We start from the raw sequence: 56,045 nt of genomic DNA on the forward strand, positions 1-56,045 counted from the left end.
TGTGCGGCTGTTGGGCGCGAAGGAGCGCGGCGGCAACAGCTGGGTGGCGGTGGCGTAGTACGGGGGCAGGTTGGCCTCCGTGTACGTCTTGGGCGTGCCCGGCTCCGCCTGCCCCGTGAAGGACAGCCGGGCGCTCATCTGGAGCGTCAGGACTTGAGAGGGATTGACCACCGTCAGCGCGGCCTGCACCGTGTTGACGGTGACGACCGACAGGTCCCGCGTCTCCTCCGGCAGGTCCAGCGCCACCTCCGCGTACACCGGCGCGAGCACCGACGTCACCGGCACCGTCTGGGTGAACGGGTCCGTGGACACGTTGATCTCCGCCGAGCACGAAGCCAGCAACAGGCCACAGACGCACAGCGCGAACCGGCGCATCATCGGAAGCTCCAGGACAGGTCGAAGGTGGGCAGCACCGGCAGGTCTTCTCCCGGAAGCGCCGGGTCGCTCAGGTCCACGTAGGCGGCGCCCAGCGCCATCCCGAAGTGCTCACCGCCGTAGCGCACGCCCGCGGCGGCCTTGAGCTTCGCGCCGCCCTTCACGCGCATGCCGCCCTCCGCGATGAGCGACCACGCGTCGGTGAAGTTCCACGCCACCGCGCCCGTGAAGGCCAGGTAGTCCGAGTCATAGCGGGCGTAGCGCGCCTCGCCCTGCACCAGCACCGGACCCAGGGACAGGCCATACACGGCATAGAAGGCCGGGCCGGACAGCTCCGGCGTGAAGCTCTGGATGGCGGGCTCCTGCGACTCCACCTGGCTGGAGTACGCGGAGGCGCCCACGAAGTGCGTGTAGCGCGCGCCCAGCGCCACCCGGTGCGGCCCCGCGGCCACCGCCCACCGCAGGCCCAGGTTCGGCGCGAGCAGCGCGTCCGCGTAGAGGGACGTGTCCACCGACAGCCCACCGAACAGCGGCAGCGCCGTGCGCTGAAGCCCCAACACCGGCGCGTCGATGACCTCCGCCGCGTCCGTGGTGAGCAGCCGCGCGACGTTGGTGCGCACCTGCGCGAAGGCCGCTGCCGGAAGCAGCGACAGGGCCAGCAACCAGCGGGGAAAGGAGGACCGGCGGCGGCCGGCGGGGCGGGGTGGGGTCACGGCTCATGGCTCCAGAGGCGGGGGACGTCCCCCCATTAGTGCGTGAAAGCGGCCGGATTGGATCTCTTCCCCCCCGCTCCACGCGGCGGCGTTCCCTCCTGCACAGCCCGTCCGGGCCACCAGCCGTCCCGGAAGGGCCCCGTCCTCTGGGAGGCTTTGGCTGGCGAGCGCGCCCGGCGGGACGTAGCTTGAACGCAAACGACATGGCTGCCCTCCACCACGAAGCCGCGCGGGGCGCGGGAGATGCGCGCGAGCGGGTGCTGGTGCTGCTCAAGCAGCACGGCTGGAACGCGACGTCCTTCCAGATTCTTCAGCCGGGCTTCCTCTACTGGTTCGCGGAGGAGGGGGACGCGTGCATCGCCTACGTGGACACGGGCGGTGCGTGGGTCGCGGGGGGCGGTCCCATCGCGGCGCCGGAGCGCGTGAGCGCCGTGGTGGAGGGCTTCCACCTGGCGGCCCGGAGCGCGGGACGGCGCGTGGGCTTCTTCGCCACGGAGGCGCGCTTCTCGCGGCTCGTGCCGTTCCAGGAGCTGCCCATTGGCGAGCAGCCGGTGTGGGACCCGGCGAAGTGGGACGCGGTGGTGCGCGGCAGCCGCAGCCTGCGCGAACAGCTCCGCCGCGCCCGGGCGCACGGCGTCCGCGTGCGGGAGGTGCCCGCGGAGGTGATGGAGACGCCGGGCCACCCGCTGCGCGAGGCGGTGGAGGTGCTGGCCGAGCACTGGCTGGCGTCGCGCCGCATGGCGACCATGGGCTTCCTGGTGGGGCTGGCTCCGGACGCCTTCGCCCGCGAGCGCCGGGCCTTCGTCGCGGAGGTGGAGGGCCGCGTGGTGGGCTTCCTGTCGGTGACGCCCGTGTACGCGCGCGACGGCTGGTTCCTCCAGGACCTGCTGCGCGAACGCTCCGCGCCCAACGGCACCGCGGAGACCCTGGTGGACGCGGCGATGCGCGCCGCCGCGGCGAACGGGCGCCGGTACGTGACGCTGGGGCTGGCGCCCCTGGCGGGGCCGGTGCGGCCGTGGCTGCGGTTCGCGCGCGCCGTCGGCCGGCCCCTGTTCGACTTCGAGGGCCTGCGCTCCTTCAAGGCCAAGTTCCGCCCCGACGCCTGGGTGCCCCTGTTCCTCTCCCACCCGAAGGATGAGCCGGCGGCCTGGGCGGTGTACGACGCGCTCCGGGCCTTCGCGCGCGGCAGCCTGGTGCGGTTCGGCCTGGTCACGCTCTTGCGCCGGCCGCGCTTCTTCGTGCGCACGCTGACGGCGCTGCTGATTCCCTGGACGGTGCTGCTCGCGCTGCCCATGAACGCCCATTGGTTCCCCTCGCCGTGGGTGCAGCACGGCTGGGTGGCGTTCGACGTGGGGCTCGTCGCCGGCCTGCTCGTGTTGATGCGGCGCTGGCGGGATGGGCTGGCCACGCTCCTGGGCCGGCTCACCACCGCGGACGCGTGTCTGACCTTGGTCCAGGCCCTCGCCTACAACGCCGCGCGTGCGCGCGGGCCGGGGGACTGGGGCGTCATCGTCGCGTCGGTGCTCGCGCCCGCGACCGCTTCCGCGATGCTGCTGCGCTCGCGGGACCTGCGCGTCCCGGAGCACTGAAGGGGCCTTCGCCAGTTCCTGTTACGATGCTCGCTCTCATTGGGGGGCAACGTGTTCATTTCCAATCCGGCCCAGTTCATCAGCCAGAAGATCATCAAACTCGGGGGGGCCATTGGCGCGCACTACCTCCATGCCCGGAAGGGGGACATGGTCAACTGGGAAGGACAGTTGCTCGGCTTCGGCGCCACGGAGGGACGCTATCGGGTCTTCGTGAAGCAATGGTTCTACGAGGACGCGGAGCCGGACTCGGATGAGGAGGTGGACCTGGAATGGGAGGCGGAGAAGGCCGAGCTGCAGGCGCTGCGCGCATACGTCGCCCAGCCCGGGACCTTCGGTTGGACGGCCTTGAACGCCGTGACGATCATCTCCCCACCGCCCGACATCTTCCTCTCCGCGCACGACTTCAACCTCGCGGGGAATGAAGGAGGCCAGGGCCGAAGGGCCTACCTCCTGCCCTGGCAGGAGAACTCGGTGTGTTGGACGCAGCTGGGCGACAGCGCCGACTTCTTCTTCACCGACTCGATGACGGGCTGCACGTTTGGCGTGGGCGGAGATCCGCGCAGGCCCGTGGTCCTGCACAGCAACGTCGGCGGGGAGGCGAAGCGGGCGGCGCGGACGCTGGAGCACCTCGCGTACCTCACCAAGTCGCTTCCCGTGGGGGTGCGCGCCTCCCCCCTGACGCTCTACGGCAAGGAGCGGCAGTACAAGAGCGCGCTGGAGGGGAGCGCCACGGCGGTCCCGGGCTTCACCGCCTCCGGGACCGTCGCCAATGTCGTCGGCTGGCGCGACAGGGGAGAGTGGCAGTTCTGGAGCCAGCGATACATGTTCTACACAGGCGTCGGAAATACACAGACGCGCTACGCCGACATCGAGGTGGAGCAGCTCGAGTACTGAGCCTCCAGGGCGAATCACTGTCCGAAAGGAGACAGCGGGCTCCGTGCTCCCCAAGGGGAGCGCGGCCCGGATTGGAAATCAGACGTCGCGCCGGGCACGGGAGGGTGATGGGCCCAACATCCGATGGCGTGGGTCGTTAGTGAGGGGCTGAAATTCCAAGCACCCTCCGACGCCATTCGGAGACTGGAGCATCGAAGCCATGACCCGAATCCCCAAGCCCGTCAGCACGCCCGCCAATTCCCGCTACAACGCTCGCCCGGAGGGACCGCGCCCCCCTCCGAACCTCTCGACGCCGCTCCCCGACACTTCGAACGTCGTCAACCAGAGCAAGCTGCCCAGGCCGGTCCCCGCCAATCGCACCCAGACCGCCCTCCAATCCCATCAGGGCGTCAGCACCTTCAACACCCCGGCGACCTCCTCCACGCAGGCCGTGGGCAACTCCAACACGGGCGTCAACCATCCTCAGGGCCCCTGCCCCCCGCTGGCCCCTCCAGCCGCCGGCCGCCCCCAGGCCGCCCTCAACCTGAGCAATGCCTCCTGCCTCACTCATGGCATGGCGCCGGAGCACGTGCAGGGCGCCCTCCAGCAGGGCCAGCTCAACTCCGCCTACAGCCGGCTGGGCCAGAACGGCAACTATTCGCGGGAGGCGGACAAGAACGGCGGCGGCGCGCTGGCCGTCTACACGCGCGCCGTGGGGACGCAGCAGACCAGCTGGAAGTCCCAGGGCCATGGCGTGGGGAGCAATGACAGCAAGGTGCAGATGATCCTCAGCCCCAATGTGTTGCAGACCCCCAACCATGGGTGGCGGGCGTCCTCCACGGACAACATGGGCAAGGTCCCGGGCTCCACCACCGCCCATCAGGCGGGCCTCCCCAGCAATGATCCGCTCGGCCGCGCTCCGCTCTGGTCGCGCCAGACCGAGTCGGGCCGCAACCGCGCCTTCAACGACACCGTGAACGGCAGGCCCATCCAGGCGAACAACGAGCAGCTGCACTGGGAGAAGGTCCCCCTCCAGGGAAACCTCAAGGGAATGGTGGTGACGTCCCAGGCCAGCTTCGACACGCTGATGGGGATGAACGGCGCGCAGCGGACCGCGGGCGCGGCTGGACGGGGCACCGTCCCATTCGGGACCCAGCAGGTCCCCGTCGTCCTCGCCCAGGGGAACTCCTCGCTGCTCTCCACGCTGAAGGACGCCGGCATCGCGGATACCAACGGACGCGTCCGCTGACACCCAAGCTTCCAATCCCAGACACTTCACGCACCCCGGCGCCCTAGTGACAGTTGAAGGACTTGCTGGGTGTGCGTGAAATGCGGGCTGCCGGCCTCGGACCGGGCGGAGGTCCCGCCGCCGCTCCAGAGAACGGGTGGGAGGCGTGTCATGCGGCTGCCTTCGGGCGTCGTCACGGTGCTCGCCGTGGTGCTGCACTCTGGCGTGGGACTGGCTGCGTCCCCGCCTTCGGGGCAGACCCTCGCCACGCCTCCGAAGTTGCCGCCGGGCGTCTCCGCGACGCTGTGGGGGTTGTCGGTGCCGCCGGGCTCGGAGCCCACGCCGGAGAAGGTGGCGCTGGGAGAGAAGCTCTTCCGGGAGAAGCGCCTGTCGGTGGACAACACCGTGGCGTGCATGACGTGCCATGAGCCGGAGCTGGGCTTCACCGACGGCAAGCCTTTGTCAGAGGGCGTCCGCCAGCAGAAGGTGACGCGCAACAGCCCCACCGTGCTCAACGCGCTCTTCAACGCCACCCAGTTCTGGGACGGCCGCACGGGCACGCTGGAGGACCAGGCGAAGCTGCCCATCCTCAACCCTCGCGAGATGGGGATGCCGGACGCGGACGCCGTGGTGAGGAAGGTGCGCGGCATCCCCGAATACGTCACGGAGTTCCGGCAGGTCTTCGGCCGCGAGGTCAACTACGACGACCTGGCCGCCGCCATCGCCGCGTTCGAGCGGACGCAGTACTCGGGCAACGCGCGCTTCGACCAGTTCATCACGGGGGACTCGAAGGCGCTCACCGCGTCGGAGAAGAACGGCTGGGCGCTCTTCAATGGCAAGGCGCGCTGCAACTCCTGCCACGCGGGCAACGCCGTGTCGCCGCTGTTCAGCGACCAGAAGTTCCACAACATCGGCGTCGCCGCGCACAAGCAGGACTTCGTCACCCTGGCGCGCAAGGGCGTGCAGGTGGTGCGCACCGGGGACGAGAAGCAGATCGACGAGCTGGCGCTCAACTCGGAGTTCTCCGAGCTGGGCCGCTTCCTGGTGACGAAGCAGGAGAACGACGTGGGCTCCTTCAAGACGCCCACCCTGCGCAACGTGGGCATCACCGGGCCGTACATGCACGACGGGTCGCTCCCCACGCTGTGGGACGTGATGGACCACTACAACAAGGGCGGCGTGGCCAATCCCTATCTGGACGGAGGGATGCAGCGGCTGGGGCTCACCGAGCCCGAAATCGACGACCTGGTGGCGTTCCTCTTCGCGCTCACGGACACGAAGTTCGACGCGCTCAACAAGGAGCAGCTCGCGAAGCAGCGCGCCCGGAAGAACACCCGGCCGGAGCGGGACACCGCCATCGCCATGGGCAAGAAGGGCAACCTGGGGGACCTGGCCCCCAACCCGGACCTCGCCGTGAAGAACCCGGCGGACCTGGGCATCTACGGCGACGTCACCCCGGTCACCACCACCCAGCGGAAGTAGCGGAGGCGCGCCATGGGCAACAAGTTCCAGAGCATCGAGACGAAGCACTACGCCGAACGCGAGGCCTTCTTCGAGGGCCTGAAGCGGCTGGACCGCCGCGCCTTCCTCCGCGTCGCCGGCGTCTCCGCGGGCATCGTGGCGGGCATGGGCAAGCTCACGCCCCACAGCTTCCAGTTGGTCAACGTGGCGGAGGCGCAGGGGGAGAAGCCGAGGTTCTCCTTCGCGTACATCTCCGACACGCACCTGTATGAAAACAAGCTCAACGACCGGTTCGTGCGCGCCATCCTCAAGGCCGTGGATGACGTCAACGCGTTGGACCCCCAGCCGGACTTCGTCCTCTTCGGCGGGGACCTGGCCCAGCTGGGCCAGCCAGGGGAGCTCAAGCTGGGCGCCCAGATCCTCAAGGCCGTGAAGGCCCCCCTCCGGATGATGGTGGGCGAGCACGACTGGTTCCTGGACATGGGCGAGCAGTGGCGCGACCTGTTTGGCGCGCCCAACTACTCCTTCGACCACAAGGGCGTGCACTTCGTGGTGCTCAACTCCATCCACGAAAAGGACTTCTGGACGGAGCGCAAGCTCACGCCGCTGGAGCGGATGAAGATCGTCGCCGGCCTGGACAATGGCATCCAGTCCCGCTTCGAGGTCGGCGCCGAGCAGCGCCAATGGCTCCAGGACGACCTTTCCAAGGTGGCCAGGACGACGCCGCTCATCGTCTTCAGCCACTCGCCGCTCTACAAGTACTACAAGCCCTGGAACTTCTGGACCGACGACGCGGACGAGGTGCAGGCCATCCTCAAGCCGTACGAGAAGGTCACGGTCATCCACGGCCACACGCACCAGCTGCTCAGCAACCGCATTGGCAACATCCAGTTCCACGGGATGCTGTCCACCGCGTGGCCGTGGCCGTACGCGCCGGAGGGGCTGCCCTCGCTCACGGTGCCCATGAACCGCGCGGATCCGTTCAGCCAGTTCGACGGCTGCGGCGACGGCCGCATGGACGTGCTGGAGTCGGGGCTCGTGGACAAGGTCTACAACCTCTGGCAGCGCGACCCCATCGTCGTGCGCTCCAGCTACCTGGGCTCCGGCGGCAGGCAGGCTCCGCCCCCCAAGCCCAAGCTGCCCACCTACTAGGACCGGAAGAGGAACGCCCTCCCATGACCTTGCGAATGAAGCTGCTCGTGGTCCCGTGCGCGGCCCTGTCCTTCGCTGGCGGCGTGGCGCTCGCCACGTCCCCCCAGTCGAAGCCCGCCGCCAAGGCGGAGGCCCTGCCCCAGCACGTGCTGCCCCCGTCGAAGGACGGCAACCTGGTGCTGGGCCTGTGCGACGGAGAGACGTCCATGGAGGTGCCCGGCGTGAAGGAAGGCCAGAAGCTCACGCGCGCGCAGGCCTTCGCCGCCACCTCGAAGTTGATGGAGGACTGGCGCCAGAAGAACCCGGACGCGAACTGGGACGACGCGCCGGTGCTGGCGCAGGCCACCGCGCCCGACGCGAAGAAGTCCCCCACGCCCGCGCCCCAGCCCAACCCGGGCTCGAGGCCCGCGGGCGGCGACGTGCGCGAGGGCGGCGTCGGCGCGCAGACGGACGCGAAGCAGGTGCCCCAGCAACAGAAGGCGAACGTGCAGACGGGCCACACCTACGGCGCCTTCTCCGAGCGCGACGAGCGGATCTGGGCGGACTCCACGCAGGCGTTCGTGAAGGAGGGCCACCGCGTGTTCCACGACGCGGACGCGCTGGGCGGCACGGTGGGCGTGTCGTGCGACATGTGCCATCCGGACGCGGCCAACACCCACCCGGAGACCTACCCGAAGTACCAGGTGCAGCTGGGCCGCGTGGCGCTGCTGCGCGACATGATCAACTGGTGCATCGAGAACCCGGTGCGCGGCAAGCCCCTGGCGGATGGGGACCCGAAGATGCGCGCGATGGAGGCGTACATCTACGCGCAGCGCAAGGGCGTGAAGCTGGAGTACGGCAAGCACTGAGGGCGCCGCGCGCCCGCGGGCCTCTCGTCCGGCCGATGGGGAGACGGATCCGCACGGGCGCGGGCGCGTGGGCCTGGAGGGGTTCATGGCGCTGGGGGCTTGCCCCCACCCTCGGTGAACCCGGTTAATGCGGCCCATGTCTCTCACCCCTGTCATGGACCCCAGCGGCTTGTTGGAGCGCGCGCCGCGACTGGCGGAGCTGTTGCCGGACGCCGCGCTGTCGGAGGCGCTGGCGCGGGGGGATGCCTGGACCGTGTACGCGGTGCTGGAGCGCAGGTTGAAGCAGGAGCCTCCCGGGCCCGCGCGGGAGCTGCTCGCGAAGCTGGTGGAGGACCGTGCCGCCTTCGTCATCGCGGCCCGTTCTCCGGCCACGCCCTCCATCCTGGGCACGGGCGTCCAGTGGAGGGGCACGCCTCCCGGGGATGCTCCTGGCGCGCCCTACGTGGCCGACCGCACCGTGACGGTGCTGGGCGTTCCGGTGTGGCCGCTGGAGGGCTACCTCGTGCGCGCGGATGGCGCGGGACCGCTCCAGGTCGTCGGGCGCGTGCCACCCTCGCGGCGCAGGGCGCGACACCGCGCGGGCGCCGTGGCAGGGGTGGTGCTGGGACTCTGCGCCGCGGCGGGGGTGGGGGAGGTGTGGTGGGAGTCGCGCAAGGTGCGCATCGTGACGGTCGTCAACGGGCTGTCCCGGCCGGTGGACGTGCGCATCGGTGACCAGCACTGGGTGGTGGCGCCCGGCGCGCAGGAGCAGGGGAGCGTGAAGCAGGAGGACGAATGGCTCCACGCGATAGCCCGCTGGCCTGGAGCGGACGAGAAGCCCATCGAGGACGTGGTGCTCCCGGTGGCCGGCGCGCACTTCGTCTACAACGTGAAGGGCGCGGCGCTGCTGGATCGCCGGTGGGGCTCGAAGCAGTACTTCCAGAACCTGGGGCCGTTGCGGGGCAGCGTCTCCGTGCTGCTCGAGGATGAGACCGTCCAGGCCGTGAGCAGGAATTGGGAGTCCACCGCGCGCCTCCATTCAGAGGCAGGGAAATGGCAGCTCGCGGCCGACGTGGCCGCCGCCGTCGCGGAGGTGGAGCCGGGCAACACGCTGGCGCGGGAGCTGGCGGCGCGCGCCGTCCTCCAGCTGGACCTCCAGGCGCCCGTGAACCTCCCAGACGCCCTGCGCTGGCGGAACACCCGCGACTTCGCGTGGATGTTGATGAACCGCTGGCAGCAGGACCTGGGCGCGCAATCGCTGGCGCAGGACCTGCTTGTCTTCATCGGTCAGGGGCCCCAGGCCCGCGCCCGGTACGCGGAGCACGCGGAGCAGTTCCCGGACTCCCCACTCGCGGCGCTCTACCTGCTGCGCGCGGACACGCCGTCCCTGGATGCCGAACAGGAGGTCCTCGCGTACGAGGAGCTGGTGCCGCGCTTCCCGGACTCCCCGGAGGTGTTCCTCGCCTGGTTGGAGGCGCGGCTGCGGTTCGAGCTGCGCGACCCCGGGGCTTCGTCGGAGGAGGGAGCGCCCACGGCGTACGCGCTCGAAACGGCGCGGCAGGCGGAGGTGCTGGTGGCGAAGCACCCGCCCACCACGGTGGGCGCGCTGGAGGTGCTCGTGCGCATCTTCCTGGACGCGCGGCGCCGGGACGCGGCGACAGGGCTGGTGCACCGCTTCGGGCAGGACCCGCGCAACCGGACCTGGGACTTCCTGGTGCTGGCGGGGCGCACGGCCGAGGTGGCGGGCCCCGAGCACACGCCCTACGTGATGCGCGACTGGGTTCCCCCCGCGCTGGCGCGCCAGCCGGAGCGGATGCGGTTGTTGGAGCTGCTCACCGGCCAGCGCTCGCTGAAGGAGGCGGAGCGCATGGAGGTGACGTCCCCCGTCGACCGCGCCGTGCTGGGGCTCACGCGGGACGTGCTGGAGAACCCGACGCGCGCCATGGAACAGGCGGCGGGGGAGTCCGAAGCGGTGCTGTCCCGGCTGGAGCCAGAGGTCGCCGCGCTGCTCGCCCTGGAACTGGAGCGCGCGGGCGATGCGCGGGCGAGGCGCCTCTTCAATGCCTCGCTGCCGCTGATGCTCTCGCGCGAGGCGCTGAGGGGCTTCCGGATCAGCCAGACCCGGAGCGCCCCCAGGTCCTTCGCCCGGTTGGCCCCGGGCCTGCGCGCCGCCGCCCTCCTGGTGCGCGCCCGCGACAAGGCGAGGGAGGGCTACAGGGTGTTCACCGAACGGCTGGACGGGCTGTCCCGCATGGATGCGCTCGGCGGCTTCGCGGTCCGCGCGGCCCCCCCGTGGATCCGCTCCGCCTTCGACGCGTGCATGGACACGAAGGTGCCGCACGTCTTCCCCAGCGGCTTGATGTCTCAGTTGACGGGCTCGCTGGCGCAGGCCATCGAGCGGCAGGAGAACGACCGCGAGGGGCGCCGCCCCCGCTGCGAGGCGCGGGTGGTGACGCCCACCGGGCTGCCGCTGCCCCGCGCCACTCCGTCCACGCCTGGAAACGCGAACGGCGCCGACCCCTGAAGCGGGTCCGGCGCCGTCACGGTGCTGCCCAAGGCGGGCCGCCGGTCAGCCCGGCTGGCAGACCTGGCGGAGGATGTCGAGCGACTCCAGCGCCTTGCCCGCGCCAATCACCACGGCGGAGAGCGGATCCTCCGCGAGGAACACCGGCAGGCCGGTCTCCTCGCGCAGGAGCGTGTCCAGGTTCTTGAGCAGCGCGCCGCCACCGGCCAGCACGATGCCGCGGTCGGCGATGTCACCGGCCAGCTCCGGCGGGGTGCGCTCCAGCGTCAGCTTCACCGCCTCCACGATGCCGTTGACGGGCTCCGCGAGCGCGTCGCGCACCTCGTCGCTGGACACCGTGAGCGTGCGCGGCACGCCGGCCACCAGGTCGCGACCCTTGATCTCCATGGTCATGACCTCGTCCGTCGGGTACGCCGTGCCGATGCCCATCTTGATGAGCTCCGCCGTGCGCTCACCGATGAGCAGGTTGTACTTGCGCTTGACGTACTGGATGATCGCCTCGTCCAGCTTGTCGCCGCCGATGCGCACCGACTTGGCGAACACGATGCCCGCCAGGCTGATGACCGCCACGTCGGACGTGCCACCGCCGATGTCGACGATCATGTTGCCGCTGGGCTCCGTCACCGGCAGGCCCGCGCCAATCGCCGCGGCCATCGGCTGCTCGATGAGGTAGACCTCGCGCGCGCCCGCGTTGGCGGCCGCCTCGCGCACCGCGCGGCGCTCCACCTCCGTGATGCCGGACGGGATGCCGATGATGATGCGCGGGTTCACCAGCGTCTTGCGGTTGTGCGCGCTCTGGATGAAGTAGCGCAGCATCGCGGCGGTGATCTCGAAGTCGGCGATGACGCCGTCCTTCATGGGCCGGATGGCCACGATGTTGCCCGGCGTCCTGCCGAGCATCTCCTTGGCCTCCTTGCCCACCGCGAGGACCTTCTTGCCCCCGCGCGAGTCCTGCTGCACCGCCACGACCGAGGGCTCGTTGGACACGATGCCCTGGCCGCGGATGTAGATGAGCGTGTTCGCCGTACCCAGGTCGATGGCGAGGTCGCGCGAAAACAGGGTGTGGAGCCAGTCGAACATACGGGGGCGGAAACTTTCGGAAGGGCCGCGAAACTTCCCCGCCCTTCAGACGGAGTGCGTTGTCGAAACTACTACGCGCCGCAATACGGAGGAAGAAAAGCCGGAGCCCTCTTCGGGCGCCGCTCGCTGGACAACCAACCACGCCAGCCCCTCTGTTCCCTTCTCCTCACGATTCGGAGGCGCTCCCCCTGGAAAAACAGGCCGCATCCTCCCCAGGACAGCGGCCGGGCGGCCTTCAGCGGGCCGCCCCTGGCGCTCAGCGCTTCACCGAGTACTTCGCGATGGCGTAGAGGGCGCGCACGCCGTCCTTCCAGCCAATCTTCTTGCCCTCCTCGTAGGTGCGCCCATGGTAGCTGATGGGCACCTCGAAGACGCGCCAGTTGCCGCGCGCCACTTTCGCGGTGATTTCGGGTTCGAAGCCGAACCGGTCCTCCTCCACGTGCACGGACCGGAGCACCTCCGCACGGAAGGCCTTGTAGCAGGTCTCCATGTCGGTGAGGTTCAGCCCGCTCGTCATGTTGGAGAGCGTGGTGAGCATGTTGTTGAGCACCGTGTGCCAGTAATAGAGCACCCGGCGCGGCGACCCGATGAACCGGCTGCCGAAGACGACGTCCGCCTCGCCATCGATGATGGGCTGGATGACGCGCGGGATGTCCTTCGGGTCGTATTCCAGGTCCGCGTCCTGCACGAGGAGGATGTCCCCGGTGGCCTCCGCGAACCCCCGGCGCAGCGCGGCGCCCTTGCCCTGGTTCTGTTCCTGGAAGAGCACGCGGATTTCATTGCGGTTCTTCGGCGTGCCCCCCAGCACCTCCAGGCCCTGTTCGGACAGCTGGCGCAGGAATTCGCGGCTCCCGTCCTTGGAGCAGTCGTCCACCAGGACGAGCTCCTTCGGGAAGTCCACGGCGGTGCAGCGGCGGAGGATTTCCGCCAGGGTGGGAATCTCGTTGTAAACGGGAATGACGAGCGAGACGAGCATGGCGCTGTCGCCCCTATCGCATTTCCCCCATCCGGGCGACTCCCTTGCACACAAAATTCAGGGCCGTGCCGCGCTCCGGATGGCTTCCATCAGCGCCTCCAGGTCCGCGTCGCCGGTCAGCGGGTGGATGAGGGTGGTGCGCAGGTACACCCCGCCAGGGAGCCGTGTCTGCACCAGATAGAAGTTTCCGCTGGTGACCAATGCCTCACGCAGGCGGACCTGGAGGGCATCCCAGCCCTCCGGGGGGACGTGGGCGGGCGTGTGGCGGAAGCAGACGATGTTGCAGTCGGGGGCCACGGCCAGCTCGAAGTCCGGGGCGGCGGTGAGGTGGTCCGCGAAGCGCCGGGCCTGGTCGTAGGAGGCGGTGATGGCGTCCTCGAAGACGCGGGTGCCCAGCACGGACAGGCAGGCGTACACCTTGAGGGGCATCATCTCCTTGGTGCACTCCAGCGTGCGCAGGCCCACGTCGCTGTAGGGGCGCGCGTCGTCGCCGTCGCCGTGGAAGAGGTAGTGGGCCTCCTGGGAGAAGGCGTCGAAGGAGCGCGCCCCGTCGCGGAAGAGCACCGCCGTCACCAGCGCGGGCATGAGCAGGCCCTTGTGCGCGTCCCACACCACGGAGTCCGCGCGTTCGATGCCGCGCACCTGCGCGCGGTACTTGGGGCTGAGGGACGCGGCGGCCCCGTGCGCGCCGTCCACGTGGAACCACAGGCCGTGCCGCTGAGCGAAGTCCGCCACGGGCTCCAGCGGGTCGAAGGCGCCGGTAGCGGTGGAGCCCGCGCTGGCCACCACCGCGATGGCCTTGCGCCCGGCGCGGGTGGCGTTCGCCAGCGCCTCCTCCAGCGCGTCCGGCCGCACTCGAAAGTGTGCGTCCACGTCCACCGGGGTGAGGCCGCCCTCGCCCCAGCCCATGATGCGGACCGCGCGGGCCAGGCAGTAGTGCGCGGAGCGGGGGACCAGCACCGTCAGGGGAGGCCCCGCGTGCGCGCCGCCGTTCCACGCGTCATAGCCGGCCTTCGCCTGCCGCGCGGCGAGCAGGGCGGTGAGGTTGCCCGCGCTGCCGCCGGAGGTGAGCACGCCCCGGGCGCTCGCCGGCAGGCCCAGCTTCGAGGCCATCCACGCCAGCACCTGATGCTCCATGGCGGTGGCGACGGGGCCCATCTCGTACACCGCCATGCCGTTGTTGAGCAGCGACGACACCGCGTCGCACAGCGCCGCCAGCGGCACGGGGGCCGTCACCTGATGGCCCACGTAGCGCGGGTGGTGCAGGTGGTGGGAGCCCTCCAGCACGCGGGCCATCAGCGCCGCGAAGGCGTCGGACCGCGCCGGCTCCTCCGGGAAGGACGTGGCGAAGCGCTCGTGGTTCACCGCGGGCGGGGCCCAGGGCAGCACCGGCATGGCGCCCCCCGCGAGCGCGGCCTTCAGGTAGTCCGCCAGCTGATCCATCAGGGCGTGGGCGGTGGCCCGGAAGGCCTCCGGGTCGTAGGCGTCGCGCAGGGGGGCGGGAACGGAGGACGTCATGGCCCGCGCAGGCTAGCGGGTGCGGGCGGCGCCAGCCTGGGAAACGCGCGGGAGGGGCGGGCGGGCTCCGGGCGGGACGGTCGGAGGGCCATGGCTTCCTCGAGGGGCCGGGCGGACAGGGGCCCGGCGGTGGGCCGGGCCGGTCGCGGCGCGCGCGGGCCGTCCCCACCTTTCCTCCTCATGGGAGGTGGCGACCGATGGCCTTCGACGACACGCCGTTCGAGCGGCGCTCCATCATCCGAGGCATGCACGTCCGCGCGGCGGACGGGGCGCTCCTGGGCTACGTGGTCCTCATCGGACAGGAGCACCTCTATGTCCGGAGCTCGCCCTTCATCGGCCACCGCCACTGGAAGGAGGTCCCCCTGTCCGCCGTGGGCGGGTTGCTCCACGGCGACGTCGTCCTGAAGGAGGGCACCGGGCCGCTCGCGAAGGCGGATCCGTCGTTTCACGGGGAAATCCCGACGCAGACCCTGCCGTTCACCCTGGCGACGGAGGAGCCGCACGGCGCGGGGCCGTCCGAAGGTGAACACTCTGGAGCGGCGCGGGTACCTGAAGTGTGATTCAACTCCGGACCATGGCGACCTCCATCGAAGAACTCTCCCAGCGCGTGTCCGCGGCGTTCGCGGACCGGGCGAAGTTGAAGGACGCGGACACCGTGGCGGCGGTGCGCGAGACGCTGGCGCGGCTGGATGCCGGCGAGCTGCGCGTCGCGGAGAAGGGCCCGGACGGCTGGCGCGTCAACGCCTGGGTGAAGGAGGCCATCCTCCTGTTCTTCGCGGTGTCGGAGATGAAGGTGATGGAGGTGGGCCCCTTCGAGTTCTTCGACAAGGTGCCCCTGAAGAAGGGCCTGGAGGCCGCGGGCGTGCGCGTGGTGCCGCCGGGCACCGTGCGCTACGGCGCCTTCGTGGAGAAGGGCGCCGTGGTGATGCCCGGCTACGTGAACATCGGCGCCCGGGTGGGCGCGGGCACCATGGTGGACACGTGGGCCACGGTCGGGTCCTGCGCGCAGGTGGGACGGCATGTCCACCTCTCGGGCGGCGTGGGGCTGGGGGGCGTGCTGGAGCCGCCCGCGGCGTCGCCGGTCATCATCGAGGACGGGGCCTTCCTGGGCAGCCGCTCCATCGTGGTGGAGGGCGTGGTCGTGGAGGAGGAGGCGGTGCTCGGCGCCAACGTCGTGCTGACCGCGTCCACGCAGATCATCGACGTCACCGGCCCCCAGGAGGTCGTCCACAAGGGCCGCGTGCCCGCCCGGAGCGTGGTGATTCCTGGAATGCGAGAGAAGGAGTTTCCGGCCGGGAAGTACATGGTCCCGTGCGCGCTCATCATCGGGCAGCGCAAGGCGTCCACCGACCAGAAGACCAGCCTCAACGCCGCGCTGCGGGAGTTCGCGGTCCCGGTGTAACGGGCGCGAAAATCCGCTGTCACCGGGGGCGCGTATAGGCCTTGGGTGACGCAAGCTGTCTCACGCAACCCGGGAGCTCATGGAACACCTCGACGACATCCTCCCCGAGTGGCTGCTCGGGACCCTGGAGCCCGCCCGGCGCGACGCCGTGGCCCGGCACCTGGAGGGTTGCGCGCGGTGCCGGGCGGAGCTGGACCGGCTGGCGCCGGCCGTGGATGCGCTCGGGGCGTTGGTCCCTCCGGTGGAGCCCCCGGCCGCGGCGCTCACGCGCTTGATGGAGCGGATGGAGGGCCCCGGCCGCTTCACCCGCTGGGCTGGGAAGGTGGCCGCGTTCCTGGACGTGACGGAGGCGCGGGCGCGCGACGTGCTGGAGTCCATGGCGGAGCCAGGCAACTGGCTGCCCGGTCCGGCGGACGGCGTGGAGATGATGCCCGTGGAGACGGGGCCCGCGCGCGAGGGGATGATGGCGGCCGTCGTGCGCCTGGGGCCCGGAGTGCGCTACCCGCGCCACGCGCACGTGGGCCGCGAGTGGAACCTGGTGCTGGAGGGCGGCTTCCGCGAGGACTCCGGCCAGGAGGTCTGGCCCGGCGAGGAGCTGGAGAAGGCGGACGGCTCCCTGCACGACTTCACGGCGCTGCAAGGCCCCGCGTGCATCTGCTTCGCGGTGCTGGAGGGCACCACGACGTTCGAGGAGCCGCTGGACGCAGGCGCCTGACGGGACGGTGTGCCGGGCGCGGGCGGGGAGTATGGTGTTTCGCGCATGGCCTCCACCGACCTCGCCACCCGCCTCGCCCAGACGACGCTCGAGCTGTGCCGCATCGAGAGCCCCATTGGTCATGAGGGCCCCATCGCGGACCACGTGGAGGGCTGGGCCCTCCGTCACTTCCGCCGCGAGGAGGTCTTCCGCGTCGGGCACACGCTGCTCTTGGGCTCGCTGGAGGACCCCCGCCCCACGGTCGCGCTCATCGGCCACCTGGACACGGTGCCCATGCACCCCGGGGACGTGGGCCGCGCGCCCCGCATCGAGGGCGAGCGCGTGCACGGCCTGGGCGCCTCCGACATGAAGGGCGGCGTCGCGGTGATGATGGCGCTGGCGGAGGACCTGAAGCGCGAAGCGCTGCCCGTCAACGTCGCCTTCCTCCTGTACGAGCGCGAGGAGGGGGCCTACGCGGAGAGCGGCCTCATCCCGCTGTACGCGAAGCGGCCGGACCTGTCGCACGTGAAGTTCGGCATCGCGATGGAGCCCACGGACGGCGTGGTGCAGGTGGGCTGCGTCGGCAGCATGCAGGTGGCGGTGCGCTTCACCGGGCGCAGCGCGCACTCGGCGCGGCCGTGGCAGGGGGAGAACGCCATCCACAAGGCGGGCCCGCTGCTCACGGAGCTGCTGGGGCGCCAGCGCGTGGAGGTGAACGTCGCGGGCTTCCCCTTCTACGAAGTGATGAGCGCCACGCTGGCCAAGGGCGGCCGGGCGCGCAACGTGGTGCCGGAGGCGTTCGAGCTCAACCTCAACTACCGCTTCGCCCCGGGCAAGAGCGTGGCCCAGGCGAAGGAGGACGTGCTGGCGCTGGTGGCGGGCCGCGCGGAGGTGGAGTTCACGGACGCGTCGCCCAGCGGGCCCGTGGCCGCGGGCAACCCGCTGTTCCAGCGGCTGATGTCGCTCACGGGCCTGCCGGCCGCGTCGAAGCAGGCGTGGACGGACGTGGCGCGCTTCGGCGAGTGGGGCGTGGACGCGGTGAACTTCGGGCCCGGTGAGACGGCGCAGGCGCACCAGCTCCACGAGAGCGCGCCCATTCCTCCGCTCGCGGTGGCGTACGAGAAGCTGGCCGCGTTCCTGAGGGGCGCGGCGTAGCGCGGGGCGCGTCCGGACCCGGCGCTCCGGGGCCGGATTGTCGGCCCCGCGCGGCGCCACCGCGCGCGCATTCGTCAGGTGGAGTGCATCTGCGAGCCGGGGGCATGCAGGGTCTTCACGCGGTTGCGCATAGCCTAGCGGGAGTCGTCATCCCTGGAGGTTGTTGATGCACGCCGAGTCGAACATGCAGGACCCGAACCTGACCCCGTCGTCCCACACGATGCTGCCGGTCGGTGAGGCGACGCCCGCCACGCCGTCGCGCCGCCGCGCGTCCGGTGCGCGCAAGGGCGCTCGCAAGGCTTCGTCCCGCCGCACGGGCACCGCGAAGCGCGCGACCGCGAAGCGCACCGCGAAGAAGGCCGCGGGCAAGCGCACCGCGAAGAAGGCCGCGGGCAAGCGCGGCACGGCGAAGCGGGGGACGGCGAAGCGCGCCACCGCCAAGCGCGGCGCCCGCAAGTCGCCCGTCCGTCGCGCCGCCTCGGGCCGCACCGCGCGCAAGTCTCCCGCGCGCAAGTCGTCCACCCGGAAGAGCCCGTCGCGCCGCTCGACGCGCCGTTAGGCCCGCCCCTGGCGGAGTAAAGCGGGGATGCGGCCGTCCCGGAGCGGGATGCGTGGCTCCCCGCACCGCCGGGCTCTCGCCAGGGCGTGGGGTAATTGATCACCCAGTCCGGCGATTTCTAGTTTCCTAGACTACACGAATCTGTCTGTGTACCCAGTTATTCGTGGAGCTGGTCACTGGACGACAGTACAAACGTGCCTCAGTTCAACGAGGGGCACGCATGTCGAAGGCGCGACAGAAGCAACCGTTCCAGCTGCCGGATTTCTACGTTCCCTGGCCCGCGCGCCTGAACCCGAACGTCGAGGCGGCCCGCGTCCACACGAAGGCGTGGTCATACCAGATGGGCATCCTGGGCCCGCCGCGGGACGGGACGGAGCGGGAGGTCTGGTCCGAGCGCCGCTTCGACGGCATGGATTACGCGCTGCTCTGCGCGTACACGCACCCGGAGGCGCCGGGGCCGGAGCTGGACCTCATCACGGACTGGTACGTCTGGGTCTTCTATTTCGACGACCACTTCCTGGAGGTCTTCAAGTACTCGCGCGACGTGAAGGGCGGCCAAGCGTACCTGGACCGGCTGCCTTTGTTCATGCCGCTGGACCTGAGCCAGACGCCGCCGGAGCCCGTCAACCCGGTGGAGCGCGCGCTGTGGGACCTGTGGCAGCGCACCGTGCCCTCCATGTCCATGGACTGGCGCCGCCGCTTCTTCGAGAACACCAAGCACCTGCTCGATGAGTCGATGTGGGAGATCGAGAACATCAGCGAAGCGCGCATCTCCAATCCCATCGAATACATCGAGATGCGCCGCAAGGTGGGTGGCGCGCCCTGGTCGTCGGACCTGGTGGAGCACGCCGTCGCCGCGGAGATCCCGGCCCGCGTCGTCAAGAGCCGGCCCATGCGCGTCTTCAAGGACACGTTCTCGGACGCGGTGCACCTGAGAAACGACCTCTTCTCCTACGAGCGCGAGATCCTGGAGGAGGGTGAGCTGTCCAACGGCGTGCTGGTGGTGGAGAAGTTCCTCGACTGTGAGACCCAGCGCGCGGCGGACCTGGTCAACGACCTGCTGACGTCGCGGCTCCAGCAGTTCGAGAACACCGCCGCCACGGAGCTGCCCTGGCTGTTCGCCGAGTACGGGCTGAACCCGGTGGAGCAGGCGCAGGTGCTCACGTACCTGCGCGGCCTCCAGGACTGGCAGTCCGGTGGCCACGAATGGCACATGCGCTCCAACCGCTACATGAACCAGCACGCGGAGCGCCGCCCGGAGCTGTCCATCCCCGTGCCCGCCGGCCTGGGCACCTCCGCCCTGCGGCTGCCCCTGACGTCCGGCGCGCTGGGCCTGGGGCCGCGCTCCAAGTCCTTCAGCCACGTGCCCCGCCAGCACGTGGGGCCGGTGAAGCTGCCGAAGTTCTACATGCCGTACAGCACCTACCTGAGCCCCCACCTGGAGCGCGCGCGCCGGAACTCCAAGGACTGGGCGCGCCGGATGGGCATGCTGGAAGAGCTGCCCGGCGTGGGGCTCTCCATCTGGGACGACCACAAGTTCGACGTCGCGGACGTGGCCCTCTGCGGCGCGCTCATCCACCCGGACGCGACCCCGGAGCAACTGGACCTGACCGCGTGCTGGCTGGTGTGGGGCACCTACGCGGATGACTACTTCCCCGCGCTCTACGCCCACACCCGCGACATGCCGGGCGCGAAGCTGTTCAACGCCCGCCTCACGCAGTTCATGCCGGACGACGTGGAGGTCGCCAACGCCGCGGTGCCCACCAACCCGGTGGAGGTGGGGCTCGCGGACCTGTGGAAGCGCACGGCCGGTCCCCTGACGCCCCGCGGGCGCATGCTGTTCCGCAAGGCCATCCAGGACATGACGGAGAGCTGGGTCTGGGAGCTGAACAACCAGATCCTCAACCGCGTGCCGGACCCGGTGGACTACGTGGAGATGCGCCGCAAGACGTTCGGCTCGGACCTCACCATGAGCCTGTCGCGGCTGTCCAAGGGCGACGCCGTCCCGGAGGACGTCTTCAACACCCGCACCCTGCGCGGGCTGGAGAACTCCGCCGCGGACTACGCCTGCTTCGTCAACGACATCTTCTCCTACCAGAAGGAGATCGAGTTCGAGGGCGAGCTGAACAACTGCGTGCTGGTGGTGCAGAAGTTCCTGGACCTGGACAAGGACGCGGCCGTCCTCGTGGTCAATGCGCTGATGACGGCGCGGATGAAGCAGTTCGAGCACCTGGTGGCCAAGGAGCTGCCGGTGGTCATCCGCTCCTTCGACCTGGACGCGAACGCGCAGGAGAAGCTGCACAAGTACGTGGAGCAGCTGCAGCAGTGGATGGCGGGCATCCCCCAGTGGCACGCGGCGGTGGACCGCTACAAGGAGTTCGAGTTGATCGACGCGGCGACGCCCAAGTTGAAGACCGGAAACCTCTCCGGGCTGGGCATGGCCGCGACGCGGGTCGCCGCGCTGTTCGGCAGCGGCAGGTCCTGAGTTCGACGGCAGTGAGCAGGCTTTGCTTTCCTCAAACCAGACAAGGGTGAACCATGTCCAATGACACGAAGAAGCACGACGACAACAACCTGAGCCTTGGGACCCAGGCGGCACGCCAGCTGGCGACGACGACCAAGTCCGAGCCCCAGATGCAGGGCATCTCCTCGCGGTGGCTGCTCAAGCTGCTGCCGTGGGTGCAGGTGTCCGGCGGTACGTACCGCGTCAACCGCCGCATGACCTATTCGGTGGGCGACGGCCGCGTCACCTTCACCAGCACCGGCGCCAAGGTGCAGGTCATCCCGCAGGAGCTGGGCGAGCTGCCCCTGCTGCGCGGCTACGAGGACGTGGACGCGCTGACCGCGCTGGCCAACCGCTTCGAGCAGAAGGAGTACAAGGCCGGTGAGGTCATCACCGAGGCCGGCAAGGAGGCGGACTCCATCGTCCTCATCGCCCACGGCAAGGTGAACCGCATTGGCAAGGGCAAGTACGGCGAGCCCGTGGTGCTGGAGACGCTGGCGGACGGCGACCACTACAGCTACCAGGCGCTGCTGGAGTCGCAGGACTACTGGCAGTTCACGGCCAAGGCCGTGACGCCCGTCATCGCGCTCGTCCTCCAGCAGTCCGCCTTCGAGGCGGTGGTGGCGCAGGTGCCGTCGCTCCAGAAGCACATCGACAACTTCAAGGCCCGCACCAAGAAGAAGCAGGACACCTCCGGCCAGAAGGCCATCGAGCTGGCCGCCGGCCACCACGGCGAGCCGGTGCTGCCCGGCACCTTCGTGGACTACGAGACGCGCCCGCGCGAGTACGAGCTGGCCGTCGCGCAGACGGTCCTCCAGATTCACACGCGCGTCGCGGACCTCTTCAACGACCCCATGAACCAGACCCAGCAGCAGCTGCGTCTGACCGTGGAGGCGCTGAAGGAGCGCAAGGAGCACGAGCTCATCAACAACCGCGAGTTCGGCCTGCTGCACAACGCGGACCTCAAGCAGCGCATCCACACCCGCTCCGGCCCGCCGACGCCGGACGACATGGACGAGCTCCTGGCCACGGTGTGGAAGGAGCCGTCGTTCTTCCTGGCCCACCCGCGCGCCATCGCCGCGTTCGGCCAGGAGTGCAACAAGCGCGGCATCTACCCCACCAGCGTGGAGATGAACGGGAACATGATTCCCGCGTGGCGCGGCATCCCCATCGTGTCCTGCAACAAGATCCCCGTCTCCGAGTCGCGCACCAGCTCCATCATGCTGATGCGCGCGGGTGAGAAGAACCAGGGCGTCGTCGGCCTGCACCAGGCGGGCATCCCGGATGAGATCGAGCCCAGCCTCAACGTCCGGTTCATGGGCATCAACGAGAAGGCCATCATGAACTACCTGGTCACCGCGTACTTCTCCGCGGCGGTGCTCACGCCGGACGCGCTGGGCATCCTGGAGAGCGTGGAGATCGGCCGCTCGTAGTCCCGGACCCGCACGCAATCGGAAGGTTCTTTCATGGCGAACTCAGAGAAGAACGTCGCGGCGCACGAAAGCCAGAGCCTCAGCACGGCCGGGGCGCGTCAGCTGGCGACGACGACCAAGACGCAGCCGCAGATGCAGGGCATCTCGCCCCGCTGGCTGTTGCGCGTGCTGCCCTGGGTGCAGGTGTCGGGTGGCACGTTCCGCGTCAACCGCCGGCTGACCTACACCGTGGGTGACGACCGCCTGAACTTCAGCAACATCGGCGTCAAGGTGGAGATCATCCCGGAGGAGCTGCTCAAGCTGCCGCTGATGCGGGGCTTCGAGGACGTGGATGGGCTGCTCATCCGCACGCTGGCCAGCCGCTTCACCCAGCGTCAGTACAAGCCGGGGGAGAACATCGTGGAGGCGGGCCAGTCCGCCGAGCACGTGTTCCTCCTGGCGCACGGCAAGGCGCAGAAGCTGGGCGCGGGCAAGTACGGCGACCCCGTCGTGCTGGACACGCTGGCGGACGGCGACCACTTCGGCGACCAGGCGGTGGTGGAGTCGAACGACGTCTGGCCCTTCACCGTGAAGGCGCTCACCGCCTGCACGGTGATGGCGTTGCCGCAGGAGGTGTTCGAGTCCCTCATCAGCCAGTCGCCGGTGCTGGCGGCGCACGTGGAGCGCTTCAAGGCGAAGCTGAAGCGGCCCCAGGACAAGGCGGGGCAGGCCTCCATCGCGCTGGCCGCCGGCCACCACGGCGAGCCCGTGCTGCCCGGCACCTTCGTGGACTACGAGCTGAAGCCGCGCGAGTACGAGCTGAGCGTGGCGCAGACCATCCTGCGCGTGCACACCCGCGTGTCGGACATCTTCAACGACCCGATGAACCAGACCCAGGAGCAGCTGCGTCTGACCCTCGAGGCGCTGAAGGAGCGCAAGGAGCACGAGCTCATCAACAACCCGGAGTTCGGCTTGCTGCACAACGCGGACCTCAAGCAGCGCATCAACACGCGCTCCGGTCCGCCGACGCCGGACGACCTGGACGAGCTGCTGTCGCGCCGCCGCAAGACGCGCTTCATGCTGGCCCACCCGCGCGCCATCGCGGCGTTCGGCCGGGAGTGCAACAAGCGCGGCCTCTACCCGACGGTGGTGGACGTGGAGGGCCAGAAGATGCAGGCGTGGCGCGGGGTGCCCCTGCTGCCCTGCGACAAGCTGCCCATCACCCGGGAGAACACCAGCGCCATCCTGGCGATGCGCATCGGTCCGGACGACCAGGGCGTCATCGGCCTGCACAACGCCGGCATTCCCGATGAGGTGGAGCCCAGCCTCACCGTGAAGCGCATGGACATCAACGGCCAGGCCATGGCCCAGTACCTGGTGAGCACCTACTACTCCGCCGCCGTGCTCGTCCCCGACGCGCTGGGCGTGCTGGAGAACGTGGCGCTCGGCGGCTGAGCCTTCCGCGCCGTGAAGACGCTGACGGGCCCGGTGCCGCGCGCGCCGGGCCCGTCTTTCTTCCAGCGCGGGGTCAGTCCTTCACGCGCAAGAGGAAGATGTCCGCGCGCTGGGGCGTGAGCTTGTCCACGCCGAAGTCGGTGACGCGGTCGGAATCGCCATACAGCACCGCGTCTCCGTCTGGCAGCAGCGCCACCGCGGGCACGGCCTCCAGCCCGTACAGCTCACCCCGGGCCTCCGGTGGGGCGGCCAGGAAGAGGCGCGAGGCGAGCGGCTGTCCGGTGGGGTCGAAGCGCTGGGTGAAGAGCTGCGCGGACCCCAGGCCGTCCTGGCCGGTGGTGCCGTTCTCCAGCCAGGAGTACGTGTAGCCCACCGCCAGCACCTCGCCGGAGTCCTGGAGGGCCACGCCCTGCACGGACGCGTCCACGCCCAGCTCGTGCGCCCAGCGCTCGGTGCCGTCCGCGGCCGCCACCGCGACGAAGGCGCTGGGCGTCGCCGCGCCCTTCAGCGACGCGCCCGCCCAGGCGAAGCCGCCCTGGAAGTCGCCGCCCAGCACCACGTCGCCCGCGGCGTCGCGGCTCACGTCCCGCACGCGGCCCTTCACGCTGGGCCGGACCTTCACCCAGTCGAGCTCGCCGGTGGCCCGGTACTGCGCCACGAACGGGCTGCCCTCGCTGGAGCCCTGCACGGCGGTGGTGCCGAAGCGCACCGTGCCCAGGAAGCGCCCCGCCACCACCACGCCGCCGTCCGCGCCTGTCGCCAGGGACAAGGGCTCCACGGCCGCGCCGTCGGACTCCGCGCTGCCCACGGCGATGGCGAGCACCGGCGTGCCGTCCGCCGCGAACACCGCCACCCCGCCGGGGGCGCCCTTCACCTCGCCGCCCAGGTCCACCGTGCCCGGCGCGGTATAGGCCACGTACAGTCGGCCCTGCGCGTCCGCGGCCACGTCCGTGACCGTCAGCTCGCCGGGGACGCGGTTCGCCCAGAGCGTGACGCCGTCCGCGGACAGCTTCGCGACGAAGGCGCCATCGCCGAGCTTGCCCGTGCCCAGGTCCGTCGTGCCCTGGAGGTTCCCGGCCACCAGCAGCGCGCCGGTCCCGTCCGCCGCCACGCGGGCGTGGACGTCGGCGCGAAGGTCCACGGGCGTGGGGTCCACGCGCACGTCGTACGCATGGGTCCACAGCGTCTGCCCCGCGCCCGAGCGCCGCGTCAGTACCAGTTGCACGCCGTCATCCGTGGGGACGCGGGCGCCCAGGTCGTCGTAGCCGTACGCCGCCGCGGTGAAGAGGTCGCCGGTGGGGTCCACCGCCAGGTCCAGCGCCAGGTCGTCCTGCGCGGTGCCCTCCTTCGCCAGCCACAGCGTCACGCCCGACGCGGGCGGCAGCTGCTCCGGCTGCGTGGTCGGAGGCGGCGTCTGGTTGGAGCCCGTGCCCGGCGGTGGCGCGTCGCCGGGCACCGAGGGCTGCTCCTTGGGAGGACACCCCGCCTTCGAGTCCTCGCAGTTGTTGGGGTCGGGCGGCGGCGCCCCGCGCCCGCACCCCCACGCTCCGCCGAACGCGAAACCCAGCACCGTCGCACCCAAGACAGTCTGGCGCCACCCCCGCCCCAGATACATGGAATCCCCTCCGTGTACGGCAGGGTTCTCACGCCATCCCACACCCGCAAATACAGTCCAGGAGGCTGCTCGGCCGCCCGCTGCTCAACACACCGCGCGTCACGTGCGTGGGGGACGCGGCGCCGTGGACGGGCGCCGCGACCGCCCAGGAAGGCCGTCGCGTTTACCCACCCAGCGCTCAAAGCCAGACACTACCGCCAGAAGCCGATGGAGACGCCCCAGTTGGAGTAGCGGCTCGCCAGGTCGAACGACGCGGTGATGGCCCAGTCCTCCCAGTAGCGCAGCACGAACAGCTCGAAGCCGCCGGTGACGTGCGGCCGGGGGTTGCGGCCCGGGAAGGGGGACGGCTCCAGCCAGGTGCCCGCGCGCAGGCGCAGCAGGCCCGGGAAGGTGTCCCATTCGGTGCCCAGGCGCGGCTGGAAGGTGGCCTTGTCGCCCACGCGCTGCGGCTCCGCCGAGGAGGCGAACGAGCGCGACGGCACCGCGTTGCTCACGCTGGAGATGAGGTCCACCTGCGCGGTGATGAGCCACCGGCCAGCCAGCGCGTCCCGCGGCTCCTCCTCCGGCACCGGCAGCGCGTCCCCCTCCACCTGGAGTTGCCGCCGCGCGGCCGGGGACAGCCGGTTGTAGCGGTGCGCGCCCTCGCCCAGCCGCCAGCTGGCGCCCAGGGAGAGGACCGCGGGGGACACCACGGCCGCGTAGATGCGGCGGCCCGCGATGAAGGGGCTCTGGCCGTCGTCGCGCCGCCAGCCGGCCACCACCTCCGGCCGCACCGCCACGCCAATGCGGTAGGGGCGCCCGTGCGGACGGAACAGCATGTCCACCGCCACGCCGGTGTCGCCGTAGCGCCAGGACTCGTCGCCCAGCTCGCTGAAGCTCGCCTGCGCGGAGAAGATGCCCAGCGACAGGATGAAGTCATCCTGGCCAAAGGCCACGGAGCCCGCGAGCACGGACTGGGTGAGGGACACGCGCAGCTTGCCGCCCTCGCCCCGGCAGGCGGTGGTGATGCAGTAGCCCGTGCGGCTGTTGCGCCACAGGAAGCCGATGCCGAAGCGCTTGTATTGCAGCATCAGCGCGCCCAGCAGCTGCCGGCTGTCCACGGATTCATCGGCCTGGCCGTCGTTGTCCACGTCCCGCCGCTGGGTGCCGGTGAAGGGCAGGTCCAGCCAGGACAGGGTGACGCCCAGGTCCCAGTCGCGGTCCAGGGAGGCGCTGCGCTGCGCCAGGGCGGAGAGGTTGCTGGGGAAGCCCGCGGCGCCCTCCGCGATGCCCACGTACGCGCCGCCCAGGCCCACCACGCGCGCCGACCCCAGGAGCGCGCCGGAGTTGAAGTACAGCCGCTCCGGGCGGGGCTCCGTGGGGGTGTCGTCCTGGGCGGAGGCCGGGAGCGCGGCGAGGAGCGCCGCGCACGCCAGGGCCACCGCCGTCCCGCGCAAGCCGTGAATCACCGACCGCCGGCCCCTTCGCTGAAGAGGCGGTCCGCCTCCGCGGCCAGGCCGGTGTCGCGGGAGGTGAGGCCGCCCGCGTCGTGGGTCACCAGCGCCAGCGTCACCTTGCGCCACCGGATGTCGATGTCCGGGTGGTGGTCCGCGGCCTCCGCGGCCTTCGCCACGCGCTCCACGAAGGCGATGCCCTCCAGGAAGGAGGGCGCTTCGTAGGTCCGGCGGATCATCCCGCCCTCGTGCTTCCAGGCGGGGTGGTTGGAGAGGAAGGTCTGGAGCGCATCCGGGGTCAGCAACGTGCGGTCGTAGGCCATGACGGCCGTTCTACCCGCTCCTCCGCCCGATGGAAGCCCCGGCGCGTCAGGGTGCCCGGCTTGGGGGTCTCACCTCATGCCTTCGAAACCGCCTGCTTCCATTTTTCCAGGTGGCGCGCGCGCACCTCGGGCTTCATCTTCGGCTTGAAGGTGCGGTCCGCCTTCCACGCGCGGCGGATGGCGTCCGGGCTGGTCCACACGCCCGCGCCCAGGCCGCCCAGGAAGGCCGCGCCCAGGGACGTGGTCTCCAGGTTGCGCGGGCGCACCACCGGCACGCCCAGCAGGTCCGCCTGATACTGCATGAGCAGGTTGTTGGCCGCCGCGCCGCCGTCCGCCTTGAAGGTGGGGATGTCCCGCCCGCTGTCGCGGCGCATGGCGTCCGCCAGGTCGTGGATTTGAAGGGCCACGCCCTCCAGCGTCGCGCGCGCCAGGTGCGCCACGGTGGTGGACCGGTCGATGCCGGCGAACAGGCCCCGCGCCTCCGGGCGCCAGTGGGGCGCGCCCAGGCCCGCGAGCGCCGGGACGAAGACGACGTCGCCGGAGTCCTTCACGCTGGCGGCCAGCGCCTCCACGTCCGGGGCCTTCTTGATGACCTTGAGCCCGTCGCGCAGCCACTGCACGGCGGCGCCCGCGATGAAGGAGCTGCCCTCCAGCGCGTAGTGCGTGGTGTTGCCCAGCTTCCACGCCACGGTGGTGAGCAGGCCCGCGGTGGAGCGCACCGGCTGGGTGCCGGTGTTCATCAGCAGGAAGGCGCCGGTGCCGTAGGTGCACTTGGATTCGCCCGTCTTGAAGCACGCCTGCCCGAAGAGGGCCGCCTGCTGGTCGCCGGCCATGCCCGCCACCAGGATGCCGTCCGGCAGGCTCTTCATGCCGCGCGTCGTGCCGTACACCTCCGCGTTGCCGCGGATCTCCGGGAGGCACGCGCGGGGCACCTCCAGCAGCGAGCACAGCTCGTCGTCCCACGCGAGCGTGCGCAGGTCCATCAGCAGGGTGCGGCTGGCATTGGACACGTCGGTGACGTGGGCGGCGCCGCCGGTGAGCTTGTAGACGAGCCACGAGTCCATGGTGCCGAAGCACACGTCGCCGCGCTCGGCGCGCTTCCGGGCGCCCTTCAGGTGGCTGAAGAGCCAGGTGAGCTTGGTGCCGGAGAAGTAGGGGTCCAGCACGAGGCCCGTGACTTCGCGCACGCGCGGTTCGACCCCCTGGGCCTTGAGCCGCTGACAGATGTCGGCCGTCCGGCGGTCCTGCCAGACGATGGCGCGGCCCAGGGGCTCGCCCGTGTCGCGGGCCCACAGGCCGGTCGTCTCGCGCTGGTTGGTGATGCCCACCACGGCGATGTCTCGGCCGGTGAGGCCCGCGTGCTTGAGCGCGCGGGCGATGCACCACTCGCTGCTGGCCCAGATGTCGTTCAGGTCGTGCTCCACCCACGACGGCTTGGGGAAGTGCTGGGGCAGCTCCTTGTAGGAGCGCCCCACCACCTGCAACCGGGCATCGAGGATGGAGACGTGCGTGCCAGTGGTGCCCTGGTCCAGCGCCAGGACGTATTTCGCCTTCGCCATGCGTGCGAGTCCTCTTTCGTCGGCCGGTGGCCGGACACGGAGGAGGACCCTACCCCAAGCGGGGCCGCGCGCAGGGGGGCCGCGTGCGGGATGTCAGGCACCAGGAGATGTCCGTGGAACGCTCCCGTACCTGTGAGGGACCGATGCGGGCCGCGCCTTGCCGGGGGAAGTCCACGGTACTTCCCAGCGCCTCCCGTCACGGTGGCCCGCTCAATACCCCGCGGCGTGGGAGCGGCTGTTGAGGAAGCGGCGCAGGCCGTAGGCGCCCAGCCCCGCGAGGATGAGCCGCCCGAGCGCGCTGCCCGGGCCCGCGGACCGGCGCCCCCGGTATCCGTAGCCGATGGGATGACGGCCGTACGCGCTGCGTCCCCGGTTCCAACCCCTTCCCCTGAAGACGCTCCGACGGGGGCCGCCCAGCAGGTTCGATAGCAATGGCATGGTGTCACTCCGTGATGAGGGCGTGTGCGCTTTCTAAACTGGGCCTCACGCGGCGCGGCGACACCCCACGTCCAGGAGGGCGCGCCCGAACCGCTGTCTCACCGGAAGGAGGGCGGGCGGCCAAGCGCAATCACAGACATCCTCGCGGACGCCGTTGCCCGGGCGCGGCGGCCGGGGCAACGGCCGCCGCGCCCACTCAGTAGCCCACGCGCAGACAGCCCGGTGGCAGCGCGGCCTCCAGGCGCTTCACCTCCGCCGGGGGGACGCGGTCGAGTCCCAGCTTGAACTGCTTGAGTCCGGCGAGCCGGGAGAGGTTCCCAGGCAGGGCGGTCAGGTTCCCCTGGAAGAACCCGGCGTGGGTCAGCCCGGGCATCCGCGCCATGCCGGCCACCAGCGCTTCAAGGCGCGCGGGTGGCGTCTGGAAGAAGCGCCACCACCAGAGCTTCTTGAGTCGCGGCAGCCGGAGCAGCACCTGGGGAAAGTCCTCCAGCGCCATCGCGTCGAGGTACAGCTCCTCCAGCGTCTCCAGCTCGCTGAACGCGTCCGGGAGCCGCGTGAGCTTGTCGCAATACCGCAGGCTCAGCGACTGGAGCGCGGGGAGGCGGCAGAGCTCCACGGGGAGGGTCGTCAGCGGGAGGGACTCCAGGGAGAGGACCCGCAGCGCCTTCAGCTCGCCAATGCGAGGGGAGAGCGCCTCGATGTCGTTGCTGTCGAGCGTGAGCTCCTCCAGCCAGGTGAGCGAGAAGAGCGCCTCGGGGAGGGTCTTCAGTTGTTTCAGCGGGAGCCCGAGCCGAGGGATTTGCTCGCCACGCGCCGCCTTCGCCTTCACGGCGGCGATGGCCTTGTCCGCCGGGCTGATCCGCGTGTCCTCCAGCACGGGCTCCCCCGCGCGCAGCTTCGCCAGGAGCCCTTGCGGGTCGAGCGTCGATTCGAGGACGCCATCCTCGTCTTCTTCCACCGCGCGCCAGGTGCCGGGAAGGAGCGCGTCGTGCGGAGGGAGCCGCTGGCGAGGGGCGCCCGCGGTGGTGAGGTTGGTGCCCACGAGCACCTCCACGTCGAGCGCTCCCTGGACCAGGAGGTGGTGGCCCCCCTCGGCGAGGGTGTTCGCCGTCAGCCCCCCCGCGACGCAGAAGAGGTCGTCATTCAGCGAGGCGCCGAAGAGGAGTCCGTGGATCCGCGCGTCGCCCGCGACGAACAGGGTGGAGAACGTCGCGATGTTCTCCGCCTCCAGGTCTCCCAGCACCACCAGGAGGGTGTGGTCGGCCGCGTGTCCGTCCTCGAGCAGGCCGTTGATCCGGACGTTGCCGGAGACGACGAGCGGCCTGGGCCCGATGACCAGCGAGTCCGCCTCCAGGTCTCCTTCGTGGAAGAGGACGCCGTTCTCCGCGGTGCCTTGCCACCCCGGGGCCAGTCGCGCCGACCAGCCAGGGCCCGCCGCCGCCTCCACGCGGGGCCACAGCTCCTTCGCGGACACCTCTCGTCCCCACACCTCCGCCGCGTCCTTTTTCTCCACCATGTCGCTGGAACTCCCCCTCTTCGCATGGAGGCCGTGTGCTCGCATGGCTCCAGGTCCTGGCGCGGCTGGGAGTGTATTCGACGGGAGCGCGGCCGGGGGTTCAGCAGGGCACTGACGGTTTGGGGAGGGCGCAGCCCGCGGAGGCGTCGGTGATAGGTAGGGCGGACCCCATCACGCGCGGGGGGCCGTCATCCCCTCGGGACGGACCCCCGCGTTCTTCGCGGGACGACAGGGAGCGGTGCATGGCGTCGGTGGACACGGACAGGCAGCAGTTGATGGCGTTGCTGGAGCAGTACCGCGCGGGCTTCGAGGCCCTGGACGTCGCCCGGCTCCAGGCGCTCTGGGATCGCGAGTACCCGCACCTCGTCTACGTCCCGCAGGAGCGAGCGAAGCCGGTGCAGGGCTGGGTGGGCATCGCGAAGTACTACGACGGCCTCCGGGACCATCTGGCGAAGGGCGCGCGCATGTCCCTGGCGGACGTGTGGCTCGACGTGATGGGGGAGACGGCCTTCGCCTTCCTCACCTACCACTACGAGGGGGCGCGGGTGGACATCGAGGGCCCGTACGCGAACGACGGGCGCGTGAGCTTCGTCTTCCACCGCAAGGCCGGGACGTGGAAGGCGATCCACTACCACGAGTCCGCTCCCGGCCCGGTGTGAGCGGGCCTACGCCCGGGGGACGAGCCCCTGGTCGCGCAGGAAGGCCAGCGTGCGCGCCACGCCGTCCGTGAGCGGGGTGGGGCGGAAGCCCAGCTCGCGCTGTGCCTTGGAGGCGTTCACGTGGGCCTCCCAGCGCATGAACGAGAGCTGGCCCGGAGCGACGAGCGGCGTGAAGGGGAACACGCGCGCGAGCGGCGCGGACACGCGGGCCAGGGCCTCCATCAGGAAGACGGGCGCCACGGCGGGCGGCTTGCCGGCCCCCGCGGCCTGATGGATGGCGAGGGCGAGGTCCGCGTTGCTCACGTACTGGTCGGAGACGAGGTAGCGCTCGCCGTTGACGCCGCGTCCAGCGGCGGCGAGGTGCGCGTCGGTGACGCCGTCCACGTAGACCACGGACATGCCGCCCGGCGGGAGCAGCGGGGCCTTCTTGTTGAGCAGCTGGATGAAGAAGGAGTTGAGGCCCACGTGCACGGGGCTGGGACCGTAGACGGCGGACGGGTTGACGTAGACGACGTCCAGGCCCTGCTGGCGGATGGCCTCCACGGCGCGCTCGGCATCCTGCTTGGAGCGCTCGTAGGCGGTGGGCTTGTGCTGGTGGTCGATGTTGGCTTCGGTGAGCTCCCCGCCCCGGGGCGCGCCAAAGACATCCATGGTGGAGGTGTAGACCACGCGGCGCACCTTCGCGGCGTGCGCGGCGGACAGGACGTTCACGCTGCCCTGGCGGTTCACGCGGTCGAAGATGCTGTCATCGCGCTGCCACTGCTCCGGCATGCCCGCGGCGTGGAAGACGAGCTCCACGTCCTGCATCGCGGCGGGCAGCGTGCCCGGGGAGGTGATGTCCCCGGGGATGAGCCGCACGGAGGCGGGGAGCAGCTTCGCGGCCCGGGCCGGGTCCCGCACGAGCGCGCTTACGGAGTCCCCCTGCTTCGCGAGCCGCTGGGCGATGGCGTTGCCGATGAGGCCGGTGGCCCCGGTGACGAGGACGTTCATGGGCCCGGCAATCTAGCCGGGTCGCCGGGTTTCCTGGAGGGGACCGGTTTCGTGGACCCGACCGATCAACGTTTCCGCGCGCCATGCGTGACGGCCGCCTCGCGCGCGGGGCGGAGCCCATCGATGAACATGCCGGTGAGGCGTGGAATGCGCTTGGGCCCGGACGCGTCCTGCGCGGCGGAGAGGGAGATCGCCATCGCCATGCACACCACGTCATCCAGGGAGATGTCGCCGCGAACCTCTCCCGCGCGCTGCGCGGCCTCCAGCAGGCGCTGTCCTTCCTCCGTCGTCGCGTGACACCCCACGGTGCCGCTCCGCAGCACGATGCCCAGCGACGCCGCGAGCCCCTGGTAGAGGCCCGCGTAGTGCACCAGCTCCTCCAGGAAGAGGCGCAGGGCTTCGAGCGCCGACACGGAAGCCGACCGCTCGCGGCTCTCCTGCGCGAGCTTCAGGAACCGCTCGTCACAGGTCGCGCCGAGCAGCGCCTCGCGCGTCGGGAAGTGGCGGTAGAGCGTCCCGATGCCGACGCCCGCCTCCTTCGCCACGTCATTGAGCGACGCGTCCGCGCCGCGCTCGGAGAACACGGCGTCGGCCGCCACGAGCAGCCTGTCGCGATTGCGCCGCGCATCCGCGCGCATGGCGCCGCCGGTCGCGTCGTCCGTCGATGTCTTCGGGAGCTTCATTGCCACTTGATAAGCGGAGCATAGCTCCGTATTTAAACGGAGCAACCATCCGCTTATCCGAAGAAAGGCAGATGTGATGGCGACCCAAGACAAGTGCGTGTTGGTACTCGGTGCGACGGGACAGCAGGGGGGCGCGACGGCGAGGGCGCTGCGGGGGGACGGCTGGCGCGTCCGCGCGCTGGTGCGCGACCCTTCGAGCGCGAAGGCCCGGGCGCTGGAGGCGGGGGGCGTGGAGCTGGTGCGGGGGGACATGGGCGAGCGCGTGTCGCTCGAACGCGCGCTGGAGGGCGCGTACGGCGTCTTCAGCGTCCAGCCGAGCTCGGGGCAGCCGCAGTATGGGGTGACGGACGAGGACGAGTTCCGCTTCGGCGCGGGCGTCGTGGACGCGGCGAAGGCCGCCGGGGTCGAGCACTTCGTCTACACGTCGATGGCGGGACTGCGCCCTGGCACGGGGGTGGGCCACTTCGAGAGCAAGTGGCGGATCGAAGAGTACGTCCGGGCAAGCGGCCTCCGCGCGACCATCGTGCGGCCGGGGGCCTTCATGGAGCTGCTGCTGGAGCCGCACATGGGGCTGGCGGAGCGCGCCTTGAGGTTCTTCCTCCAGCCGGAGGGCCGGATGCAGTTCATCGCGAGCAACGACATCGGCGTGCTCGTCGCGCGCGTGTTCGCGGATCCGCACGCGCACGTGGGCACCACCCTGGAGCTGGCGGGCGACGAGCTCACCGGGAATCAGCTCGCGGAGAAGATCGGGCGGGCGACCCACACGTCGATCTCCTACGCGCGGTTTCCCCCGGAGTTCCTGGCGCGGAGCGCGCTCTTGCGCCGGCTCGTCGAGGTCGTCGACGAAGGGATGCTGGTCGGGGACGCGGACATCCCGGCGCTGAGGCGGCTGTCGCCGGGCCTCCTCACGTTCGACGCGTGGCTCGAGCGAGGGGGCGCGGCGGAGATCCAGGCGCGCTTCGCGGTCTAGCTTCTTGCATGCGCTGGAGCTTCATCCCCACCTGGACGATGGTTTCAATGACCGGGATGAGCTCCCGGCCCAGCGCGGTCAGCGCGTATTCGACCGAGGGCGGTGAGCTCGCGACGACCTGCCGCGTGAGCACGCCGTTCTTCTCGAGCGCACGCAGCTTCGCGCTGAGCACCTTCGCGGAGATGCGCGGAATGTCGGAGCGCAGCTCACTGAAGCGGCGCGGCTCTCCGCTGAGGCGCCAGACGAGGTTCGCGGTCCAGGCGCCGCCGAGGAGCTTCATGCACTCGGTGAGGGGGCAGAGGGGCGGAAGCGGCGGCGTCTTGTTCTTGCGGCGGCGGAGCATGGCGCGTCACCCGGAGCAGTAACCCAAGGGAAACCACATTGTGGTGGTTACCTGAAGTTACCTCCTGCCCTGGCGCATGCGCACCGCTATCTTCGAGCGAGAGGTGAAGCCATGTTCATCAATCTGCTGCGTTTCCGTTTCAAGGACGGGGTGTCGGAGGCCGAGAAGGCGCGGGCCCTGGAGGCCATCTCCCGCACCGCGAAGTCAGAGGCGGTCTCCTTCTCGGTCGTCGGACGGGACCTGGGGGAGCCCTCCGAAGGGTTCACGCATGCCTGCTGCGTCGGCATCGCGGACCTGAGGGCCTTGCGGAGGTACTTCGACGATCCCCTGCACCGCGCGGGCGATCTCCTGTTCCTGCCACTCGTGGAGAGGCTCCGGCGCATCGCCATGACGGATGACGCGGACCCCGCGCTGGGCGAGAAGATTCAAGCCATGCACGCCGCGAAGATGGCAAGCGACCCCGAATGGGCGGCGCTGCTCACCGCCATTCCCGACCTCCACAACGTGGGTTCGACGGCCCCGCGCTGAGTCACGGCGCGCGGCTGCGGACCGTCTCGGCGCTCCGGGGGGCGTCCGCGTACCCGGTCATCTCCAGATAGCCGCGCCCCTGCACGGGCTGTCCCTCGCGCGTCCCCTGGATGGACACCGCGCCCTCCCAGTAGCGCACCATCACCCGCAGCTCCTGGTCCGCGAGCTTCGGCGTCACGGTGAGGTCCAATGACAAGCGGGGCACCTGGACGCGCCAGCGCGCCGGGTACTCGCCCCCGCGAGGACTCTTCCACTGGCCCAAGGGCTCCAGCTTCATGTCGCCCTGGGGCAGGTGCATGGCGTCACCGGTCGCGGGGACATACGTGCCCGCGCTGAACGGGTCCGCGGTGCCGTCCTTCCTGCGGAGCTGGTAGACCATCAGCTCGCTGCCGTCGGCGAGCTGGAGCGCGAACCAGTCCCAGCCCACGAGGTCCGGCCCCAGCGCGCTGGTGCTCCACTCGCGGTCCATCCAGCTCTGGCCCCTCACCTGCACCGTCTTGCCCTCCACCGACACCGTGCCTCGCGAGGGCATCCGGGGCAGGGAGTAGTAGTAGGACGCGTTGCCCCGCTCCGGACCCTTCTGGCTCAGGCCCTGGTCCCCCTGGAGCACCGGCGGCTTGCCCTCGTCCAACAGCAGGTCCAGCGCCACGCCGTCGCCCTGGGCGCGCAGGTGCATGGGCCACGTGCTGGCCGTGCCCTCGGCGCGCACGTCCCAGTCCTGGAGCCAGACATGGAAGGGCACCCCCTGCGCGCCCGCCAATCCCAGGGCCCCGCGGCTGAAGCGCTCGCTGACGTGGAAGCGTCCGGCGCTGACGTCCGTCAGCGTGAAGTGCCCCATGAACACCTGCCGCGTCGCCCAGCCGGACTCCCGCTGGGGCTCCTCCGGCGCGAGCGCGCTGCGGAACAGCGTGAACTGGTAGCCGAAGGCCCGCCCGTCCTCCGTCTCCAGGTTGCCCGTCCAGTACCACCACTCGGTGCGGAAGTCGGGGTGGGGGCCGTGGTCCTCGGGGAAGTGGAAGGCCCGGGGCTCCACCGCGTGCGCATAGCCCGCCGTGTCGCCCGGGCCCCCCATCGCGGACGCGACCGTCAGGCCCCCGGTGTTCGCCGGACCTGTGTCCTCCGTATCCCGCAGCACCACGCCCACCGCGACACCCAGCGCGGCGAGCACCAGCACCACCCCGATGACGAGTCCCCGCCCCATGTCTCACTCCTCCCGCAGCGCCATGGCCGGGTTCGCGCGCGCCATCCGCCACGCCGGGTACAGCCCCGCGAGCGCCGCCGCCACCAGGGCCAGCACCAACGCCTGACCCACCACGCCGGGCGACACCACCAGCTGCAACGTCCACCCGAACGAGCGCTGGTTGATGACGTGCACCAGCACGTAGGCCAACGCCAGACCCAGCGGGATGGAGAACAACCCCGCGAGCAATCCCAACAACCCCGTCTGCAACGACACCATGCCCCAGAGCTGCCCAGGCGTGAGCCCCGTCGCGCGCAGGACCGCGAACTCGCGGGCCCGCTCCAGTTGCAGCGACATCAACGCGCTGAGCACGCCCACGAACGCGACGCCAATGGCCAGCAGGCGCAGCACCTGCGTGATGGTGAAGGTGCGGTCGAACACCTCCATCGACGCCTGCCGCAGGGCCCGGTTCGCGCGCACGTTCAATGCCTGCTCACCGCCCGCGCGGTCGCGCACCCGGGACACCAGCTCATCCACGTCCTGTCCCGGCGCGGCGTACAGGGACAGGCCCGTCACGCTCCGGTCGTCGTACCAGCGCTCATACGTGGGCCGGGGCATCAGCACCGTCCCCACGTCCGACCCGTAGTCGAAGTACACGCCCGCCACGCGGAAGTCGTGAGGCCCCTTGTCGGTGGCCACGCGCAGCGTGTCGCCCACGTGCACGCCCCGGTGGAACGCGAAGGGCTCCGACACGATGAGCGCGTCAGGGGACGCCTCCAGCTGCCGCCACACGTCGTCCGCGCGCCCCTCCTTGAAGCGATACGTCCGCTCGTGGCCCCTGGCGAACTCCACCGCCAGCAGGTCCGTGTCCAGGTCGTTGATGCGCACGTGCACCACGCGGATGGAGCCGCTCGTCTCGACGCCAGGGGTCGAGCGCAGCTTCTCCGCCAGCCCCGGCACCAGCGCGGAGTCCCCGCGCCGCGCCACCAGCGATGGCGGTGACACGAACACGTCCGCCTGCAACGCGGACTCCAGCCACGACGCCACGGTGCCCCGGAAGCTGGACACCATCAGTCCCACGCCCACCGTCGTCGCCACCGCGACCATCAGCGCCGCCAGCGCCACCGCCGTGCGCGACAGGCTCGCCGTCACGCCGCGCGCCGCCATGCGCCCCAGCGGGCCGAACAGCGCGCCCAGGGGCCGGGCCGCCGCCACCGTCAGCCGCTCCGTCACCCAGGGCACCAGCAGCGCGCTGCCCAGCAGGACGGCGAAGAGCCCCGCGTACGCTGGCAGCAGCGCCTGCGTGGGCCACGCGAGCACCGCCGTCGCGAGCGCCAGGATGAGCAGCCCCAGCACCGCCAGCCGGGGCGCCCGGTCGCGCGACACGTCCTCCTCCGTGGAGCGCCGCAGCGCCGTCACCGGTGTCGCCCGCGCCGCCTCCCACGCGGGCACCAGCGCCGCCAGCACCGTGGCCCCCAGGCCCAGACCCAGGCCCTTGATGAGCGTGAAGGGCTCCAAGGACAGCCGGCGCACGTTCACCACGAAGTACAAGTCATTGATGGTGCGGGTGATGAGCCCCACCAGGCCGCTGGCCATCAGGATGCCCAGCAGCAGGCCCGCCGCCGTGCCCACGATGCCCAGCAGCAGGGCCTCGCCCAGCACCAGCGCGAACAGCTCCCCGCGCGTCACGCCCACCGCGCGCAGCCGCCCCAGCATCCCGCGCCGCTGCACCACGGAGAACGTCATCGTGTTGTAGATGAGGAACATCCCCACCACGAGCGCCAGCAGCGACAGCGCGGTGAGGTTGGTGCGGAACGCCCGCGTCATCTGCTCCACCGTGCCCGCGCGCCCGGAGGTCGTCACCAGCTCCACGCCCGTGGGCAGCGTCGCCCGCAGCCGCGCGGCCTGGGCCTCTCCGCCCGTCAGCCGCAGGTCCACGCGCGTCAGCCGTCCCTCCTGGCCCAGCACCTCCTGCGCGGTGGAGATGTCCGAGATGAGCAGCGACTCCAGCGCGCGCTCCGTCGTCTCCTGCCCCGGCGACAGCAGGGCCGACACGCGCAGCTCCCGGCGCAGCCCCATCACCGTCACCGGCAGCGTGTCACCCTCCTTCACGCCCAGCGCCCGCGCCGTCTTCGCGCCCATCACCACCGTGCCCGGCCGCGTGAGCAGCGCGCCCAGGTCCCCCACCGCGCCGCTGGCGGAGAAGTCGCGGAAGGGGGCCTCCGCGAAGGGGTCCAACCCCAGGAGCGTGAGCGTGCGGTGGTTGCCGCCCTCCACCTGCACGAAGCCCTGCACCACGGGGGCCGCGTCCGGTGCGTCCGGCCGCAGCTTCAGCGCGGTGTAGACGGCCTCCGGCAGGCCCGACGCGCCGCCCGTGAGCTGATGCGTGGCCCGGCCCGCGACGACGTCCGTGGACTGCTCGAAGGCGCGCAGCGCGCTGCCGCTCGCCAGGTCGATGGACACCACCACCGCCACGCCCATCGCGATGCCCAGCAGCGACAGCGCCGTGAGCCACGGGTGCCCGCCCAGGTGCCGCAGGCTGGAGCGCGCGAGCAGCGTCCTCATGGCGTCCCCTGGCCGCGCGCGCCGCCGGGCCGCTCCACCAACCGGCCCCCCTCCATCGTCAGCACGCGGTCCGCGCGGGCCGCCATCGCGGGCTCGTGCGTGACGATGAGCGCGCACGCGTTGCCCTGCCGCGTCAGTCCCTCCAGCAGGTCCAGCACCTGGCCCCCCGTCTCTTCATCCAGGTTGCCCGTGGGTTCGTCCGCCAGCAGCAGCGGCGGTGCGTGGGCCAGCGCTCGCGCCACCGCCACGCGCTGCTGCTCGCCCCCGGAGAGCCGGTCCGGGAAGCTGCCCGCGCGGGTGGCCAGCCCCACGCGCGTCAGCAGCTCCCGCGCCCGGGCGCCGGCCTCCGCGCCCGTCCTGCCCAGCAGCTCCAGCGGCAGCCGCACGTTCTCCTCCACCGTCAACGTGGGCAGCAGGTTGAACGCCTGGAAGATGAAGCCCACGCGTTCGCGGCGCAGCAGCGTGCGCTCGCGCTCCGAGAGGCGCCCCAGGTCGCGGCCCTCCACCCGGATTTCGCCGTGCGTCGCCTGGTCGATGCCGCTGATGAGGTTGAGCAGGGTGGACTTGCCGGAGCCGCTGCGGCCCAGCAGCACCACGAACTCGCCCCGGCGCAGGGTCAGCGACGTGCCGGAGAGCACCTCGCGCACGGAGTCGCCTTCCGCGTAGGACTTGGTGACGGCGCGCAGTTCGACGAGAGGCTGCGATTCAGGAGGAGAGGGAGGCATGCCGGACCCCCGACATAGCCGATGCCCGGCGCCGGGGAGCGTTCCCCCGCCCCGGGGAGGGGATGCCCTCTACTGGACGCCAACAGCGCCAGGGACCGCTCAGCCCTGGACACCTGCCTTCACGGCCCGGTTGCTTTTCGTGCCAGGACGCACGTCCCGGCGTTTAATGGCCGCCTCTTCCCGGAAGCCCTCGTCTTCGCCTGGGAAGGGAGGGGGCACCCCATGAACGAAGCCCAGGCCGGGTGGGTGGCCGCGCCCGGCGGCGACCCCCCGCGACTCCACGAGCTGCTTCAGCAGCTCCCTGCCTTCTTCGGCCTCTACCGTGGACCGGGCCACCACATCGAGTTCAGCACCGCCACGCAGCTGACGCTGCTCGACACGCGCGGTCAGGTGGGCATCCCCCTGCGGGAGGCCTGCCCCCAATTGAACGCCTCTGGCTGGCATGACGCCTGGGACCGCGTCTTCACCACCGGGGACGCCCTGCACCTGCGGGAGACGTCCGACCGCGCGAGCCCCGCCGAGGACGAACGCTTCTTCAACCTCTCCCTGCTGCCCCGCCGTGACGCGCGGGGTCAGGTGGAGGGGGTGCTCGCCTTCGCGGTGGACGTGACGGAGCTGGTGCGCACCCGCCGCGCCGCGTGGACCACCGCCTCCTGGCGCACGGAGCGCCTGCAGGCGATGACCGCCGCGCTCTCCGAGGCGCTGACCCCCGCCCAGGTGGTGGAGGTGGCCGCCCGCGAGGGGGCCATCGCCCTGGGCGCCGTCACCAGCCTGGTGGTGGTGCCCGTGCCGGAGTCCCCGGAGGTCTTCGAGCGCGCCGCCGCGCATGGCTTCTCCCCGGGGGAGCTGGAGGACTGGCGGCGCTTCGAGGTCTCCGCCACGTGCCCCCTGACGGACGTGACGCGCACCGGGGAGCCGTGCGCCCTGGGCTCCTGGACGGAGTGCATGGCGCGCTACCCGCGCCTCGCGCTGCTGCCCCGGGAGCGGGGGCTGGTGGCGTGGGCCGCGGTGCCGCTGGTGAGCGGCGGACGCGTGTTCGGCGCGCTGGGCCTGGGCTTCGGCGACGCGCGCGACTTCGACGCGGCGGAGCAGGCCTTCCTGCTGACGGTGGGGCGCCAGTGCGCGCAGGCCCTGGACCGCGCGCGGCTGTTCGACGAGGAGCGCGAGGCCCGGAGCGCCGCGGAGGCCGCCAACCGCGCCAAGGACGCGTTCCTCGCCACCGTGTCCCACGAGCTGCGCACGCCGCTCACGTCCATCCTCGGCTGGTCGCAGATGCTCCGGCAGGGCCTGCTGGGGGAGGACAAGCGCCAGCGCGCGGTGGAGGCCATCGAGCGCAACGCCCGCGCCCAGCGCCAGCTCATCGAGGACCTGCTGGACATCGGCCGCATCGCCAGCGGCCGGCTGCGGCTGGAGCCGGTGCCGCTGGAGCTGGGCAGCGTGGTGGAGGCGGCGCTGGACGCGGTGCGGCCCACGGCGCTCGCGCGGGAGCTGACGCTGGAGGTCTCCGTGGGCGAGGACGGCGTGCCGCTCTTCGGCGACCCGGACCGCTTGCAGCAGGTGGTGTGGAACCTGCTCTCCAACGCCATCAAGTTCACGCCGCCCGGAGGCCGCGTGACGGTGTCCGCGCGCACGCGCGACGAGGGCGCGGAGCTGGTGGTGCGCGACGACGGCGAGGGCATCCCGCCGGAGTTCCAACCCTTCCTCTTCCAGCGCTTCCAGCAGGCGGACACCGGCGTGAGCCGCCAGCACGGCGGGCTGGGCCTGGGCCTGTCCATCGTCCGTCACCTGGTGGAGCTGCACGGGGGCACCGTGTCCGCGACCAGCGACGGCCCGGGGCGCGGCTCCGCCTTCACCGTCTTCCTGCCCCGCTCGCGCGTGGGCTCCACGCCGGGGTCGGTGCGGGAGCCGCGTCCGGTGGAGGGCCTGTCGCTGCCGCGCTTCCCGGAGCTGGAGGGCCAGCGCGTGCTCGTGGTGGACGGCCAGCCGGACGCGCGCGAGTGGATGTCCGTGCTGCTCAGCCGCGTGGGCGCCCACGTGCTCACCGCCACCAACGTCACCGACGCCATGGACGAGATGCGCCGCTCCCCGCCCACCGTGGTGGTGACGGACGTGTCGCTGTCCGGTGAGGACGGCTATTCGCTCCTGTATCGGATCCGCGCGCTGCCGTGGGAGGCCGGGGGCGGGGTTCCCGCGCTCGCCGTCACCGCCGCCGCGCGCCGCGAGGACCGCGACCGGGCCCTGCGCGCGGGGTTCAGCGCCTTCGTCACCAAGCCGCTCGACGCGGTGGAGCTGCTCACGGCGGTGGCGCGTCTGGCGCCGCCTCTTCCTGCCCGCACCTGACGCGGCCCTCGTCGCGCCAGCGCTCCAGGAAGTCCCCCACCTCCGCCGCGAGCCTGGGCGCGGACACGTCGCGCGGGATGATGTGGAAGCCCTCCGGATAGGTCACCAGCCGCACCGCCGGGGCCGCCGTCAGCCGCCGCACCAGCCAGCGCCCCCCTTGGGGATCCACCACGTGGTCCTGCGCCGCGGTGGCCACCAGCACCGGGCAGCGCACCCGGGGCGCGTCCACCGCCACCTGGTCCTGGAGCGTGCACAGGTCCCTCAGCCGGGCCACCGGGAACGCGGGCAGCACCGGCGCCTGGGCCAGCGCCGAAGGGTCGGAGATGTCCACGCCGTCCTTGTCCACCCACGGCGTGGTCCACTCGAGCAGGGGCGTGCGGCACAGCTGCCGGACCAGGGCCATGCGCGGCCCCCGGAAGCGCACCGCGGGCGCCACCAGCGCGAGCGCGTGCACCGCCTCCGGGTGGTGCGCGGCCAGCCGCAGCGCCAGCAGCGCGCCCATGGACAGCCCCGCCACGAAGACGCGGCGGTGACCGGACAGCGACGCCAGCGCCTCGTCCGCGCAGGCCCGCCAGTCGTGGAGGTCCACGTCCAGCATCGCCTCCGGGGTGGTGCCGTGGCCTGGGAGCCGGGGCGCCACCACGCGCAGGCCCCGCGCCGCCAGGGCCTCGCCCAGGGGCCGGACCTCCCACGGGCTGCCGGTGAAGCCGTGCAGGAGCAGGCAGGCGTCCGGCCCCCGCCCCAGCGCGAAGGCCGCGGTGGACTCCCCGCCGATGTCCCTCCAGCGCGTGCTCACAGGGGAGACACTGGTCACGGAGGGCCCCAGGCGCTATGCCGCCTGACTCATGGCGGACACTCCGACGAAGCCCCCCGAGATGCAGCTCCAGGTGCAGATGACCGAAGAGGTCGCCAATGGCCAGTACTGCAACCTGGCCCTGGTGAACCACACGGACGCGGAGTTCGTGCTCGACTTCCTCTACGTCCAGCCGCAGCAGCCCCTGGCCCGCGTCCGCTCGCGCATCATCACCACCCCGCGCCACCTGAAGCGGCTGGTGCAGGCCCTCCAGGAGAACGTGCAGCGCTACGAGGCGCGCTTCGGCCCCATCGTGCTGAACGACGACGAAGGCCCCAGGCACTGAGGGCCTCCCCACCGCGGCGGGAAAGGGCCCCCGGGTCTTCGGGGACTTTCCCTGCGGCCATTCCCGGCGCACACTGCGCGGCATCGTGTTCCGAGCCTGCGTGTTCGTCGCTGCCCTGCTGTCCGCCGCCACCGCCTCCGCCCAGTGCACCGGGGACGGCGTGCAGCTGTATCCATCCCCCGGGGGCATCGTCCCCACCAACATGCGCCTGCTGCTGGAGGGCGTGGGCACCGCGCGCTCGCCGGTGCTGGCGCTCGTCGGCAAGCCGCTGAAGCTGGTGGCGTCCGACCACGAGGTGACGCTCAAGGTGACCAAGGGCTGGGAGAGCACCCTGGGCCGCGCCGTCATCATCCTCAAGCCGTCGGAGCCGATGCAGCCCGACAAGCGCTACACGCTGCGCCTGGGCGAGGTGCTCCCCAACGTCCCCATCCTCAACGGGCAGCCCGGCGCGCAGCCCTCGTGGCTCAGCGGCAAGGGCCCGGACACCAAGGCGCCCAAGTGGGTGAAGCGCCCCGCCGTGTCGGAGGGCTTCGTACGCCGCTCGCCCCAGGGCATCGCGCGCTTCGTGAAGCTCAACCTCGCCCTGCGCGAGGAGAGCCCCGCCTTCCTCGTGGTGAAGCTGTCCCCGCGCCGGCTGGGCATCAGCCCCCAGCAGTACCTGCTGCCGGTGCAGTCCAACACCGCTTATCTGGGCCATGAGGCCTGCGGGGGGGCCTTCGCGCTGGAGGACGGGCGCAGCTACCGCGCGCGCATCGAGGCCTTCGACGCGGCGGGCAACCTGGCGCCCTCCACGCCGCCGGTGGACTTCGAGGCCCCGTCCGCGAAGGGCCCCTAGTAGCATGTCGGCCCGTTCAACCCACGACAGGGAGACAACGGGCATGACGGCGACGGCGGACGTGGAAGGCATGAAGGGGCGCATGGCCGCCTTCATCCACAAGCTCCAGGACGACATCTGTGGCGCGCTGGAGGCGCTGGACGGGCAGGGGCGCTTCCGCGAGGACGCGTGGACCCGTCCGGGCGGCGGCGGCGGCCGCAGCCGCGTGCTGGAGGAGGGCGCCGTCCTGGAGAAGGCGGGCGTCAACACCTCCATCGTGCACGGCGAGCTGGAGGAGGCCTTCGCGAAGAAGCTCCAGGGCGAGGGGCGCACCTTCTGGGCCGGCGGCCTGTCGCTGGTGCTGCACCCGCGAAGCCCGCATGTGCCCACCGTGCACGCCAACTACCGCTTCATCCAGCAGGGCGGGCGCGCGTGGTTCGGCGGCGGCGCGGACCTGACGCCGTACTACCTGTACGACGAGGACGCGGCGCACTTCCACCGCGTGCACAAGGCCGCCTGCGACGCGCACGACCCCACGTACTACCCGCGCTTCAAGGCCGCGTGCGACACGTACTTCCACGTGCGCCACCGCGGCGAGGCGCGCGGCGTGGGCGGGCTCTTCTTCGAGAACATGGGCGGTGACCTGGAGCGCGAGTTCGCCTTCGTGCAGGCGTGCGGCAACAGCTTCCTCCCCGCGTACCTGCCCATCGCCGAGCGCCGCAAGGACCTGCCGGTGACGATGGAGCAGAGCTTCTGGCAGGAGGTGCGCCGGGGCCGCTACGTGGAGTTCAACCTGGTCTACGACCGGGGCACCATCTTCGGCCTGGAGACGCAGGGGCGCACGGAGTCCATCCTCATGTCCCTGCCGCCGCGCGTGCGCTGGCGCTACGACTACCACCCGGAGCCCGGCACCCCGGAGGCCCGCCTGGAAGAGGTGCTCCGCGCCCCCCGGGAGTGGGCCTGATGGCCTCTGCGCCACCGGAGTCCCCGCCCGGCCCCGCGCGCCCCCGCAACCTCGCGGTGCGCGTGGGCGTCGCGGTCACGGTGTTCGTGGCGCTGGCCTTGAGCGGCCTGTACGTCGCGTACCTGCCCATGATGGCGCCGGCCCGCACCCACGCGTCGCCGGAGCGGGTGGCCAACGAGGCCCGCGTCCAGGTGCTGGCGCTGTGCGACGCGGTGCAGGCGTTCCGGGACGAGCACGGCGACTACGTGCCCATCGCGCCCTATCCCGTGCCCGTGCCGCGCCATGGCGAAGGCGTGCCCTTCGCGCAGGACCACGAGGACTTCCACCGCATCGGCTTCGACCCGGGCCCCATCGTGCACCTCCAGTACGAGGTGCGCGTGGAGGAGAGCCCCGTGGGAGAGCCGGAGGTGTCCTGCCTCGCCCGCGTGGACGAGAACGGCGACGGCCTCAACGCCGTGTACCGGATCCGTCTGGATGCCAACGGGATGACCAGCCCCGTGGAGGTGGAGCGCGAGGGCGAGTAGCCCCCCATGCAACTCCGGGTTCTCGTTGTGAGAGAATCCCGACGATGGGAAACGTCGGCGACATCCGCGGCCCCCGCGTGGGTGGAAGTTCCGGCCCGGGGGGCCCTCGCTCCGGCGGTGGAGCCTCGGCGCCCACCCCGTCGTCGCCGGCCTCCCCCTTCCGCGATGATGGGATGGAGACCTCCACCCCCACCACCACTCCGGGGGAGCGCACCCGCATCGGCGCGCCGCCCGTGGGCCTGCCGCCGGAGGCCGACGGCTCCTCGCAGGAGTCCGCTGAAGGAGGCGACCCGGGAGGGGAGGGGCTGGAGCCGGGCACGTCCCCGGAGGGCGCCAGCGTCGACGGCGCGGCCCAGGACGTGGGCACGCGCTCGACCCGCGTCGGCGTCCCCAAGCCCGGGCTCCCCACGTCCCCCCGCTCCGACAGGGGCGGCGCGACGACGCGGGCCCCCCGCGCGGACGCCGGCACGGGCTTCGAGTCCCCCGGCTCCCAGGCCCCGCGGCGCAAGGCGGGCGACGGCTTCCGGACGCCCGGTTCGGCGCCCTCCACGGCCAGCCCCTACCTGGGCGCGGGCGAGGCGCGCGGCCCGGTGCTGGACGTGGAGTCGCTGGTGCCCGGCGACCTGAAGGACCTGGAGAGCCAGCTCGCGGTGGGCAAGCGCTTCGCGTCGGACGGCGCGCTGCTGGCCGCGCAGGTGCGGCCCTCGTCGCTGCCGTCCTCCGACCGGGTGGCCCGCCTGTGGGCCTTCTTCGCCGCCTACGCGGAGGCCGCCGCCCAGCACCCGCCCGGCCCCGAGGGCAGGGCCGCCTTCGAGCAGGCCCTCAAGGACCAGGGCTTCGCCGGCCTCCAGGACGCCCACACCGGCCAGATGGGGGTGGAGGCGGGGCTCTGGGTGATGGACGCGCCCACGCCCGAGGAGGCCCGCGAGCGCGCGGACGCCGTCCGGCTGGAGCCCCCTCCGGACGTGCGCCACTCGGAGCAGGCCGCCCCACTGACCCCGGGCCTCTACCAGCCCCTGCCCGGCCCCTTCGTGCGGCGCGACGAGCACGGCCGCCCCCTCCCGCATGACCCCCTGGAGCGCCACGGCACCGACCGCAGGCTGGGCAGCCGGATGTTCTGGAACGTGCTCCACACCTTCCGCTCCGGCCGGGAGGACGAGGACTCCGCCCTCAATCAGGCCCAGTGGGACCGGATGATCTTCGGCGCGGTGCTGGCCATGGTGGGCCTGGCGCTGGCGGCCATCGCGCTCGTCAGCTCGCTCTAGGAGCAGCGGGGTGTGTCGAAAGCCTTGGGGTTCGCGCGGCCTGTGCTACGGTGCCGCACTCTCTTGGCCACCGACGACCTTACACTCGTCAAGCGCGTCCGCAGCGGGGACCAGCGCGCCTTCAAGCTCCTCGTCGAGCGTTACCAGCGCAAGGTGTACGCCGTCGCGCTCGGAATGCTGAAGGACAAGGAGGAAGCGATGGACGTCTCCCAGGAGGCGTTCGTCAAGGTCTACAAGTACCTGGACCACTTCAAGGGCGACGCGTCCTTCTACACGTGGCTCTATCGCATCACGTCGAACATCTGCATCGACGTGCTGCGCAAGCGCCGTGGCGGCGGGGAGGCGGTCGAGTTCGACGAGAACCAGGACGTGGACCTGTCCGAGGCCCGCATCGGCGCCCTCGGCAGCCGCCTGGGGACCAATCCCCAGAAGAGCGCGCTGCGCAAGGAGCTGGCGGAGAAGATTCAAGAGGCCCTGGCCACGGTGCCGGAGAAGCACCGGGCCATCCTCCTGCTGCGCGAAATCGAGGGAATGTCCTACGAGGACCTGTCCCGCACGCTGGACATCCCCAAGGGCACGGTGATGAGCCGCCTGTTCCACGCGCGCGCCAAGGTGCAGAAAATCCTGGGGGATTATCTGGAGCTGGACGAAGCCAAGAGCGGAGTGGGCAATGAGTGAGGGTGCTTTGAAGACCCCCTCGAATATCCGTGGGGGGCAGCGCGTCCCACCGACGAATTCCCACCAGCCCGCAGGGTGAAGAGTATGGCCGGAAATCCCGCGTGTGAGCGTTTCGTTCCGCTCCTGTCTCCCTACATTGATGGCGAGCTCGCTCCTGGGGAGCGCGTGAACGTCGAGCGGCACCTGGCCGCCTGCCGGGACTGCACGGGTCGCGCGGCGGACCTGCGCGCCGAGTCCGGGCTGCTCCGGGTGGGCCTGGACATGGCGGTGGACGACGTCGACTTCAAGGACTTCGCCCAGAAGGTGATGGCCCGGGTGACGCCGGAGAAGCCGCCGCTCATCGAGCGGATGCGGCTGGCCCTGTCGGAGATGTTCCTCTACCAGCGCACCGCGATGATCTCCTCGCTGGCCACGGCCGCCGTGGTGGTGCTGGTGGCCCTGCCGCTGGTGCTGCGCGACAGCGCCCCGGAGGGCTACGCCGCCGAGCGCATGACGGTGAAGTCCATCCAGTCCTACCAGGGCGCCCGCGTGGCCCCGGTGGTGATGGAGACCGAAGGTGGCGGCTCCATCATCTGGATGGTGGATGAGCAGGAGCAGGCCCCGGAGGCCGTGAAGGGCGCCGCCACCGGGCAGCAGAAGAAGCCGGACGAGGCGGAATCCGAGGAGCTGGGCGGGACGCCGGACAGCCAGGGTGGACAGCAGCCGGCGGCCCCGCCGCGGCCCACGGGAGGAGCGTTATGACGAAGCCGAAGTGGGCGGTGCTGGCACTGCTGTTCGCCGTGGGCCTGACGCTGGCGCCGACGGCGGTCTTCGCGCAGGACCAGAAGGTGAGGGTCCAGGTGGAGGTGGTGCTGGCCTCCAACAAGGGCACCGCGGTGGATCCCCCGGAGCTCAACAAGATGAAGGAGGCGTTCCAGAAGCAGAACTTCAGCTTCACCTCCTTCAAGCGCATGTCGCTGGACACGGTGGAGGTGGGCGCCCAGAAGCCCACGGAAGTGAAGCTCCCCAACGGGACGAACGCGTCCCTGCAGCTGCTGGGCATGAAGGACGGCAGCGCCACGTTGCGCGTCATCATCCCGAACCAGTCGTCCGTGGAGGTGGAGCTGGGCCGCCAGGGCGCCGTGTACCAGAAGGCCGGCAAGCACGTGGGCGGGGAGCTCATCCTCGTCCTGGGCCCGCCTTCCAAGTAGCGCCGGTGTGACGGATGCGCGCCGCCTTCAGGGCAGGCGCCGTCCGCGAGCTTCCTCCCTGACGCCGGGTGGGCCCCCTCCTCTCCAGGCGGCCCCGCGTCAGGGCTTCGCGTCCTCCTGAATCCTCGCCGTTCCTCGCACATCCACACATGTGTGGACCTGACCAGCGCGCTGTCCTGGCGTTGGAGGGTCGCGTCCCGCGCCTGACGTGCGCGCGGGTAGGTCTACGACCGGAGGGCAGGAAAGAGGGCGGAACTCCCTGCAAGCAGGCTGAAAGAAAGTCAGTCCTGCCCTGGGTGCTTGGGGGGCTCCGGGGTTTCTTCCCTCGGAAGACGCGGAGTTGGGTGACGGCACGGCAGTTGCTCTTGGGTCTGAGGGCAGGACGGGCGGGACGGTGGGCGGGCAGGGCGGCGGGGCGGGGCGGGCGGTACGGGCGGGATGGGGTTGGGGCAGCAAGGGTTGGACGGGGCAGGGCGGGTCGGGGCAGCACGGCAGGACGGGGCAGGGCGGGTCGGGGCAGCACGGCAGGACGGGCAGCACGGCAGGACGGGGCAGCACGGCGCATCACGCAGACGGGCACACACCTTCATCCACCACGGAGCACGAAGACCATGGCGACCAAGACCCAGAAGCAGACCATTCAGCGCAAGGCCCGTCAGATGAAGGCGAAGACCGTCAAGGTGGTGTCCAACGCGGGGAAGCAGGCGAAGCGCGTGCAGGTGACGCTCGGTGACTTGATCGCCGCGGCCTTCGACACCGTGGGAGGGGAGGCTCGCAAGGTGGCTCGGGTCGTCTCCTCGACCGACATGACGCTCGCGACCGGAAAGCACATTGTCTTCGTGGGGTGATGTTCCGTCGGCCGGGCGCGGACACGCTGTTTCCACTCCAGGGCCAGGTGATCAGCGTGACACGCATCCTCATCCCCGGACGCAACTGCTGGACGCGGACGGAAACACATGACGCGGGCGTTCTGGTGGACGCCCGGGACTATTACCGAGAGCTGTATCGAGCCATCCGGAAGGCTCGCCGCTCCATCGTCATCACCGGCTGGCAGTTCGACAGCGATGTGACGTTGCTGCGCGGTGAGGACCTGGAGGAGGCGAAGGGCGGCGAGGTGCGGTTGCTGCCGCTGTTGGATCAGATGTGCCGGGAGAACCCGGAGCTGCACGTCTACATCCTCGCCTGGGACTTCAGCATGCTGCTCGCGATGGAGCGCGAGTGGATGCAGCACCTGTTGTTCAACTGGACCACGAACGAGCGCCTGAAGTTCCGCTTCGACTCGTCCAGTCCGCTCTATGGCGCCCACCACCAGAAGCTCGTCGTCGTGGACGGCGTGCTGGCGTTCACCGGGGGCATGGACGTCTGTGATTGTCGCTGGGACGACCGGGACCATCCCGCGAGCTCGACGCTGCGCTGCGACTCCGGCCGCGACCCGCACGGGCCCTACCATGACGTGCAGACGGTGTTGATGGGCCCCGCGGTGAAGCCGCTCGCGGAGCTGTTCGAGGCGCGCTGGGCGCACTCGGGCGGCGGCGAGCTCCACCTGGAGCCGGTGGCCCGCGACGACCTCTCCTTCGAAGCGACGATGCCCGCGCCTCCGGGCCCGGTGGCCATCAGCCGCACCTTCGGCAAGACGATCCTCCCTCCGCAGGAGGAGGTGCAGGAGATCCGCGCGCTGTACGTGGACGCCATCCACGCGGCCGACCGCTTCATCTACATCGAGAACCAGTACTTCTCCTCGCGCGCCATCCACGACGCGCTCGTCATGCGCATGCGCGCGGCGGGGCGGCCCCGGCTCCAGGTGATGCTGGTGCTGCCCCGTCAGCCGGAGGCCCTGCGCGAGCAGCTCGCCATGGGCGTGGCCCAGGTGCGACTCCTGCGCGCGCTGCGCGACGTGGCGGCGGAGACGGGCCACGGCTTCGCGGTGTATGGCTCCGCGGCGAAGGGCGAGGACGGGGAGGATGTCTTCACGTACATCCACTCGAAGGTCCTCATCGTGGACGACACCTTCCTCACGGTGGGCTCCGCGAACACGACCAACCGCAGCCTGGGACTGGATTCGGAGCTGAACCTGAGCTGGGAGGCGGAAGCGCCGGGCGACGCCGCGTCGCGCGCCATCCGCCGGGTGCGCGTGTCGCTGATGGCCGAGCACGCGGGCCTCGCCGGCGTGACCGCGCTGCGCCCGCTGGTGGAGACCGGGGCCCTGGTGGAGACGCTGGACCGGCTGGCCCACGACGGGCAGCACCGGCTGCGCCAACACCCGCTGGAGACGGTGTTCGACCAGAACCCGCTCTTCAAGCCGCTGGAGCCGGAGGACCTCCTCATCGACCCGGAGGAGTCGGTGCTGGACGAGTCCCTCTTCGAGGCCCTCCACAAGGGCGACGACGGCCTCTTCGCCTCCGGAGTCCGCCTGCTGTCGCGCTGGCTCGTCGGCAAGTCCTGCGACGCGCCCCCGCACCGCGCCATCCAGCCCTGCGCTCCGGACCCGGACGAGGGCGGGACGCTGGGGCCCTGACGCGCGGCTCGGTCAGCGCCGGGCGAAGTCCACGCCCACGCCCGCGCCCGCGCTCACCCCGCGCACCAGCGAGCCGTCCGGCTGAGGGAAGTGCAGGGTCGCGCCGGAAGCCCAGACGTACATCGCGGGCAGCACGCGCTGCCGGAACTCCGCCGCCACCGAGTAGCGGGGCCGGTCGCCCAGCCCCATCACCACCACGCGCGCGATGCCGCGAGTCTCGCCGCCCGGGCTGCTGACGCTCAGGGACACGTCGCCGTCCGCGCGGCCGAAGGCGGAGTACTCCACGGCGCCGCTGGCCACGACCTCCGACGAGTCCGGACCGTCGCCCTGCGCCACCGACACCTCCATGTAGCCGGAGAAGTCCTTGGGCACGCGCTGGTCGGCCTGGGGCTCCTCGGAGAGGCCCACGGCGGAGAAGCGCGCCAGCTCGTAGCCCGCGCCGAAGAAGCCGAAGCGGAAGCCGCCCCCCTGACGGCGCCCCTGCAAGGTGACGCTGAGCTGCGTGCCCTTGAAGGTGCCCTCGAACGCGACGCCCAGCAGGCCGCCCAGGTCCTGCGCGCCGGCGTTGAGCCGCGCGCCGCCCGCGGCCATGGCCCACGAGCGCAGCCGCTCGCCCTTGTACATGGCGACCTCGCCGCCCACGGAGGCGACCGTGGCCTCCGGCGTCACCCCGCCGGCCTCGCCGAAGTCGTGCGCCGCGGAGGCGCGCACCAGGTAGCGGTCGAAGTTTCCCTCGCTGCCGCTGGCGATGCGGCCCAGGTCGAGCAACAGCTCCCCGGAGAAGATGCGCGCGGCGAGCACGTCGCTGGCCACCAGCTGCACGCGCGCGGGCCCCGCCGTGAAGGACAGCGTGCCGCCCGCCGGGTGGTAGTTCGGGTTGAGCTGGTTGTCGTAGCGGTTCACCAGGTAGCCGCGCCCCAGGGACTCCTCCAGGAACGGCTGGACGCGCAGGCCGAAGCGGCCCGACTCGTCGCCAATGCGCAGCAGGCGCACCACCTGTCCGTAGTCGCTGCGCTCATCCCAGTCCTCGCGCCGGAGCCACGCGCCGTAGTCCTCGTCCTTCTGCTCGGGCGGGTTGTCCAGCAGCCGGAAGCGCAGCGGCGCGCCCAGCATGAACGCGAAGTCCTCGCCGCCATCCACGCCCAGCGACGGGTACGCGTACGCGAACAGGTCCTGCTCTCCGCCCCGCGTCCCCGACGGGAAGCTCAGCGGCCCCACCTCCAGCAGCGCCCGGAAGCCGATGCCCCCCGAGCTCGTTGACGACGGGGATCCGGAGGACTCCTCCTGCGGATCATTCGGCACCTCCTCGAGGGTCGAGGACTGGGTGTGAAGCAGGGCGAGGAGGGCCACGAAGGGAGCACCAGTCATTGGTGCTCACTCTAGTTGGCGCGACGAAGGCTGGACAGACGAATACCCGGTGAAGCCCACGCGCGGGGCTTACCGGGTATCCGCCTTCGCGCGGGCTGCTAGTTCGCGGGAGTCGGTGTGGCGTCCGTGTCCACCCGCGAGTCCGAGCGGGAATCGTCCACGCCGTTGTCGAGCGCGCCGGGCTCGTCGGCCACGTCGCGCTTGCCGTCGATGCTCACGTCGCCCGAGCCGCCGGTGCCGTCCTCTTCACGGACGTTGCGGTCTGGGTTCACCGCGCCCGCGGGGCCCTGGGGGGCGTCCAGGTCGGTGGGCGTGTTCTGCTGCACGTCCCACTTCTGTCCGTCCTGGACCTTCACGGCCTCGTTGGCGGAGCCAGAGCCGCCGGTGGCCTCGCTGTCCTGGGCGTCCGGGCTCGCGGAGGGGGTGCCCGCCGTGCCCGAGCCGCCCACGGCACCGGCCTCCGGTGACGAGGCCTCGCGCGTGTTCGCGGAGTGGCTGGCGCAGCCGTACAGCGACAGGGCGGCGATCGCCGCCATCAGTGAAAGCTTCATGGGGACTCTCCAATGCGTGTCGGGTTTCGTCTTCCGGAAATCTGGTTGCCCCGCCGACAGGGACAAGGACGCACACGAGGCGTCGCTACCTGGCCCGCTCCTGGGCAAGCAGGGAGGCAGGCACAGCGGGCCTTCCCACCCGCGGCCCCTTGTCGCTCCCACCCAACCGGACGCGACACCCGCTTGACTACGCCTGTAGTCAGTCGTACCTTGCTGCCTGACTACAGGTGTCGTCATGAAGAAGGCGGGTGGCATGAAGAAGCCGGTGGGAGAGCAGGAGCTGGCGGTGCTGCGGTACGTGGCCGAGCACGGACCCGTAACGGTGGGAGAGGTGGCGGAGCGCTTCGGTGAGGCGCAAGGGCTGGCGCGGTCCACCATCCTGACGGTGATGGAGCGGCTGCGGCTCAAGGGGCACCTGACCCGGAGCAAGGTGGACGGGGTGTTCCAGTACGCCTCGCCGGTGGCGACGCAGGAGCTGCTGCGCGACGTGGTGGGGACCTTCGTGCAGCGCACGCTCTCGGGGTCGCTGTCGCCGTTCGTGACGTACCTGTCCGAGACCGAGGACGTGTCCGACGAGGAGCTGAAGCAGCTCCAGGACGTCGTGGCCCGCCTGCGCCAGAAGCGGAAGGAGTGAGCGCCATGACCTCCCCCATGACCTTTGGAGACTGGCTTCAGCCGTGGTGGTCGTCCTGGTCGGAGTCGCTGTGGCGCGCCTCGTGGCAGGGGGCGCTCTGCGCGCTGCTGGTGTGGGGCGTGGCCCGGGCGCTGCCGCGCCTGCCCGCGTCCCTGCGCGCGGGCCTGTGGTGGTTGGTGGCGCTCAAGTTCGTGCTCACGCTGGGGTGGCCCCGGCCGATGCCGATCGCGCTGCTGCCCGCGGAGGGTGGGGCGACCCTGGAGCGCACCGGGACGCCGGGCCCCGTGTCCCTGGACGGGCGGACGTCCGGATCCGCGGCCCACACCGTGTCGCCAGCGGCGGTGACACCGGCCGTGACCGTGTCAGGCACCGGGAGCGGCGCGGCTGCATTGGAGGATGCGCGCCCGTCGCGGGCGGCGGGCGCCGGGGTCTTGAGGGCCGGGACGGCGGATGCGGAAGCGCGCGGCCCGCGTGCGTCCTTCATGGCCGGAGTGGCGAACGCGCTCCACGCGGTCGCGTCCTTGATGGCGGGAGCATGGGCGTCGCTCCGAGAGCACCCGTGGGGGGTGGGCGGACTGTGGACGCTGCTGTTCGCCTGGGGCGCCGGCGTGGTCTGGCAGGTGCGGGGCCACGTGCGTGCATGGCGGCAGGTGCAGGGCATGCGTGAGCGTGCGCGGCCCTTCCGTCACCCGGTGCTGGAGGAGGAGGCGGAGTTCCTCGCGATGGAAGCGGGCCTGCGCCGTCCGCCCACGCTGCTCGTCTCGGATGAGGTGGTGAGCCCGCTGGCCGCGGGGCTCATGTCGCCGGTCATCGTGCTCCCCGCGAAGGCGCTGCGCGACCTGCCCGAAGCCGCGCTGCGCATGGCGCTCGCGCATGAAGTGGCGCACCTGCGGCGGGGGGACCTGTGGCTGGGCTGGGTGCCGGCGCTGGCGGAGACGGTCCTCTTCTTCCACCCGCTCGCGCGTCAGGCGGCCCGGGAGTACGCGCTCGCACGAGAAGAGGCATGCGACGCGGAGGCCCTGCGCCTCACCGGCGCGGAGCCCGCGGACTACGGCGAGCTGCTCATCGCCTTTGGCATCACCCGGCCTCCGGGCAGCGCAGCGGCGCTCGGGGCGTCGGCCCACCTTCACGCGCTGCACAGGAGGCTCCGCATGCTGGAACATGTCGATGTCGTCCCCACCCGTCCCCGCTGGTGGTTGAAGGGAGCGGTGTTCGTCCTCGGCGCCGTGGCCCTGCTGCCCTTCCAGGTCGTCGCCAAGGCGCCCGCGGACACCACCCAACCCGCGAAGGACGCGGGGACAGGCTCGAACTCCGCCAACGTCAATGCACCGACCGTCCCCCGTGCCCCGGCTCCCATCACGGCGGGCTCCAGGACCGCGCCTCCGGCGCCTCCTGCTCCTGTCGTGCCTCCCGCGCCGCCCACTCCCGTCGTGGCCCGGGTTCCGCCCACTCCCGCCGTGGCCCCGGTCCCTCCCGCGCCGCCTGCTCCCGTCGTGGCCCGGGTTCCGCCCGCTCCCGTGGCCCCGGTCCCTCCCGCGCCGCCCATGAGCCCGCGCATCGCCAGCGCGCCGCCTCCGATGCCCGCGACGCCCAGTCTCGCGGCCGCGCCTCGGCCCCCGAGTCCTCCGCCCGAGCCGCCGGACCTGGAGGACGGCGAGACCTTCGCGTACCTCTCGGATGGCCGGACGATGATGTCCGGCTCCACGGAGGACCTGTACCTGGCGCGCACCTTCAAGCAGCCGGGCAAGGACCTCCTCTTCGTGCGCCGCGACAACAAGCCCCTGGTGATCCGCGACGCGAAGACGCTCGAGCAGGTGCGCGACCTGATGAACGACGAGCGCAAGATCGGCGACTCACAGGGCGCGCTGGGCAAGCAGCAGGCCGCGCTGGGCAAGCAGCAGGCCGCGCTGGGGCAGAAGCAGGCGGAGCTCGCCTATCCCCAGGCGCAGCTCGTGTCGAAGCACATGGCCATCGCGTCCCGCCGCGCCGACATCGCCATGGAGCGCACCCGCATCGCCATGCTCGAGGACGGGCCGGAGAAGGACCGCCAGGAGGCCGAACTCGACAAGCGCGACGAGGCGCTCGACAAGGAGGGCGCGGGGCTCGACCAGCAGCAGGAGGAGATCGGCCGGAAGATGGAGGCCCTGGGCGACCAGCAGGCGAAGCTGGGCGAGGAGCAGGCGAAGCTGGGCGAGCAGCAGGCGAAGCTGGGCGAGGAGCAGGCTGCCCGGAGCCGCGTGCAGCTGAAGAAGATCCGGGACCTCATCGACGAGGCCATCCGCAAGGGCCTGGCCGAGCCTCTGCCCACCTGAGGACGGAGGGCGCGGCCCCTCGGTGACGGCGCACGCGGGGTTCCCTATACCGGGACCCGTGGTGAAGCCTGTCCCGGAGGTCGCCATGTCCGCCGCCGTCCCGCAGTCAACGTCACGCACCACCATCGACATCCTGGTGCGCCGGGTCCGTGAGGGCTCGGGCGCGTGGGTGAGGCTCGCCCTCACGGAGCGCATCCGGCTCCTGGAGGACCTGCGCCACGCGTACGCAGCCATCGCGGAGCCGAGCGTTCGAGCGGCCTGCGAGGCCAAGGGCATCGACCCCGGCGGGCCGCTCGCGGGAGAGGAGTGGCTCGCCGGGCCCATGGTGGTGGTGCGCAGCCTGCGTCTGCTGTCGGACGCGCTGAAGGACATCCAGCGGCACGGCGTGCCCGTCATCCCCCGCAAGCACCTGCGCACGCTGGAGGACGGACGGCTCGCCGCTCGGCTGTACCCCCGCGACGCGCTGGAGGGAGTGCTGCTGCCCGGCAACGTGGGCGAGGTCTACTTCCAGCCCGGCGTCACCGCGGACAACCTGCGCGAACACCAGGCGTCCTTCTACCGCCAGCCCCACCAGGGCCGCGTCTGCGCGGTGCTGGGGGGCGGCAACGTCAACTCCATCCCGCCGCTGGACTGCCTCTCCAAGCTCTTCGTCGAGGGCACCGTCTGCGTGCTCAAGATGAACCCCGTCAACGCGTACCTGGGCCCGTTCCTGGAGCAGGCCTTCGCCC

Annotated in this window: 52 protein-coding genes (2 of these 52 only partly in view); 32 read left to right on the plus strand and 20 right to left on the minus strand. The window is 71.3% G+C overall.

The genetic code is table 11. The features are described from left to right. Positions 1–378: the 5' portion of a hypothetical protein gene (locus GTY96_RS14055; protein ID WP_161664969.1), read on the minus strand. The gene continues 207 nt to the left of window position 1, outside the view; 378 of the gene's 585 nt are visible here — the first part of the coding sequence; its start codon is at positions 376–378; its stop codon lies beyond the left edge, outside the window. Then, a complete protein-coding gene (locus tag GTY96_RS14060) occupies positions 375–1,088 on the minus strand; it encodes a hypothetical protein (RefSeq protein WP_161664970.1) in 714 nt (237 codons plus the stop codon). Before GTY96_RS14060 ends, GTY96_RS14055 begins: the two co-directional genes overlap by 4 nt. Positions 1,089–1,291: 203 nt before the next feature. Between GTY96_RS14060 and GTY96_RS14065 the strand changes: the two genes are divergently transcribed. From GTY96_RS14065 to GTY96_RS14095, 7 genes are all read left to right on the plus strand, one after another. Continuing rightward, entirely contained in the window at positions 1,292–2,677 is a 1,386-nt protein-coding gene (locus tag GTY96_RS14065; protein WP_161664971.1) for a DUF2156 domain-containing protein, read from the plus strand. Between the two features lie 51 nt (positions 2,678–2,728). Further along, positions 2,729–3,571: a hypothetical protein gene (locus GTY96_RS14070; protein ID WP_161664972.1), complete on the plus strand. Its 843-nt coding sequence runs from the start codon at positions 2,729–2,731 to the stop codon at positions 3,569–3,571. A 199-nt stretch (positions 3,572–3,770) separates the two neighbouring features. Then, the gene (locus GTY96_RS14075) at positions 3,771–4,799 is read left to right on the plus strand and encodes a hypothetical protein (protein WP_161664973.1); all 1,029 of its coding nucleotides are present in this window, start codon (positions 3,771–3,773) and stop codon (positions 4,797–4,799) included. 150 nt (positions 4,800–4,949) lie between these two features. Further along, positions 4,950–6,260, plus strand: a complete 1,311-nt coding sequence (locus tag GTY96_RS14080) for a cytochrome-c peroxidase (protein WP_161664974.1) — start codon at positions 4,950–4,952, stop codon at positions 6,258–6,260. A gap of 12 nt (positions 6,261–6,272) precedes the next feature. Then, entirely contained in the window at positions 6,273–7,391 is a 1,119-nt protein-coding gene (locus tag GTY96_RS14085; RefSeq protein WP_161664975.1) for a metallophosphoesterase family protein, read from the plus strand. A gap of 23 nt (positions 7,392–7,414) precedes the next feature. Next, the gene (locus GTY96_RS37620) at positions 7,415–8,239 is read left to right on the plus strand and encodes a c-type cytochrome (RefSeq protein ID WP_235685584.1); all 825 of its coding nucleotides are present in this window, start codon (positions 7,415–7,417) and stop codon (positions 8,237–8,239) included. A gap of 136 nt (positions 8,240–8,375) precedes the next feature. Continuing rightward, on the plus strand, positions 8,376–10,742 hold the full coding sequence (locus tag GTY96_RS14095) for a hypothetical protein (protein WP_161664976.1): 2,367 nt from the start codon (positions 8,376–8,378) through the stop codon (positions 10,740–10,742). Positions 10,743–10,787: 45 nt separating this feature from the next. On the opposite strand, the gene GTY96_RS14100 is transcribed toward GTY96_RS14095, so the two are convergent. The 3 genes from GTY96_RS14100 to GTY96_RS14110 all read right to left on the minus strand — a co-directional run bounded on the left by GTY96_RS14100 (position 10,788) and on the right by GTY96_RS14110 (position 14,316). Continuing rightward, on the minus strand, positions 10,788–11,822 hold the full coding sequence (locus tag GTY96_RS14100; protein WP_014400170.1) for a rod shape-determining protein: 1,035 nt from the start codon (positions 11,820–11,822) through the stop codon (positions 10,788–10,790). A 256-nt stretch (positions 11,823–12,078) separates the two neighbouring features. Beyond that, on the minus strand, positions 12,079–12,798 hold the full coding sequence (locus tag GTY96_RS14105) for a glycosyltransferase family 2 protein (protein WP_143903046.1): 720 nt from the start codon (positions 12,796–12,798) through the stop codon (positions 12,079–12,081). 57 nt (positions 12,799–12,855) lie between these two features. Further along, entirely contained in the window at positions 12,856–14,316 is a 1,461-nt protein-coding gene (locus GTY96_RS14110; RefSeq protein WP_161664977.1) for a pyridoxal phosphate-dependent decarboxylase family protein, read from the minus strand. Positions 14,317–14,513: 197 nt separating this feature from the next. On the opposite strand from GTY96_RS14110, the gene GTY96_RS14115 reads away from it, so the two are divergent. From GTY96_RS14115 to GTY96_RS14150, 8 genes are all read left to right on the plus strand, one after another. After that, on the plus strand, positions 14,514–14,876 hold the full coding sequence (locus GTY96_RS14115) for a hypothetical protein (RefSeq protein ID WP_201756037.1): 363 nt from the start codon (positions 14,514–14,516) through the stop codon (positions 14,874–14,876). Between the two features lie 14 nt (positions 14,877–14,890). Further along, positions 14,891–15,718, plus strand: a complete 828-nt coding sequence (locus tag GTY96_RS14120) for a 2,3,4,5-tetrahydropyridine-2,6-dicarboxylate N-succinyltransferase (RefSeq protein WP_143903043.1) — start codon at positions 14,891–14,893, stop codon at positions 15,716–15,718. Between the two features lie 79 nt (positions 15,719–15,797). Further along, the gene (locus GTY96_RS14125; RefSeq protein WP_161664978.1) at positions 15,798–16,433 is read left to right on the plus strand and encodes a cupin domain-containing protein; all 636 of its coding nucleotides are present in this window, start codon (positions 15,798–15,800) and stop codon (positions 16,431–16,433) included. A 45-nt stretch (positions 16,434–16,478) separates the two neighbouring features. Next, positions 16,479–17,567, plus strand: a complete 1,089-nt coding sequence (gene dapE, locus GTY96_RS14130; protein ID WP_143903039.1) for a succinyl-diaminopimelate desuccinylase — start codon at positions 16,479–16,481, stop codon at positions 17,565–17,567. A 166-nt stretch (positions 17,568–17,733) separates the two neighbouring features. Further along, positions 17,734–18,126, plus strand: a complete 393-nt coding sequence (locus GTY96_RS14135) for a cell envelope biogenesis protein TolA (protein ID WP_143903037.1) — start codon at positions 17,734–17,736, stop codon at positions 18,124–18,126. A gap of 220 nt (positions 18,127–18,346) precedes the next feature. Then, positions 18,347–20,611 (plus strand): family 2 encapsulin nanocompartment cargo protein terpene cyclase, encoded by a 2,265-nt coding sequence (locus GTY96_RS14140; RefSeq protein WP_143903035.1) that lies wholly within the window; start codon positions 18,347–18,349, stop codon positions 20,609–20,611. Between the two features lie 53 nt (positions 20,612–20,664). After that, positions 20,665–22,062, plus strand: a complete 1,398-nt coding sequence (locus tag GTY96_RS14145; RefSeq protein ID WP_143903033.1) for a family 2B encapsulin nanocompartment shell protein — start codon at positions 20,665–20,667, stop codon at positions 22,060–22,062. A gap of 33 nt (positions 22,063–22,095) precedes the next feature. Continuing rightward, positions 22,096–23,496 carry a family 2B encapsulin nanocompartment shell protein gene (locus GTY96_RS14150; protein WP_143903031.1) on the plus strand — a complete coding sequence of 467 codons (1,401 nt, stop codon included), beginning with the start codon at positions 22,096–22,098 and terminating at the stop codon, positions 23,494–23,496. A gap of 73 nt (positions 23,497–23,569) precedes the next feature. Here GTY96_RS14150 and GTY96_RS14155 read toward each other — a convergent pair whose 3' ends face one another. From GTY96_RS14155 to GTY96_RS14180, 6 genes are all read right to left on the minus strand, one after another. Continuing rightward, a complete protein-coding gene (locus GTY96_RS14155; protein WP_161664979.1) occupies positions 23,570–25,066 on the minus strand; it encodes an NHL repeat-containing protein in 1,497 nt (498 codons plus the stop codon). Between the two features lie 236 nt (positions 25,067–25,302). Next, a complete protein-coding gene (locus GTY96_RS14160; RefSeq protein ID WP_161664980.1) occupies positions 25,303–26,559 on the minus strand; it encodes a hypothetical protein in 1,257 nt (418 codons plus the stop codon). Continuing rightward, on the minus strand, positions 26,556–26,867 hold the full coding sequence (locus GTY96_RS14165) for a 4a-hydroxytetrahydrobiopterin dehydratase (RefSeq protein WP_161664981.1): 312 nt from the start codon (positions 26,865–26,867) through the stop codon (positions 26,556–26,558). Before GTY96_RS14165 ends, GTY96_RS14160 begins: the two co-directional genes overlap by 4 nt. Before the next feature lie 74 nt (positions 26,868–26,941). Then, positions 26,942–28,426, minus strand: coding sequence for a glycerol kinase GlpK (gene glpK / locus GTY96_RS14170; RefSeq protein WP_161664982.1), 1,485 nt, complete (start codon positions 28,424–28,426; stop codon positions 26,942–26,944). Between the two features lie 210 nt (positions 28,427–28,636). Then, entirely contained in the window at positions 28,637–28,864 is a 228-nt protein-coding gene (locus GTY96_RS14175; protein ID WP_143903022.1) for a hypothetical protein, read from the minus strand. Between the two features lie 196 nt (positions 28,865–29,060). Further along, positions 29,061–30,380 carry a leucine-rich repeat domain-containing protein gene (locus tag GTY96_RS14180; RefSeq protein WP_161664983.1) on the minus strand — a complete coding sequence of 440 codons (1,320 nt, stop codon included), beginning with the start codon at positions 30,378–30,380 and terminating at the stop codon, positions 29,061–29,063. A 242-nt stretch (positions 30,381–30,622) separates the two neighbouring features. Between GTY96_RS14180 and GTY96_RS14185 the strand changes: the two genes are divergently transcribed. Continuing rightward, positions 30,623–31,039, plus strand: a complete 417-nt coding sequence (locus tag GTY96_RS14185; RefSeq protein WP_143903019.1) for a YybH family protein — start codon at positions 30,623–30,625, stop codon at positions 31,037–31,039. Positions 31,040–31,045: 6 nt separating this feature from the next. On the opposite strand, the gene GTY96_RS14190 is transcribed toward GTY96_RS14185, so the two are convergent. Both GTY96_RS14190 and GTY96_RS14195 read right to left on the minus strand, forming a co-directional pair. Continuing rightward, positions 31,046–32,029 (minus strand): SDR family NAD(P)-dependent oxidoreductase, encoded by a 984-nt coding sequence (locus tag GTY96_RS14190; protein ID WP_143903017.1) that lies wholly within the window; start codon positions 32,027–32,029, stop codon positions 31,046–31,048. A 65-nt stretch (positions 32,030–32,094) separates the two neighbouring features. Continuing rightward, the gene (locus tag GTY96_RS14195; protein ID WP_161664984.1) at positions 32,095–32,712 is read right to left on the minus strand and encodes a TetR/AcrR family transcriptional regulator; all 618 of its coding nucleotides are present in this window, start codon (positions 32,710–32,712) and stop codon (positions 32,095–32,097) included. Positions 32,713–32,788: 76 nt separating this feature from the next. Here GTY96_RS14195 and GTY96_RS14200 point away from each other — a divergent pair, with 76 nt between their 5' ends. Further along, complete coding sequence (locus GTY96_RS14200) at positions 32,789–33,682, plus strand: NmrA/HSCARG family protein (RefSeq protein WP_143903013.1); 894 nt, start codon at positions 32,789–32,791, stop codon at positions 33,680–33,682. Here GTY96_RS14200 and GTY96_RS14205 read toward each other — a convergent pair. Further along, positions 33,618–34,025 carry a winged helix-turn-helix transcriptional regulator gene (locus tag GTY96_RS14205; protein ID WP_161664985.1) on the minus strand — a complete coding sequence of 136 codons (408 nt, stop codon included), beginning with the start codon at positions 34,023–34,025 and terminating at the stop codon, positions 33,618–33,620. The genes GTY96_RS14200 and GTY96_RS14205 overlap by 65 nt on opposite strands. A gap of 111 nt (positions 34,026–34,136) precedes the next feature. Between GTY96_RS14205 and GTY96_RS14210 the strand changes: the two genes are divergently transcribed. Beyond that, on the plus strand, positions 34,137–34,553 hold the full coding sequence (locus tag GTY96_RS14210; protein ID WP_161664986.1) for a Dabb family protein: 417 nt from the start codon (positions 34,137–34,139) through the stop codon (positions 34,551–34,553). A 1-nt stretch (position 34,554) separates the two neighbouring features. On the opposite strand, the gene GTY96_RS14215 is transcribed toward GTY96_RS14210, so the two are convergent. From GTY96_RS14215 to GTY96_RS14225, 3 genes are read right to left on the minus strand one after another with little or no spacing between them, the layout of a single operon-like run. Continuing rightward, positions 34,555–35,754, minus strand: coding sequence for a lipocalin-like domain-containing protein (locus tag GTY96_RS14215; protein WP_161664987.1), 1,200 nt, complete (start codon positions 35,752–35,754; stop codon positions 34,555–34,557). Between the two features lie 3 nt (positions 35,755–35,757). Then, a complete protein-coding gene (locus GTY96_RS14220; protein WP_143903006.1) occupies positions 35,758–38,298 on the minus strand; it encodes an FtsX-like permease family protein in 2,541 nt (846 codons plus the stop codon). Further along, positions 38,295–39,023 (minus strand): ABC transporter ATP-binding protein, encoded by a 729-nt coding sequence (locus GTY96_RS14225; RefSeq protein ID WP_161664988.1) that lies wholly within the window; start codon positions 39,021–39,023, stop codon positions 38,295–38,297. The genes GTY96_RS14220 and GTY96_RS14225 overlap by 4 nt, the downstream gene beginning before the upstream one ends. 222 nt (positions 39,024–39,245) lie before the next feature. Here GTY96_RS14225 and GTY96_RS14230 point away from each other — a divergent pair, with 222 nt between their 5' ends. Next, the gene (locus tag GTY96_RS14230) at positions 39,246–41,363 is read left to right on the plus strand and encodes a hybrid sensor histidine kinase/response regulator (RefSeq protein ID WP_161664989.1); all 2,118 of its coding nucleotides are present in this window, start codon (positions 39,246–39,248) and stop codon (positions 41,361–41,363) included. On the opposite strand, the gene GTY96_RS14235 is transcribed toward GTY96_RS14230, so the two are convergent. After that, on the minus strand, positions 41,317–42,159 hold the full coding sequence (locus GTY96_RS14235; RefSeq protein WP_328700869.1) for an alpha/beta hydrolase: 843 nt from the start codon (positions 42,157–42,159) through the stop codon (positions 41,317–41,319). The two genes, GTY96_RS14230 and GTY96_RS14235, sit on opposite strands and share 47 nt — an antisense overlap. Positions 42,160–42,208: 49 nt before the next feature. On the opposite strand from GTY96_RS14235, the gene GTY96_RS14240 reads away from it, so the two are divergent. The 10 genes from GTY96_RS14240 to GTY96_RS14285 all read left to right on the plus strand — a co-directional run bounded on the left by GTY96_RS14240 (position 42,209) and on the right by GTY96_RS14285 (position 50,452). Then, positions 42,209–42,502 (plus strand): DUF3467 domain-containing protein, encoded by a 294-nt coding sequence (locus GTY96_RS14240; RefSeq protein WP_143903000.1) that lies wholly within the window; start codon positions 42,209–42,211, stop codon positions 42,500–42,502. Positions 42,503–42,602: 100 nt separating this feature from the next. After that, positions 42,603–43,337, plus strand: a complete 735-nt coding sequence (locus GTY96_RS14245) for a hypothetical protein (protein WP_143902998.1) — start codon at positions 42,603–42,605, stop codon at positions 43,335–43,337. 43 nt (positions 43,338–43,380) lie between these two features. Further along, positions 43,381–44,280, plus strand: coding sequence for an oxygen-dependent coproporphyrinogen oxidase (gene hemF, locus GTY96_RS14250; protein ID WP_161664990.1), 900 nt, complete (start codon positions 43,381–43,383; stop codon positions 44,278–44,280). Beyond that, on the plus strand, positions 44,280–44,804 hold the full coding sequence (locus tag GTY96_RS14255; RefSeq protein ID WP_161664991.1) for a hypothetical protein: 525 nt from the start codon (positions 44,280–44,282) through the stop codon (positions 44,802–44,804). The genes hemF and GTY96_RS14255 overlap by 1 nt, the downstream gene beginning before the upstream one ends. Before the next feature lie 173 nt (positions 44,805–44,977). Then, entirely contained in the window at positions 44,978–46,069 is a 1,092-nt protein-coding gene (locus GTY96_RS14260) for an Immediate early protein ICP0 (RefSeq protein ID WP_161664992.1), read from the plus strand. A gap of 63 nt (positions 46,070–46,132) precedes the next feature. Then, on the plus strand, positions 46,133–46,747 hold the full coding sequence (locus GTY96_RS14265; protein WP_186001949.1) for a sigma-70 family RNA polymerase sigma factor: 615 nt from the start codon (positions 46,133–46,135) through the stop codon (positions 46,745–46,747). Positions 46,748–46,831: 84 nt separating this feature from the next. Continuing rightward, entirely contained in the window at positions 46,832–47,488 is a 657-nt protein-coding gene (locus tag GTY96_RS14270) for an anti-sigma factor family protein (protein WP_143902990.1), read from the plus strand. After that, positions 47,485–47,937, plus strand: coding sequence for a hypothetical protein (locus GTY96_RS14275; RefSeq protein ID WP_143902988.1), 453 nt, complete (start codon positions 47,485–47,487; stop codon positions 47,935–47,937). The genes GTY96_RS14270 and GTY96_RS14275 overlap by 4 nt, the downstream gene beginning before the upstream one ends. 611 nt (positions 47,938–48,548) lie before the next feature. After that, positions 48,549–48,785 (plus strand): chaperonin, encoded by a 237-nt coding sequence (locus GTY96_RS14280; protein ID WP_143902986.1) that lies wholly within the window; start codon positions 48,549–48,551, stop codon positions 48,783–48,785. Further along, entirely contained in the window at positions 48,785–50,452 is a 1,668-nt protein-coding gene (locus tag GTY96_RS14285) for a phospholipase D-like domain-containing protein (protein ID WP_235685585.1), read from the plus strand. The genes GTY96_RS14280 and GTY96_RS14285 overlap by 1 nt, the downstream gene beginning before the upstream one ends. Before the next feature lie 12 nt (positions 50,453–50,464). Here the strand turns inward: GTY96_RS14285 and GTY96_RS14290 are convergent, their stop codons facing one another. Beyond that, positions 50,465–51,820 (minus strand): hypothetical protein, encoded by a 1,356-nt coding sequence (locus tag GTY96_RS14290; protein WP_143902984.1) that lies wholly within the window; start codon positions 51,818–51,820, stop codon positions 50,465–50,467. Positions 51,821–51,918: 98 nt separating this feature from the next. Next, on the minus strand, positions 51,919–52,371 hold the full coding sequence (locus GTY96_RS14295) for a hypothetical protein (protein ID WP_143902982.1): 453 nt from the start codon (positions 52,369–52,371) through the stop codon (positions 51,919–51,921). Between the two features lie 253 nt (positions 52,372–52,624). On the opposite strand from GTY96_RS14295, the gene GTY96_RS14300 reads away from it, so the two are divergent. The 3 genes from GTY96_RS14300 to GTY96_RS14310 all read left to right on the plus strand — a co-directional run. Continuing rightward, positions 52,625–53,005: a BlaI/MecI/CopY family transcriptional regulator gene (locus tag GTY96_RS14300; RefSeq protein ID WP_143903246.1), complete on the plus strand. Its 381-nt coding sequence runs from the start codon at positions 52,625–52,627 to the stop codon at positions 53,003–53,005. Positions 53,006–53,010: 5 nt separating this feature from the next. Next, a complete protein-coding gene (locus GTY96_RS14305) occupies positions 53,011–55,317 on the plus strand; it encodes a M56 family metallopeptidase (protein WP_235685586.1) in 2,307 nt (768 codons plus the stop codon). Between the two features lie 85 nt (positions 55,318–55,402). After that, positions 55,403–56,045: the 5' portion of an aldehyde dehydrogenase family protein gene (locus GTY96_RS14310; protein ID WP_143902980.1), read on the plus strand. 1,073 nt of this gene lie beyond the right edge of the window; only the first 643 of its 1,716 coding nucleotides appear in the window; it begins with the start codon at positions 55,403–55,405; the stop codon falls past the right edge of the window.

Source organism: Corallococcus silvisoli, from assembly GCF_009909145.1.
Taxonomy (GTDB): Bacteria; Myxococcota; Myxococcia; order Myxococcales; family Myxococcaceae; genus Corallococcus; species Corallococcus silvisoli.

Bases quoted from the DNA above. Each gene is read 5' to 3' on its own strand.
- GTY96_RS14065 (WP_161664971.1), top strand. From the start codon at position 1,292: ATGGCTGCCCTCCACCACGAAGCCGCGCGGGGCGCGGGAGATGCGCGC.
- GTY96_RS14075 (WP_161664973.1), top strand. From the start codon at position 3,771: ATGACCCGAATCCCCAAGCCCGTCAGCACGCCCGCCAATTCCCGCTAC.
- GTY96_RS14080 (WP_161664974.1), top strand. From the start codon at position 4,950: ATGCGGCTGCCTTCGGGCGTCGTCACGGTGCTCGCCGTGGTGCTGCAC.
- GTY96_RS14085 (WP_161664975.1), top strand. From the start codon at position 6,273: ATGGGCAACAAGTTCCAGAGCATCGAGACGAAGCACTACGCCGAACGC.
- GTY96_RS37620 (WP_235685584.1), top strand. From the start codon at position 7,415: ATGACCTTGCGAATGAAGCTGCTCGTGGTCCCGTGCGCGGCCCTGTCC.
- GTY96_RS14095 (WP_161664976.1), top strand. From the start codon at position 8,376: ATGTCTCTCACCCCTGTCATGGACCCCAGCGGCTTGTTGGAGCGCGCG.
- GTY96_RS14100 (WP_014400170.1), bottom strand. From the start codon at position 11,822: ATGTTCGACTGGCTCCACACCCTGTTTTCGCGCGACCTCGCCATCGAC.
- GTY96_RS14105 (WP_143903046.1), bottom strand. From the start codon at position 12,798: ATGCTCGTCTCGCTCGTCATTCCCGTTTACAACGAGATTCCCACCCTG.
- GTY96_RS14110 (WP_161664977.1), bottom strand. From the start codon at position 14,316: ATGACGTCCTCCGTTCCCGCCCCCCTGCGCGACGCCTACGACCCGGAG.
- GTY96_RS14115 (WP_201756037.1), top strand. From the start codon at position 14,514: ATGGCCTTCGACGACACGCCGTTCGAGCGGCGCTCCATCATCCGAGGC.
- GTY96_RS14120 (WP_143903043.1), top strand. From the start codon at position 14,891: ATGGCGACCTCCATCGAAGAACTCTCCCAGCGCGTGTCCGCGGCGTTC.
- GTY96_RS14125 (WP_161664978.1), top strand. From the start codon at position 15,798: ATGGAACACCTCGACGACATCCTCCCCGAGTGGCTGCTCGGGACCCTG.
- dapE (WP_143903039.1), top strand. From the start codon at position 16,479: ATGGCCTCCACCGACCTCGCCACCCGCCTCGCCCAGACGACGCTCGAG.
- GTY96_RS14135 (WP_143903037.1), top strand. From the start codon at position 17,734: ATGCACGCCGAGTCGAACATGCAGGACCCGAACCTGACCCCGTCGTCC.
- GTY96_RS14140 (WP_143903035.1), top strand. From the start codon at position 18,347: ATGTCGAAGGCGCGACAGAAGCAACCGTTCCAGCTGCCGGATTTCTAC.
- GTY96_RS14145 (WP_143903033.1), top strand. From the start codon at position 20,665: ATGTCCAATGACACGAAGAAGCACGACGACAACAACCTGAGCCTTGGG.
- GTY96_RS14150 (WP_143903031.1), top strand. From the start codon at position 22,096: ATGGCGAACTCAGAGAAGAACGTCGCGGCGCACGAAAGCCAGAGCCTC.
- GTY96_RS14165 (WP_161664981.1), bottom strand. From the start codon at position 26,867: ATGGCCTACGACCGCACGTTGCTGACCCCGGATGCGCTCCAGACCTTC.
- glpK (WP_161664982.1), bottom strand. From the start codon at position 28,426: ATGGCGAAGGCGAAATACGTCCTGGCGCTGGACCAGGGCACCACTGGC.
- GTY96_RS14175 (WP_143903022.1), bottom strand. From the start codon at position 28,864: ATGCCATTGCTATCGAACCTGCTGGGCGGCCCCCGTCGGAGCGTCTTC.
- GTY96_RS14180 (WP_161664983.1), bottom strand. From the start codon at position 30,380: ATGGTGGAGAAAAAGGACGCGGCGGAGGTGTGGGGACGAGAGGTGTCC.
- GTY96_RS14185 (WP_143903019.1), top strand. From the start codon at position 30,623: ATGGCGTCGGTGGACACGGACAGGCAGCAGTTGATGGCGTTGCTGGAG.
- GTY96_RS14190 (WP_143903017.1), bottom strand. From the start codon at position 32,029: ATGAACGTCCTCGTCACCGGGGCCACCGGCCTCATCGGCAACGCCATC.
- GTY96_RS14195 (WP_161664984.1), bottom strand. From the start codon at position 32,712: ATGAAGCTCCCGAAGACATCGACGGACGACGCGACCGGCGGCGCCATG.
- GTY96_RS14200 (WP_143903013.1), top strand. From the start codon at position 32,789: ATGGCGACCCAAGACAAGTGCGTGTTGGTACTCGGTGCGACGGGACAG.
- GTY96_RS14205 (WP_161664985.1), bottom strand. From the start codon at position 34,025: ATGCTCCGCCGCCGCAAGAACAAGACGCCGCCGCTTCCGCCCCTCTGC.
- GTY96_RS14210 (WP_161664986.1), top strand. From the start codon at position 34,137: ATGTTCATCAATCTGCTGCGTTTCCGTTTCAAGGACGGGGTGTCGGAG.
- GTY96_RS14215 (WP_161664987.1), bottom strand. From the start codon at position 35,754: ATGGGGCGGGGACTCGTCATCGGGGTGGTGCTGGTGCTCGCCGCGCTG.
- GTY96_RS14220 (WP_143903006.1), bottom strand. From the start codon at position 38,298: ATGAGGACGCTGCTCGCGCGCTCCAGCCTGCGGCACCTGGGCGGGCAC.
- GTY96_RS14225 (WP_161664988.1), bottom strand. From the start codon at position 39,023: ATGCCTCCCTCTCCTCCTGAATCGCAGCCTCTCGTCGAACTGCGCGCC.
- GTY96_RS14230 (WP_161664989.1), top strand. From the start codon at position 39,246: ATGAACGAAGCCCAGGCCGGGTGGGTGGCCGCGCCCGGCGGCGACCCC.
- GTY96_RS14240 (WP_143903000.1), top strand. From the start codon at position 42,209: ATGGCGGACACTCCGACGAAGCCCCCCGAGATGCAGCTCCAGGTGCAG.
- hemF (WP_161664990.1), top strand. From the start codon at position 43,381: ATGACGGCGACGGCGGACGTGGAAGGCATGAAGGGGCGCATGGCCGCC.
- GTY96_RS14255 (WP_161664991.1), top strand. From the start codon at position 44,280: ATGGCCTCTGCGCCACCGGAGTCCCCGCCCGGCCCCGCGCGCCCCCGC.
- GTY96_RS14260 (WP_161664992.1), top strand. From the start codon at position 44,978: ATGGAGACCTCCACCCCCACCACCACTCCGGGGGAGCGCACCCGCATC.
- GTY96_RS14270 (WP_143902990.1), top strand. From the start codon at position 46,832: ATGGCCGGAAATCCCGCGTGTGAGCGTTTCGTTCCGCTCCTGTCTCCC.
- GTY96_RS14275 (WP_143902988.1), top strand. From the start codon at position 47,485: ATGACGAAGCCGAAGTGGGCGGTGCTGGCACTGCTGTTCGCCGTGGGC.
- GTY96_RS14280 (WP_143902986.1), top strand. From the start codon at position 48,549: ATGGCGACCAAGACCCAGAAGCAGACCATTCAGCGCAAGGCCCGTCAG.
- GTY96_RS14285 (WP_235685585.1), top strand. From the start codon at position 48,785: ATGTTCCGTCGGCCGGGCGCGGACACGCTGTTTCCACTCCAGGGCCAG.
- GTY96_RS14290 (WP_143902984.1), bottom strand. From the start codon at position 51,820: ATGACTGGTGCTCCCTTCGTGGCCCTCCTCGCCCTGCTTCACACCCAG.
- GTY96_RS14295 (WP_143902982.1), bottom strand. From the start codon at position 52,371: ATGAAGCTTTCACTGATGGCGGCGATCGCCGCCCTGTCGCTGTACGGC.
- GTY96_RS14300 (WP_143903246.1), top strand. From the start codon at position 52,625: ATGAAGAAGCCGGTGGGAGAGCAGGAGCTGGCGGTGCTGCGGTACGTG.
- GTY96_RS14305 (WP_235685586.1), top strand. From the start codon at position 53,011: ATGACCTCCCCCATGACCTTTGGAGACTGGCTTCAGCCGTGGTGGTCG.